The organism is Pseudomonas sp. LS1212, assembly GCF_024741815.1.
GTDB lineage: Bacteria > Pseudomonadota > Gammaproteobacteria > Pseudomonadales > Pseudomonadaceae > Aquipseudomonas.
Window position 1 is genome coordinate 3816794 of record NZ_CP102951.1, and the last position, 56805, is coordinate 3873598.

Sequence of the window (56805 nt, forward strand, 5' to 3'; positions counted from 1 at the left end):
AGGTACGCCATCTGGTATTGAAACGCATCCCATATCCGGCCACGCTCTTCAGGGTTGAGCGTGGCCAGGCGCAAAGTCTGGCAAGAGGTCTGCATGGACTTGGCCATGCACCGGCAGTCGTGCTGGAACTGCTCCAGCGCCTGCTGGCCGCCATATTGCCGCACCAGCGAATCGAGCCGGGAATCGGCGGTATCCTGCAACACTTCAAGCTCGTCATAACTCAAGCCATGGCAGAGGTTGACCTCGTTGAGCAATTGCCACAAATCCTCCGAACACGCCAACGCCGCTTTACTGTCGCTCATGAGTGTCGATCTCCCAGATCAGGCCCTTCGCTGCCTTGCAGCCTGCACGCTAGCAAGGCAACAAAACCGCCACAACTGTCAGAAATAACAGGTAGGGCGTGTTTGCCGATCAACGGTCGATCAAGCTATCAACGTGAAGGCGGCGTCTGGCCCAGCGGCACCACGGCCATGGTCAGGCGAGAAATGCAGCTGGCCTTGCCTTCATCGCTGCTCAAGCGAATGTCCCAGACGTGGGTGGTGCGGCCGATATGCACCGCCCGCGCCACGGCCGTGACCCGACCGCTGCGCAGCCCGCGCAAATGGTTGGCGTTGATCTCCAGGCCCACGCAGTAAAACTGGGTAGGGTCGATGCACAGGTAACTGGCCATCGAACCGACCGTTTCGGCCAACACCACCGAGGCACCGCCATGCAGCAGGCCATAAGGTTGATGGGTGCGATGGTCGACGACCATGCTGGCCGTCAGCGACTGCTCGTCTGCGGCTTCGAAACGGATGTCCAGCACCTCGCCAATGGTGTTTTTCTGCAAGCTGTTGATCTGGTCGATGTTGGGGGTGGTGCGCCAAAGACTCATGCTTCGTTCCTTGTTTTTTTTGAGGGCGATTGCCTTTGCGGGGGCTCACTATCTTTCAACGAGCCCTGCAGATACAACCTTTCTGGCGTTTTTCTTTGCTGGATTTGCACTCAACAATACGGACATGACCGTTCGTCCGGAAGCGCTTTTCAGCCCCTTCGAACTAGTATTTCTGACAGGTTCCAGACGATTCAAAGAACGTTATAAATCTCCACGTATCTCCCGAATCGGATCGCACAAACGGATCGGATCCGCACTCAGCCACGTGGAGTTTCATCATGCTGAATCGTCCCTACTCGAGCACTTCCAGTACCCGGCCAATTCATAGTCATGCCCCCATGGACGGCGTCTTGCCGCAAACCAGCGCACAAATCAAATTGACCGCAAAGGAAAAACAGACCCTGCTGTGGGTCAATAGGGGCAAGTCATCCTGGGAGATCGCTAAGATCATGTTCTGCAGCGAATCGGCGATCAATTTTCACCTCGCCAATATCCGTCGCAAGTTCGGCGTGAGCTCCCGCCATCTTGCGGTGCGGTTGGCACAGGATCAGGGGTTGCTGTAACTCGATCGAGTGGGCACGAGCAACCCTTGGTTGGAGCACCCCGGATCAGGCGTGGCTGATACCGCACAGGCGCATGCCCCCGGCCATCACCCAGTCACCTTCGAGCTCGGCCAGGCTGGCGGTGTGCATGCTTTGGAGCTCGCGGGACTGCCCGTCTTCGAGCAGCCCGATCAGCAGACTTACCAAGGGTTGGTGGCTGACCAGCAACAGATGCTCCAGGCCACGTTTCTCCAGGGCGTCCAGCTCGGCAACGACCACCTTGGGATCGGTATCGCCCCGCAGCCAGGGCACCGTCGTGATCGGCTTGGCGAAGCCCAGGGCTTCGTGCACCAGTTCAGCCGTCTGCCGGGTCCGCACAAAGGGGCTGGCAAAGATGGCCAGCAGCGGTTGGCCCAGCAGATGGCCAGCACTGCGCAGCACTTCTTCACGGCCGTGGGCGGTCAGCTCGCGCTCGGCATCGGTACGCGTCTGCGGTTCAGCCTGGCCGTGACGCAGCACCCAGAGCTTCATAGCTTGGGTTCCTCGTCCCGCACCGGATGGGCTGCCGGTGGTACCTGGTGCGCGGCCTCGCCTTCCGGTGCACGCGGGGTTGGCCAGTCGGCGAACGGCCAGGGCTTCTGGTCGCTGTGAAAGCTGCCGAAGCGGCCGATCTGGGCCAGGAACTGGCTGAGGCTGTCGCCGAAGTTCATCAGGCTGGCGTTCGGTGCGCCGTAGAACAGGCGGTAGATCAGCTGCACCAGTACCACACCACCCAACAGGGTTTGCGCGACTTGCCAGATCAGCAGGAATACCAGCATCCAGAGGATGCGCAGCACAATGGATTCACGTTCTGCCTGTTTCGGGGATTCGTTCATGTCCTGCTCCTTGAGACTTAGTTGAAACCACTGGTGGAGATAAAGTCGATGTCGGTTTTCGGTTCGCCGCGCATGAGCAGCTCGATCACCTGGTTCAGGGTGCGCCCTTCGAACAGGATGGCATGCAAGCCCGCGACCAGCGGCATGTACACCTGCAACTCCTGGGCCCTGGCCTTGAGCACCTTGAGGGTGTTGACACCTTCGGCGACTTCACCGAGGCGGGTCACGGCCTCTTCCAGGCTCAAGCCCTGGCCCAGGGCAAAGCCTACCTGGTAATTGCGACTCTTGGGCGAAGAGCAGGTCACGATCAGGTCGCCGACCCCGGCCAGCCCCAGGAAGGTCATCGGGTTGGCGCCCAGGCTCACGGCAAAGCGGGTCATTTCCGCCAGCGCCCGGGTAATCAGCATGCTCTTGGTGTTCTCGCCCATTCCCAGGGCAACGGCCATGCCGGCGATGATGGCATAGACGTTTTTCAAGGCGCCGCCCAGTTCGACGCCGAAGCGGTCGTTACTGGCATAGACGCGGAAAGTGCGCCCGTGCAGGGCCTCCTGGACGCGCTGGCAGAGTTCGTCGTCTTCACTGGCGACCACTGTTGCGGTCAACGCGTGCTCGGCCACTTCGCGGGCAAGGTTAGGGCCCGAAAGCACGCCGACACGGGCTTGCGGGGCGATTTCCTCGAGGATCTCGCTCATCAGCTTGAAGCTGTGGGCCTCGATGCCCTTGGTCAGGCTGACCAGCAACTTGCCACTCAGGCACTGGGCATGCGGCGCCAGTACCGAACGCAGCGCGCTCGACGGCAGGGCGACGAAGATCAGGTCGCAGGCCTGCAAGGTCGCCAGCAGGTCGGTTACCGGTTCTACCAGGGCATGCACCTTCACGCCCTTGAGGTAGCGCGGGTTCTCCCGATGAGTGCGCATAGCCTCGGCCTGTTCGGGGTCACGCATCCACTGCCGCACGCCCAGGCCGTTCTCTGCCAACAGATTCGCCACGGCGGTACCGAAACTACCCCCTCCAAGAACTGCAACAGGCTGCTGTTCAGTCATATTCAATCCATTAAAACCAAAAAAGTGGCGATACGTCGCATTATACGGAGCGCTACCGCGTCGACCAGCCCGAATGACCGATTCAGCGCAGTCATTGCACTGTGGGTAGCTGGAAAGTTTTGGTTACTCAGTTACCATGCGCGGCTGATACTCGTTAACAAGGCAGCGCCATGTTCGAAGATACCCGCCTGACCGGCAGCTCACTGACGCCACGCGCCGAGCTGGTCTAGTATGGCCCTTTGCCGATGGCTGTTGCGACTGTGCTGCCTGTGCCTGGCGAGCTTGCCGCTGGCTCCCTCCGGACAGGCTGCCGAAGTGCTGCTGACCGCCCTGGAAGACAGCCAGGGCATACGCGCCTTCACCGCAGAACTGGCCAGGCAGCGCCCCCAGGATCGGGTCCGCTTCAGACTGCTCGCAGAGCTGCCGGCACCTGGCCGACTGCCCGACGCCACACGGCTGATCCTGCTCGACTCGGCCAGTTTCGGTTGGCGCCTGCAGGAATCCCGGGGGCCAGCGACCCTGGTGTTGCTCATCAGTCGGGTACAGGCCAGGCAACGTCTGGGCAGCTACCGCCCGCCCCGCTTGACCCTGCTCTGGAGCGACCCACCGCCGGACCGTCAGTTGAAACTGATCCGACAGATTCTGCCCGAGGCCAGGCGCATCGGCGTGCTGTATGGCCGCAACAGTGCGTTTCTGCTGGAGGAGTTGCGCAAGGCCGCGCAGCCCCTGGCGCTGGAAATCATCGGCCAGTCCTGGGCCGATACCACCGACAATCGCTCCGTGCAAGCGCTGCTCAAACAGAGCGACGTGATCCTGGGCCTGGATGACGCCGACCTGTACAACTCCAAGACCGCCAAGAACCTGTTGCTCACCAGCTACGCCGGGCAACGGGCACTGATCGGCCCCAGTTTGGCATTCGTCAAGGCCGGCAGCCTGGCCAGCACTTACAGCGACCCGGCCGACTGGCTGGCGATCGTCACCGATTTGCTTGACCAGCCCGCTTCGAACTGGCCGCGCGCGCTGTACCCTGACCACTTCAAAGTGGCGAGTAACCGACAAGTCGCCCGCTCGCTCGGCATCGAACCGATCGACGAGCGTGCCGTCGCCGCGGCCCTGGCTGAAGGAGAAACCACTCCATGACCTTGCGCCCCAGCTGGGACATCCAGACCCGCACCCAGATCATCTGCCTGGGCCCTGCCCTGTTGCTGACCGTGCTGCTGATCAGTTTCTTTACCTTCGTGCGCATCCAGGATTTGCGCCAGGAAATGAACCACACCGGGCAACTGATCGCCAACCAGCTGGCGCCAGCCTCCGAGTACGGTGTGATTTCCGGCAACAACGACGTGCTGGAAAGCCTCATGCGCGCGACCATGGCCATTCCCCATGTGCGCTTTCTCGAGGTGCAGGACAACGCCAACCATATCCTGGTGTACGTCGAGCAACCCGGCGAAGCCGAGAAACGCTCCCAACTGGTCGAAGTATTCCAGGCGCCGATTCGCCTGCAACGTATTTCCTTGCAGAACGACTTCCTGCAGAGCGACGGCCAGCCGACGCAGAATACCGCCGAGGACTATCTGGGGCGGGTGATCGTCGGCATGTCCAATGACGCCTTCAACCAGCGTCAACGGGAAATCCTGTTAAAGGCAGCGATTCTCGCGTTGTTCGCGCTGCTGTTCACCTACTGGCTGGCGCGTCGCCTGGCCCTGAGCCTGTCCCAGCCGATCAGCGACATGGGCCACGCGGTCAAGGCCATCCAGCAAGGCGATTTCAAGTCCCCGCTGCCGATTGTCAACGATGCTGAACTCGGCGCCCTGGCGCAGCACATCAACAACCTGGCCAGCGGCCTGGAAGTGGCCAGCCGCGAGCAGCAGCAAGCCATGGCGCAATTGATCCAGACCCGCGAGGAGGCCGAGCGCGCCAACAGCGCCAAAACGGATTTCCTGGCCATGATGAGCCATGAACTGCGTACGCCGATGAACGGCGTCCTGGGCATGTTGCAGTTGCTCGAAACCACGCCCATGAGCGATGAGCAGACCGAGTACGCGGCCCTGGCCACCGAATCGACCGAACACCTGCTCAAAGTGATCAATGACATTCTCGATTTCTCGCGCATCGAACGCGCCTCGCTTGAGCTTGAGCACATCCCGTTCAACCTGGCCGAGCTGATCGACTGTTGCGCCCTGGCCTTCCAGCACAGCGCCCAACAACGCGGCCTGAGCCTTGACCTGCAGATGCCGGCGGGGTTCGAACAACTGCACGTTGCCGGCGATCCGACGCGCATCCGGCAAATTCTGGTCAACCTGATCGGCAATGCGCTGAAATTCACCGAAGTGGGCAGCGTTCGCATCGAACCGCACTGGCAGGTATTGGATCACCAATTGATCTGGTTCACCTGCACGGTTCGCGACACCGGCATCGGCATCAGCCCCGAGCGCCTGGAGATGATGTTCGTCGCCTTCCAGCAGGCCGACAGCTCGATTTCCCGGCGTTACGGCGGCACGGGCCTGGGCCTGTCGATTGCGCGCACCCTGGCCGAGCGCATGGGCGGCACGCTGCGCGCGCAAAGTGAAGAAGGCCGGGGCTCGCTGTTCACGCTGGAAATCCCGCTGGCGCTGAGCGAGCAACCGGTATTGCCGAGTGTCGCCCGCACCACATGGAATGAAAACGGCCAGGGCCGGCGCATCCTGCTGGTGGAGGACAACCCGGTGAACCAGGCAGTGATCGAGGCCATGCTGCGCAGCCTGGGTTTTGACGTGTGCGTGGTGGGCGACGGCGGGCAGGCCATCGATCAGGTCCAGCAACAGCGGTTCGCCGCCATCCTGATGGACTGTCGGCTGCCGGTGATTGATGGCTACCAGGCCACCGAGCGAATTCGCCAGCTGCCGGGAACCAGCGACCTGCCGATCATTGCCCTGACCGCCAATGCCTTGCAAGGCGACCGCGAGCGCTGCCTGAAGGCGGGCATGAACGATTATCTGGCCAAACCATTCAAGCGGATCGACTTGCAGCAAATACTTCAGCGTTGGCTGCCGGGCGACTTGGCTGGCGATAAATGCTAAAGTGCGGCAGTCTTAGAGGCCGGATCGGGTTACCGAAGCCGCCCGAATAATAATTTCAGTGCACAAGTGTACATCTTCGTCCTCTGTGCTGTGACTTTCACTACAACGCAATAGTCTATGTGTAGGCTGCCGCCCCAAGCCTGTGGCTTTTGGGTCGGTCGGGAAGATTGACCCCCTGCCGCACAGGGACTATTGAGGAGCTCGCATGACCAAACAAAACGCCTTTACCCGGGAAGACCTGTTGCGCTGCAGTCGCGGTGAGCTGTTCGGCCCAGGTAACGCGCAACTGCCTGCGCCGAACATGCTGATGGTCGATCGCATCACCCACATCAGTCCTGAGGGTGGCAAGTACGGCAAAGGTGAATTGGTCGCCGAGCTGGATATCACCCCGGACCTGTGGTTCTTCGCCTGCCACTTCGAAGGTGATCCGGTGATGCCGGGCTGCCTGGGCCTCGACGCCATGTGGCAACTGGTCGGTTTCTTCCTCGGCTGGCAAGGCCTGCCGGGCCGTGGCCGCGCCCTGGGTTCGGGCGAAGTGAAGTTCTTCGGCCAGGTTCTGCCGAGCGCCAAGAAAGTCACCTACAACATTCATATCAAGCGCGTTCTGCGCGGCAAGCTGAACATGGCCATCGCCGATGGCTCGGTCAGCGTCGACGGCCGCGAGATCTACACCGCCGAAGGCCTTCGGGTCGGCGTATTCACTTCCACTGACAACTTCTAAGGGTTATTCGCATGCGCCGCGTCGTTATCACTGGTCTGGGCATCGTGTCGTGCCTGGGCAATGACAAAGAGACCGTCTCCGCAAACCTGCGTGCAAGCCGCCCTGGCATCCGCTTCAACCCGGAATATGCCGAAATGGGTCTGCGCAGCCAGGTTTCCGGCTCCATTGACCTCAACCTCGAAGAGCTGATCGACCGCAAGGTTTTCCGTTTCGTCGGCCACGCCGCTGCCTACGCCTACCTGGCAATGCAGGATGCGATCAAGGATTCGGGCCTGACCGAAGATCAGGTGTCCAACCCGCGCACCGGCCTGATCGCCGGCTCCGGCGGTGCATCGACCCTGAACCAGATGGAAGCGCTGGACATCCTGCGCGAAAAAGGCGTCAAGCGCGTCGGCCCATACCGCGTCACGCGGACCATGAGCAGCACCGTTTCGGCCTGCCTGGCCACGCCGTTCAAGATCAAGGGCCTGAACTACTCCATCGCTTCTGCCTGCGCCACCAGTGCTCACTGCATCGGTACCGCCATGGAACAGATCCAGATGGGCAAGCAGGACATCGTCTTCGCCGGCGGCGGCGAAGAAGAACACTGGAGCCAATCGTTCCTGTTCGACGCCATGGGCGCACTGTCGAGCCAGTACAACGACACTCCGGAAAAAGCTTCCCGTGCCTACGACGCCAAGCGTGACGGTTTCGTCATCGCCGGTGGTGGCGGCATGGTCGTGGTCGAAGAGCTGGAACACGCTCTGGCCCGCGGCGCGAAGATCTACGCCGAAATCGTTGGCTACGGCGCAACGTCCGACGGCTACGACATGGTCGCCCCGAGCGGCGAAGGCGCGATCCGCTGCATGCAGATGGCGATGTCCACCGTCGACACTCCGATCGACTACCTGAACACCCACGGTACCTCGACGCCGGTTGGCGACGTGGCCGAGATCAAGGGCGTGCGTGAAGTCTTCGGCGACAAGGCTCCGGCGATCAGCTCCACCAAGAGCCTGTCGGGCCACTCCCTGGGCGCCGCCGGCGTTCACGAAGCGATCTACTGCATGCTGATGATGGAAGGCAATTTCATCGCAGGTTCCGCCAACATCGACGAACTGGACCCGGCCGTTGCCGACATGCCGATCCAGAGCAAGACCATCGAAAATGCCAAGATCGACACCGTGATGAGCAACAGCTTCGGTTTCGGCGGCACCAACGCCACTCTGGTGCTCAAGCGCTGGCAAGGTAAATAAGGGTCGTTGATCCTTATGTGAAAACGCCCCGACTGGTTCGGGGCGTTTTTGTTTGTGCAATGATCCGGAAATTGCTGCGGCCGCAAAGCGGTCACAGGATTTTGGATCCTTAGCGCACGGTAAACCGCTTCTGCGCCAACAACCGATCCCCCTGAAACACCATGAACTGCCAATCCCCCGGCACCACCTCATGGGCCTCGGTGAACTCGTAGGCCATCACATCCTGCGGCGCTCCGGGCACCAGCTTTTGCTCCACGACGAACTTGTCATGGCGCTTTCCATCGGGCGTCGTTACTCCAGGCGTCAGGTACAGCAGCGTCAATGGCGTGTCGTCTGCGACCTTGCTCAGCAGCTTATAGCGCATGCCAAATTTGGTCCCCCAGCCTGGCCGGCACCGTATCGGTCTGCTCGATGGTTTGGTTGCTTTGCGTGAGCACGCGCTCACCGGGCTGGAAGTCTTTGTACTGGGTGGCGAATACGCCGTATTCGATGGGGCCTTCAACACGAACTTCGGCACTGGCCAGGCCACTGACCAGCATCAATGCTGCCAGGGTGCTAAAACGGGGTAGGTGCATAGTGCGCTCCTGAAAATGGATGGCGCGAGGCTATGACACTGGGATGACACAGTGATGACAATTAGATCGCTATCGCGGGCAAGCCCGCTCCCACAGGTCCGGAGCACACTTCGCCCCCCCCCTGTGGGAGCGGGCTTGCCCGCGATGAGGCCCTTAAGCCTTAAACACTTCTTCCAACAAATCATGCATCGCCTGAAACGCCCGCCCCGCCGTCCTGGCGTCATACATCATCATGCCCGGCACGTTCGCCGCCGGATCAGTAAACGAATGCACCGCACCACCATAACTGGTCAGCTGCCAATCGACACCTGCCGCATTCATCTCATCCTCGAAGGCCGGCAATTGCTCCTTGGGTACCAGCGGATCGCTGGCGCCATGCAGTACCAAGACGGAGCCCTTGATGCTCTTGGCGTCGGCCGGGTTCGGTGTATCCAGCGTACCGTGGAATGACACCGTTGCCTTGAGCGGCGCACCGGTACGCGCCAGCTCCAGGGCACAACAGCCGCCGAAGCAGAAACCGAAGGTGGCCAGTTGCGCCTTGTCGACCGAAGCCGTGCCCTGCTCCTGCAATTGCACCAGGGCCGCTTGCATGCGCTTGCGCAACTCGGCGCGATCGTTTTTCAGCGGCATCATGGCTGCGCCCGCCTGATCGGCATCCTGCGGTCGCACCGCCTGCCCGTACAGGTCGGCAATCAACACCACGTACCCTTTCGCCGCCACCGCCTGGGCAATGCGCTCGGCACCTTCACCCACCCCCATCCAGTTCGGTGCCATCAGCAGGCCCGGACGTGGTGACTTGATGTCGGCGTCGAACACCAGACGGCTTTCATAGGGCTTGCCGTCGATCTGGTAGACCAGTGACTCGATAGTAACCGTGCTCATGGCGCTCTCCCGTCATTCCATGAATCAGCTATGAAAAAGCCCGCCGAAGCGGGCTTTTCCAGGACTGTTTACACCGACAACTCGACCAGCAGCTTGTTCAGCCGACGCACATAGGCCGCCGGGTCCTTCAGGCTATCGCCCGCCGCCAATGCCGCCTGGTCGAAGAGGATGTGCGAGAAGTCGGCGAAACGATCTTCGCTCTGCTCGTTGTCCAGCTTCTCGATCAGCGGGTGGGCCGGGTTGAATTCGAAGATCGGCTTGGAGTCCGGAACCTTCTGGCCACTGGCCTCGAGGATCTGACGCATCTGCAGGCCCAGGTCCTGCTCACCGATGGCCAGGATCGCCGGGGAATCGGTCAGGCGGTGGGATACCCGCACTTCGCTGACGGACTCACCCAGGGCCGACTTGAGACGCTCGACCAGGCCTTCCTTGCTCTTGGCCACTTCTTCCTGGGCCTGCTTGTCCTCTTCGGAGTCGAGCTTGCCCAGGTCCAGGTCGCCACGCGCCACGTCGACAAAGCCCTTGCCGTCGAAATCGCTGAGGTAGCTCATCAGCCACTCGTCGATACGGTCGGTCAGCAGCAGCACTTCGATGCCTTTCTTGCGGAAGACTTCCAGGTGCGGGCTGTTCTTGACCTGCGCGTAGGATTCACCGGTGAGGAAGTAGATCTTGTCCTGACCTTCCTTGGCCCGCGCCAGGTAGTCGGCCAGGGCAACGCTCTGCTCGCCGCTGTCGTCGCTGGTGGAAGCGAAGCGCAGCAGGCCGGCAATCTTCTCCTTGTTGGCGAAGTCTTCGGCAGGGCCTTCTTTCATGACCTGGCCAAAGTTTTTCCAGAAGCCCTTGTATTGCTCCGGCTCGTTCCTGGCCAGCTTCTCGAGCATGTCCAGGACACGCTTGGTCAGCGCGGACTTCATCGAATCGATGATCGGATCTTTTTGCAGGATTTCCCGCGATACGTTCAGCGACAGGTCATTGGAGTCGACCACGCCCTTGATGAAGCGCAGGTACAGCGGCAGGAACGACTCGGCCTGATCCATGACGAATACGCGCTGAACATACAGTTTCAGGCCGCGCGGCGCTTCACGCTGGTAGAGGTCGAACGGTGCACGGGCCGGCACGTAGAGCAGCGAGTTGTACTCCAGCTTGCCTTCGACCTTGTTGTGGCTCCAGCTCAGCGGGTTCTCGAAGTCGTGGGCGACGTGCTTGTAGAACTCCTGGTATTCCTCGTCCTTGACCTCGGTGCGTGGACGGGTCCACAGGGCACTGGCGCGGTTGACGGTTTCCCATTCCGGCGCGGGCTGCTCTTGACCTTCGGCAGCGGCCTGTTCTTTAGGCAGCTCGATCGGCAGCGCGATATGGTCGGAGTATTTCTTGATGATATTGCGCAGGCGCCAGCCATCGGCGAATTCTTCTTCACCCTTCTTCAGGTGCAGGACGATGCGGGTACCGCGCTCGGCCTTGTCAATGGTTGCGACGTCGAACTCGCCCTGGCCCCTGGAGGACCAGTGCACGCCGTCTGTAGCCGAAAGACAGGCACGACGGCTGAACACATCGACCTTGTCGGCCACGATAAAGGCCGAATAGAAGCCCACGCCGAACTGGCCGATCAGATGCGAGTCTTTCTTCTGGTCGCCGCTGAGGTGCTTCATGAAGTCGGCGGTGCCAGACTTGGCGATGGTGCCCAGGTGAGTGATCACATCCTCGCGGCTCATGCCGATGCCGTTGTCTTCGAGGGTGATGGTGTTGGCTGCTTTATCGAAGCTCACACGGATTTTCAGCTCGGCGCCACCTTCGAGCAGCTCAGGCTTGGCCAAGGCTTCGAAGCGGAGCTTGTCAACGGCGTCGGAGGCGTTGGAGATCAATTCGCGAAGGAAGATTTCCTTGTTGGAATACAGCGAATGGATCATGAGGTGCAGCAGTTGCTTCACCTCGGTCTGGAAGCCCAGGGTTTCTTTTTGAGTTTCCACACTCATGGTCATCAAACTCCAATCAGATGGCATAAGCCGCTTGGCAGGGGGGCCCGAAGGTCCCTCCCCTGCCAGTTTGCGGCGGGATGACATCGAAATGGGGGCTTGCGCCACGATTTCAAGTGCTGACTGGCTCCTCGATCTTGAAATGTGCACGTGCCGTTGCAATCGGCTCGGTTTCTACACCTTGCCAGGCAGTGATCGCCACGTTGGTCACGCGTCGGCCCTGGCGCCACAACTGGCAGCGCGCATAGGTGTCGCGCGCATGCCCGGCACGCAGGTAGTCGATGGAGAAATCGATGATTTTCGGAACCGAGCCGCTGCCAGTAAAAATCAGCACATGCAGCGCCGCAGCCAACTCCATGAACCCGGCAATCACCCCACCATGGATCGCCGGCAGTATCGGGTTGCCGATGTTGTCCGCATTGGCCGGCAGGCGAAACAGCAGCTCATCGCCCTGGCGCGTGCACTCGATGCCGATCAACCCGGCGTACGGGATCAATGCCAGCAACGGCGCATAATCGCCCTTGGCATGGGCCTGGTTCAGTTGCTCGCGCAAGTTGCCGGCGTTCATACCTGCCCCCCAAGTGCCGCCATCGGGGCGCCGTGACCTATCTTGATACTCTTGCCCAGGCGCATGAAGGTACCGACCACCTGGGCGATCGGCTGCGCCGGGTCATCCTGGTAGGCGAAGCCACGGGTGAAGATCACATCCCGGGTGACCCGGTAGCATTGAGCAAAGCCGTAGACGTCCTTGCCCGCCTCGCCCGGGTGCATGTAGTCGATGCGCAGGTCCAGGGTCGGGCACACCTCGAACTCCGGCAACACGCAGAGCGTGGCCATGCCGCAGGTGGTGTCCATCAGCGTGGTCACCGCGCCGCCGTGCAACGTCCCGGTTTGCGGGTTGCCGACAATCTGGGGCGAATACGGCAGCACCAGTGTCATGCCGTCGGCATTGGCACTGTGCACATGCATCCCCAGTTTCTGACAATGACGCAATACCGAGAGGAAACGTTCGGCACGCGCCAGCAGCGCTAAATCATTCATTCAAGAGACTCTTGTCTTAGTTTCTTCGAAAAGCAGATTTCGATAGAAAAGTCGATATGGATCCACTACTTATATATATTGAGCGAGCAAGGAACTTATTTCGAACTGCAACGCTCGAAAGGCACGTAGATACCTTTAAACACGGAGAGACACCCCATGCGTAAGACTTTAGCTTATACCTTGATGCTGGCCGCCACCCTGGGTCTTGCTGCTTGCGATAAAGCCAGCGAGAACAAGGCTCCGGATGTCCAGAAACAAGCCGAGCAGGCTCAGGATAAGATGAACGAGGCTGCCAAAGAAAACGTCGAAGCCGCCAAATCTGCGGCTGAAGAGGCAGCCACCCCTGCCCCTGCACCGGAAGCGGCGCCAAAACCTGCCCAATAAGTCGCAGGCTGAGGCATCACGCAAAATAAAGCCCGATCATGTCGGGCTTTATTTTGCTCGGCGTAAACTTTCCAAAGGTCGAACTCGGAACTAATAACGCAACGCACGGATAAACACACTCACCCGGCTATCTCCCGGCTCGCCTCAGGCAATGGCGCTTCCGTCGGTGTATAGACCATCACATCCAGTACGTCGGAATGAAATTCGCGGCGGTACAGCACCAGCACCACCCCGGCGCTCATCAGCATGAACAACCAGGGGCTGACGAACCAGGCCAGCATGGTCATGCCGAAATAATAGGAACGCAGACCAAAGTTGAACTGGTTGGCCGCCATCGAAATAACCCGCGCCGCACGCGAAGCAAAGGCCTTGCGCTCCATCTCGCTGACATGCCGCTCGCCGACCATGGGCGCCGACCCCACCAGCACTGCCGCGAAGTTGTACTGGCGCATGCACCAGCTAAAGGTGAAGAACGCGTAGACGAAGACCATTGCCAGGCACAGCAACTTTACCTCCGACATCCCCTGGGAAGCCTGCTGCACCAACGGCAGGTCGGCCAGCAGCGACAGGGCACGGTCCGAAGCACCCAGCACCGCGAGAATACCCGCCAGGATGATCAGGGTGCTGGAGGCGAAAAACGAGGCATTGCGCTCAAGGTTGCCGATCACGCTGGCATCGGCGATGCGGTTGTCGCGCAACAGCATGCGGCGCATCCAGTCTTCGCGGTACAGGTGCAGCACGCTGGCCAGGCAGGCGGTGTCGCGGCCCTTCCAGGTTGCATAGCGGGTATATCCCCCCCAACACACGATGAACCACAGCGCCGCGGCAAGATGGACCAGATTGTTCTCTACAAACGACATGCAAATTCCTGGAAAAAGTACTGACGAAAGAGGCGAAAGCGCACTGCTTCGACGTTAGCACAGGGAAAAAGACACGATCATCGGGCATAAAAAAATGCCCCGCATCGATTGATACGGGGCATTTCAGTTTCTCGCTACCTGCTTGTGGCAGGTGCCAGAGGTATCAGGCCAGCGCTTCGCTGCGCTTGCCCAGCAGGCGGTCGACCACTACCGCAGCAAACAGCGTCATCACCGAAGGCACCAGCCAGGCCAGGCCTTGCTCGCTCAACGGCAGGTGCGCCATCTGGGTCGGCATCCACTCGGCCAGGCCCGCGCCCTTGAGGGCGTCGATCAGGCCGAACAGGAACGATACGAGCATGACCGGGCCGACAATGCGCCCCTGCTCTTGCCAGAAGTCCTTGCAGAAGCTCAGGGCTACCAGGGCGATGCACGGCGGGTAGATCGCCGTCAGTACCGGGATCGAGAACGCAATCAGCTTGGTCAGGCCCAGGTTGGACACCAGCAACGAGAACGCTGCCAGGATGATCACCAGGGTCTTGTAGGACAGCGGCAGCACGCGACTGAAATACTCGGCGCAGGCGCAGGTCAGGCCAACCGCCGTCACCAGGCACGCCAGGGAAATCAACACGGCCAGGAAACCGCTGCCCAGGGAGCCGAAGGTGTGCTGCACATACGCGTGCAACACCGCCGCGCCATTGGTAGCGCCGGCGGCGACTTCATGGCTGCCCGAGCCGAGACGGAACAGGCTGACGTACACCAGTGCCAGACCGACGCCGGCAATCAGGCCGGCGATGATCGCATAACGGGTAATCAAGCGCGGTGAGTCGACGCCTCGCGAGCGAATCGCGTTGACGATGACGATGCCGAACACCAGCGCCCCGAGGGTATCCATGGTCAGGTAACCATTGATGAAGCCCTGGGAGAACGGTGCAGCAACGTACTCGGGGGTGGCCGTGCCGATATCGCCGGCCGGCAAGGCGAAGGCGGCGATGCCCAGCACCGCCAGCGCAATGATCTTCAACGGCGCCAGGAAACGCCCGACGGTATCGAGCAGGCGGCCCGGATAGAGCGAGATGAAGAATACGACCAGGAAATACACCGCGCTGTAGAGAAACAGCGCCAGCGGGCTCTCACCGGTCAGCGGCGCCAGGCCCACTTCGAACGACACGGTCGCGGTACGCGGCGTCGCGAACAACGGACCGACCGCCAGGTAGCACGCAGCCGCCAACAGACCGCCGGCGACTTTGCCGATCGGGCTGCTCAGGGCATCCATCGCGCCACCGACCTTGGCCAGGGCGACAACGGTGATGACCGGCAGGCCCACCGCGGTGATCAGAAAGCCCAGCGCCGCCATCCAGACATGAGGACCGGACTGCAAACCGACGATGGGAGGGAAGATGATGTTGCCAGCCCCGACGAACAGGGCAAACGTCATAAAGCCAAGCGCCAGGATGTCCTGGCCTTTCAACACTTTCATTAAGGAAATACCACACTACTGAATCGGAATTTAGAGGGGGACTTCCCTATGGGTGAGGGAAATGCTGCCTATCCGGATGGGACAGGCCCGTTTTGCGTGCTGCTCCCTTTTGGGGCGCGAGACACAGAAGTTAGCGCGCTAGGGTACCGAATTTGGGCCTTGAACGCACTGTTGCGGGGCGAAGTATCCGATGCGCGACATTTTTGTGTCGCATTTATGCATTTTGTGTTGTTTGTACCGGCCTCATCGCTGGCAAGCCAGCTCCCACAGGAGACCGCGGTGTACGCATTTCCTCTGTGGGAGCGGGCCGGGCGGCGTTCCGCTTGCCCGCGATGGGGCCGGTACTGACACCCCAAAAGCACAAAGGCCACCCGAAGGTGGCCTTTGCAGCTGGAGCTGAACGTCAGCCGAAGCTTACTTCTTCACTTCCCAGCCAGTCAGCTCGGCCAGGGCCTTGCCGATGTCTGCCAGCGAACGCACGGTTTTCACGCCTGCGTCTTGCAGTGCAGCGAATTTCTCGTCTGCAGTGCCTTTGCCGCCGGAGATGATTGCGCCAGCATGGCCCATGCGCTTGCCCGGAGGAGCAGTCACACCAGCGATGTAGGAAACAACCGGCTTGGTCACGTTAGCCTTGATGTAGGCAGCCGCTTCTTCTTCAGCCGAACCGCCGATCTCACCGATCATGACGATCGCTTCGGTCTTCGGGTCTTCCTGGAACAGCTTCAGGATGTCGATGAAGTTGGAGCCCGGAATCGGGTCACCACCGATGCCGACGCAGGTGGACTGACCGAAACCGGCGTCAGTGGTCTGCTTCACGGCTTCGTAAGTCAGGGTGCCGGAACGCGAAACGATACCGACCTTGCCTGGCAAGTGGATGTGACCTGGCATGATGCCGATCTTGCACTCGCCCGGAGTGATGACGCCTGGGCAGTTAGGGCCGATCAGGGTCACGCCCAGCTCGTCGCACTTGACCTTGGCATCGAGCATGTCCAGGGTAGGAATGCCTTCGGTGATGCAGACGATCAGCTTGATGCCGCCGAACGCTGCTTCAAGGATGGAGTCCTTGCAGAAAGGAGCCGGTACGTAGATAACGCTGGCGGTGGCGCCAGTGGCTTCTACTGCTTCTTTCACAGTGTTGAACACTGGCAGGTTCAGGTGGGTGGTACCGCCCTTGCCTGGAGTCACGCCGCCAACCATCTTGGTGCCGTAGGCAATGGCTTGTTCGGAGTGGAAAGTACCCTGCGAGCCGGTGAAGCCCTGGCAGATGACTTTGGTGTCTTTATTGATCAGGACGCTCATTACTTGCCCTCCGCAGCTTTAACGACTTGTTGAGCAGCGTCGGTCAGGCTGGTAGCAGCGATGATGTTCAAACCGCTTTCTGCCAGTACTTTAGCGCCCAGCTCAGCGTTGTTGCCTTCAAGGCGAACAACAACCGGGATTTTCACGCCGACTTCTTTCACGGCGCCGATGATGCCTTCGGCAATCATGTCGCAGCGAACGATGCCGCCGAAGATGTTGACCAGTACTGCAGCGACGTTGGAGTCGGACAGGATGATCTTGAACGCTTCGGTAACGCGTTCCTTGGTAGCGCCGCCGCCAACGTCGAGGAAGTTGGCGGGTTTGCCGCCATGCAGGTTGACGATGTCCATGGTACCCATGGCCAGGCCGGCACCGTTGACCATGCAACCGATGTTGCCTTCCAGGGCTACGTAGTTCAGTTCGAACTTGGCAGCGTGCGCTTCGCGCGGATCGTCCTGCGACGGATCGTGGAAGGTTTTCAGCTTGGGCTGACGGTACATGGCGTTGGCGTCGATGTTGATCTTGGCATCGAGGCAGTGCAGATCGCCGTCGGCCTTGATCACCAGCGGGTTCACTTCCAGCAGGGCCAGGTCGTGGTCCTGGAACAGCTTGGCCAGGCCAACGAAGATCTTGGCGAACTGAGCAACCTGCTTGCCTTCCAGACCCAGCTGGAATGCCAGCTCGCGACCCTGGAACGGCTGAGCGCCAACCAGTGGGTCGATAGTGGCCTTGAGGATTTTCTCAGGGGTGTCGTGAGCGATTTTCTCGATGTCCACGCCACCTTCGGTGGAAGCCATGAACACGATGCGACGGCTCGAACGGTCAACGACAGCGCCCAGGTACAGCTCTTTAGCGATATCAGTGCACGATTCAACCAGGATCTTGGTGACTGGCTGGCCATTGGCATCAGTCTGGTAAGTCACCAGACGCTTGCCCAACCACTGTTGAGCGAAGGCTTTGGCGTCTTCTTTGTTGCGAACCAGCTTTACGCCGCCCGCTTTACCGCGACCACCCGCGTGAACCTGGGCCTTGACGACCCATTCGGTCCCGCCGATCTTCTCGCACGCCGCAGCGGCTTCTTCCGGGGTGTCTACCGCGTAACCCTTGGATACTGGCAGGCCGTATTCAGCGAACAGCTGCTTACCCTGATACTCGTGAAGATTCATGCTTATTACCGTCTTCGTTAGGTACTGCGCTTCGGTGCTGCACTTTGACAAGTGCCGCACCACCTGTGACCGCTACTCCCGAGACAGGGCCCCGGGAGGTCGAGTCCAGCGGATATTCCGCGGTGAGTCGTGCAGGCAAGACTCACGACGGGCCATCCGCCGTGGTTTCTTATTGTTTAACGCTTCTTACGGTTGGCAATGTGAATGGCGCCGCCATTCACTGCCAGCGCTGCTTCATGCAACGCTTCGGACAAGGTCGGGTGGGAGAAAACCATCATTCCCAGGTCTTCGGCGCTGGTGCCGAATTCCATGCCGATCGCACCCTGCTGAACCAGTTCTGCGGCGCTTGGGCCAATCACGTGGACGCCCAGTACGCGGTCGGTCTTGGCATCAGCGATGACTTTTACAAAACCGCCGGTATCGTTGGCAGCCATGGCACGGCCACTGGCAGCGAACGGGAAGGTGCCGACGTTAACTTCTACGCCTTCAGCTTTCAAGGCCTGTTCGGTTTTGCCGACCCACGCGATTTCCGGGTGAGTATAGATAACCGAAGGAATCAGGTCATAGTTCATCTGGGTCTTGTGACCCTTGATGCGCTCGACAACCATGATGCCCTCTTCCGAGGCCTTGTGCGCCAGCATCATGCCGCGTACCACGTCGCCAATGGCGTAAACGCCCGGCACGCTGGTAGCGCAGTAGTCGTCGACGAACACGAAACCACGCTCGTCGATGGTCACGCCGCTGTCGGCTGCCAGCAGATCGGTGGTCACTGGACGGCGACCGACAGCAACGATCAGCTTGTCGAAGGTGATGGTCTGTTCGCCGTTGGCGTCGGTGTAGGTCACCACGACTTCTTCGCCATTGACTTTGGAACCGGTCACGCGAGCGCCCAGCTTGATGTCCAGGCCTTGCTTGGTCAGGGTTTTCAGCGCTTCCTTGGAGACCGCTATGTCGGCGGCCATCAGGAAGGTGTCCAGAGCTTCCAGGACGGTCACTTCAGCGCCCAGGCGAGACCATACCGAACCCAGTTCCAGACCGATCACGCCAGCACCGATCACGCCCAGGCGCTTAGGCACGGCCTGGAATTCCAGGGCGCCGGTGGAGTCGACGATGACTTTCTGGTCGACCGGAGCCGGCGGGATGTCGATCGGGCGCGAACCGGATGCCAGGATCACGTTGTCAGCTTCGATCACTTCGACAGTGCCGTCAGGCTTGGTGACTTCGACCTTCTTGCCGGCCAGCAGCTTGCCGTGGCCCTGGATGGAAGTCACGCCGTTGGCCTTGAACAGGGTGGCAACACCGCTGGTCAGGTTTTTGACGATGTTGGCCTTGCGACCGACCATGGCCGGTACGTCCATGGTCACGCCAGCGTGGTTGATACCATGGATTTTGAAGCCGTCTTCGGCTTCATGGAATTTCCAGGAGCTGTCCAGCAGCGCCTTGGAGGGAATGCAACCGACGTTCAGGCAGGTACCGCCCAGGGCCAGTTTACCCTCGCCGTCGGTGTACTTCTCGATGCAAGCCGTCGACAGACCGAGTTGTGCAGCCTTGATAGCCGCTACGTAGCCGCCAGGGCCAGCACCAATCACTACAACGTCAAATTTTTGCGACATTCAAAAGATCCTCTTCTATAGCGGCAAGCGTCAAGCCGCAAGCCACAAGCCGAAGCGCAACTCACTTGCAGCTTTCAGCTTGCAGCTCACAACTGCTTCTTTAGATATCCAGCAGCAGACGAGCCGGGTCTTCCAGCAGGTTTTTGATGGTAACGAGGAAAGTCACGGCTTCTTTACCATCGATCAAACGGTGATCGTAGGACAGCGCCAGGTACATCATCGGGCGGATGACTACCTGACCGTTGATCGCCATCGGGCGCTGCAGAATGTTGTGCATGCCCAGGATGGCCGCTTGCGGCGGGTTGACGATCGGAGTCGACAGCATGGAACCGAACGTACCACCGTTGGTGATAGTGAAGGTACCGCCAGTCATTTCTTCCATGGACAGCTTGCCGTCGCGAGCCTTCTTGCCGAAGGTGGCGATGCCGCCTTCGATTTCAGCCAGGCTCATCAGTTCGGCGTTACGCAGAACCGGCACTACCAGGCCACGGTCGCTGGATACGGCAACACCGACGTCGGCGTAGCCGTGGTAAACGATGTCCGAGCCGTCGATCGAGGCGTTGACTGCCGGGAAGCGTTTCAGCGCTTCGGTGGCTGCTTTCACGAAGAACGACATGAAGCCCAGGCGCACGCCGTTGTGCGACTTCTCGAACAGGTCCTTGTACTTCGAACGCAGCGCCATGACTTCGGTCATGTCGACTTCGTTGAAGGTGGTCAGCATCGCCATGTTCGACTGTGCTTCGACCAGACGCTCGGCGACCTTGGCACGCAGGCGGGTCATCGGTACGCGCTTCTCGACGCGATCGCCGGCAGCCATGATCGGCGCGGCAGCGCCTGGCGCAGCGGCCGGCTTGGCAGCAGGCGCAGCAGCTGGAGCGGCTTTCTTGGCTTCAACGGCGGCAACCACGTCTTCCTTGGTCACGCGGCCGTCTTTGCCGGTGCCCTTGACGCTGGCCAGGTTGATACCGTTTTCTTCGGCCAGCTTGCGTGCGGCAGGTGCAGCGATGGCATCTTCATCGCCAGCAGCAGGCGCAGCGGCTTGAGCAGCAGCGGCAGGTGCGGCAGCAGGAGCAGCGGCGGCAGAGCCTTCTTCGATAGCGCCCAGAACTTCGTCGGACAGAACTGTGTCGCCCTCGTTCTTGACGATCGCGCCCAGTACACCATCAGCGGTAGCCAGAACTTCCAGCACGACCTTGTCGGTTTCGATGTCGACGATCAGGTCGTCACGCTTGACGGACTCGCCCGGTTTTTTGTGCCAGGTGGCAACGGTGCCATCGGCAACCGATTCCGGGAAAGTAGGGGCTTTGATCTGAATAGCCATTATCAGTGGTTCCTTAAATTCGGTTTCTAGTGCGCGACGGCATTAAACAGTGAAGGCATCTTGCAGCAGTTGTTCCTGCTGCTCGGCGTGCATCGAAGCGTAACCACAAGCAGGTGCGGCGGACGCCTCACGACCAGCGTATTCCAGGAACAGGCCCTTCTTGTGGTTGCTGAGGCTGCGACGCATGTGATGCTGGCTGCTGTACCAGGCGCCCTGGTTCATCGGCTCTTCCTGGCACCAGACCACGTGTTCGAGGTTGGTGTAAGGGGCGAGCGTCTCCATCAGGTCGTCCTCGGGGAACGGATACAGCTGCTCGATACGCACGACGACGATGTCTTCACGACCTTCGGCACGGCGTTTTTCCAGCAGGTCGTAGTAGACCTTGCCGCTGCACAGAACCAGGCGGGTGACCTTTTTCGGGTCATGCGCATCGATCTCTGGAATGACGGTCTGGAACGAACCTTCAGCCAGGTCTTCGAGGGTCGAGATGGCCAGCTTGTGGCGCAACAGCGACTTGGGCGTCAACACGACCAGAGGCTTGCGCAGCGGACGGATCACCTGACGACGCAGCAGATGGTAGATCTGTGCCGGGGTGGTCGGTACGCACACCTGAATGTTGTGCTCGGCGCACAGTTGCAGGTAACGCTCAAGACGTGCCGAGGAGTGCTCAGGCCCCTGCCCTTCATAACCGTGCGGCAGCAGCATGGTCAGACCGCACAGACGGCCCCACTTGTGCTCGCCACTGGTGATGAACTGGTCGATAACCACCTGGGCGCCGTTGGCGAAGTCGCCGAACTGGGCTTCCCAGATCACCAGCGCGTTAGGCTGGGTGGTCGAGTAACCGTACTCGAATGCCAGCACCGCTTCTTCGGACAGGAACGAATCGTACAGGTCGAAACGTGGCTGGCCTTCGTAGAGGTGCTGCAAAGGCACGTAGGTGCTGGCGTCTTTCTGGTTATGCAGCACTGCGTGGCGGTGCGAGAACGTACCGCGACCGATGTCCTGGCCGGTCATGCGAATCGGGTGACCTTCGAACGCCAGGGTCGCGTACGCCATGGTTTCAGCGTAACCCCAGTTGATCGGCAGGCCGCCGGCTTGCATCTTCTGACGGTCTTCGTAGATCTTCGAGACCTGACGCTGAACCACGAAGCCTTCCGGCAGCTCCAGCAGCTTGGCGGACAGCTCTTGCAGGGTCTTGAGGCCAAAACGCGTGTCGTGACGCGCGGTCCAGGCGTGACCCAGGTACGGACGCCAGTCTACGAACAACTCTTTGTTCGGCTCCTTGACCAGGCTTTTTACCACGTGCAGGCCGTTGTCCAGCGCATTGCGGTAGTCGTCGATCTTGCCCTGTACGCGCACGAGATCGAGGCGGCCGGCCTGGATCAGGCGGTCGGCGTACAGCTCGCGGGTGGTGCGCTGCTTGGCGATCTTCTGGTACATCAGCGGCTGGGTGCCGCTCGGCTCGTCGGCCTCGTTGTGGCCGCGACGACGGTAGCAGACCAGGTCGATGACCACATCGCGCTTGAACTGCATCCGGTAGTCGATGGCGAGCTGGGTCACGAACAGTACCGCTTCCGGATCATCGCCGTTCACGTGCAGGATTGGCGCCTGGATCATCTTGGCAACGTCGGTCGCGTACTCGGTCGAACGCGAGTCCAGCGGGTTGCTGATGGTGAAGCCAACCTGGTTGTTGATGACGATGTGCACCGTACCGCCGGTCTTGAAACCGCGGGTCTGGGACATCTGGAAGGTTTCCATGACCACGCCTTGACCGGCGAATGCCGCGTCACCGTGGATGGAAATCGGCAGCACCTTGTCACCTTCCGGATCGTTGCGGCGATCCTGACGGGCGCGGACCGAACCTTCGACAACCGGCGAGACGATTTCCAGGTGCGAAGGGTTGAACGCCATGGCCAGGTGCACTTCGCCACCTGCGGTCATGACGTTGGAGGAGAAGCCCTGGTGGTACTTCACGTCACCGGAACCCAGCTCGACCTGCTTCTTGCCTTCGAACTCGTCGAACAGATCACGCGGGTTCTTGCCGAACGTGTTGACCAGCACGTTCAAGCGACCACGGTGAGCCATGCCGATCACGACTTCCTTGGTGCCGTAGGAACCGGAGCGCTGGATCAGCTCGTCGAGCAGCGGGATGAGGCTCTCGCCGCCTTCCAGGCCGAAACGCTTGGTGCCCGGGTACTTGGTGCCCAGGTATTTCTCCAGGCCTTCGGCAGCGGTGACGCGCTCGAGCAGGTGGCTCTGGATGTCGGCAGAGTAGGCAGGACGGCCACGCACGCTCTCCAGACGCTGCTGGAACCAGCTGCGCTGCTCGGAGTCGGTGATGTGGGTGTATTCGGCGCCAATGGTGCGGCAATATGTCTGCTGCAAGGCGTCGAAGATTTCGCGTAGGCTCGCTTCCTCTTTGCCGATGAACAGGTCGCCGGTACGGAAGGTCGTATCAAGATCGGCATTGGTCAAGCCGTAATGATTGATCGACAGGTCTACGGGCGCAGGACGTTGCCACAGCCCCAGCGGGTCGAGCTGGGCTGCCTGGTGGCCGCGCATGCGGTAGGCCTGGATCAAACGAAGCACTTCAACCTGCTTCTTCTCGTGCTCTGAGCTCACGCTGCCGGCGGATACCGGTTGAGCGCGGCGCTGGTTCTTTGCCAGCAACACGAAATGATCGCGGATCGTGGAGTGCGATACATCGGTAGCAGTGCTGCCTTCAGCGGGCAACTTCTGGAAGTAGGTGCGCCATTCTTCTGGCACAGCGTTAGGGTCGTGCAGGTAGAGCTCGTAGAGCTCTTCCATATAGGCAGCGTTACCACCGGATAGGTGGGCACTGTTCCACATGCGCTGCATCACGCTTTCTTGCATGCTTGGTCACCCTCGGTAAGGGGACTCCACCGGCGGATATCCACAGTGAGCCTGGGCAAGTCGAAATGCAGCGACCAAGCCAAGCCACCGAGGGTCCCGCAGATAGTCCGGGTACCAGCCCGGATGCCCCTGCTGGTCTCATTTCTTCAAAAGTAAAAGCACGAGCTTTGTGGGCTGGCGCTTGGTTATCACTACGGCACAGGCTTCAACACCTGCGCCGCAGTGCATTACGGGTACAACAACAGCTAAATCAAATGCCGCTTTGCAGCAGCATGTTGCGTACGTGACCGATGGCTTTAGTCGGATTCAAGCCTTTCGGGCAAACGCTTACGCAGTTCATGATCCCGCGGCAGCGGAATACGCTGAACGGGTCATCCAGCGCAGCCAGACGCTCCTCGGTCTTGGTGTCACGGCTGTCTGCCAGGAAGCGATAAGCTTGCAGCAGAGCAGCTGGACCCAGGAACTTGTCCGGGTTCCACCAGAAGGACGGGCAGGAAGTCGAGCAGCAGGCGCACAGGATGCACTCGTACAGACCGTCCAGCTTTTCACGCTCTTCGGGCGACTGCAGACGTTCGATGGCCGGAGCCGGCGTGTCGTTCTGCAGGAATGGCTTCACCTTCTCGTACTGTTTGTAGAAGATGCTCATATCGACGACCAGGTCACGGATAACCGGCAAACCAGGCAGCGGACGCACGATCAACTTGTTACCTTTTACGACAGCAGACAGCGGCGTGACACACGCCAGGGCGTTCTTGCCGTTGATGTTCATGCCGTCGGAACCGCAAACGCCTTCACGGCAGGAACGACGATAGGAGAAACCTTCGTCCTGTTCCTTGATCAGGGCCAGCACGTCCAGCACCATCAGGTCTTTACCATCGGTGTCGACCTGGAATTCCTGCATGAACGGCGCGGCGTCCTGGTCCGGGTTGTAACGATAAACACTGACTTGCAACATATCGGTCACCCTTAATAAGTCCGGACTTTAGGCTCGAAAGTCGGAACAGTTTTTGGCGAGAAGTTCACGGCACGCTTGGCTACGCGCTTTTCACCCGGGAAGTACAGGGTGTGGCACAGCCAGTTTTCGTCATCGCGATCTTCAAAGTCTTCACGGGCGTGAGCACCGCGAGATTCTTTACGATGTTCTGCGGCAATCGCCGTGGCTTCGGCAACTTCCAGCAGGTTTTGCAATTCAAGCGCTTCGATACGGGCGGTGTTGAACGCCTGGCTCTTGTCGTTGATCTTGACCTTGGCGATACGCTCGCGCAGGGTTGCCAGCTGAGCGATACCCTTCTGCATGTATTCACCGGTACGGAATACACCGAAGTAGTTCTGCATGCAGCTTTGCAGTTCCTTGCGCAGCGAGGCCACGTCTTCGCCCGAGGTACGCTCGTTCAGGCCGTTGAGGCGGGCCAGAGCGACATCCAGGTCGGTTTCGCTGGCGCGACGGTAGTCGACGCCTTCGCTGAGCGCTTGTTCCAGGTGCAGGCCAGCCGCACGACCGAATACCACCAGGTCGAGCAACGAGTTGCCGCCCAGACGGTTGGCACCGTGAACCGATACGCAAGCCACTTCACCCACGGCGAACAGACCCGGGATGATCGTGTCGTTGCCGTTGGCATCCTGGGTGATCGCCTGGCCATGAATGTTGGTGGCGACGCCACCCATCATATAGTGGCAGGTTGGAACAACCGGAACCGGCGCTACAACCGGGTCGACGTGTGCGAACGTCTTGGACAGCTCGCAAATACCTGGCAGGCGGCTGTGCAGCACTTCCTCGCCCAGGTGGTCGAGCTTGAGCATCACGTGGTCGCCATCGGGGCCACAGCCGTTGCCGGCGATGATTTCCTTGACCATGGAACGGGCCACAACGTCACGACCGGCAAGGTCCTTGGCGTTAGGCGCATAACGCTCCATGAAACGCTCGCCGTGCTTGTTGATCAGGTAACCGCCTTCACCGCGGCAACCTTCGGTGACCAGTACACCTGCGCCGGCGATGCCGGTTGGGTGGAACTGCCACATTTCGATGTCCTGCACCGGCACACCGGCACGCAGGGCCATGCCCACGCCGTCGCCGGTGTTGATCAGGGCATTGGTGGTGGACGAGTAGATACGGCCGGCACCGCCGGTCGCCAGTACAGTTGCGTTGGCGCGAATGTACGAGGTTTCACCGGTTTCGATGCAGATGGCGATCACACCGACGATGGCGCCGTCCTGGTTCTTCACCAGGTCTACTGCATAGTATTCGTTGAGGAATACAGTGCCGGCCTTCAGGTTGGCCTGATACAAAGTGTGCAGCAGTGCGTGACCGGTACGGTCGGCAGCAGCGCAAGTACGCGCAGCCTGGCCGCCCTTGCCGAAATCCTTGGACTGGCCACCGAACGGACGCTGGTAGATGCGACCCTGCTCGGTACGGGAGAACGGCAGGCCCATGTGCTCGAGCTCGAAGACCGCTTCCGGACCTACGGAACACATGTACTCGATAGCGTCCTGGTCGCCGATGTAGTCGGAACCCTTGACGGTATCGTACATGTGCCAGCGCCAGTCATCGTTCGGGTCGGCCGAAGCGATGGCGCAGGTGATGCCACCCTGGGCCGATACAGTGTGCGAACGCGTCGGGAATACCTTGGTGACCACTGCAGTCTTGTGACCGCCCTGAGCCAGCTGCAGTGCAGCGCGCATGCCGGCGCCGCCGCCACCAATGATGATGGCGTCGAAAGACATCGTATTAACGTTAGACATGAATCAGATACCCCAAAGAATCTGCACACCCCAGACGAAGAACGCGAACATCGCGACGCCGCATACTGCCTGGAACAGGAAACGTACTGTTGTCGCGGACTTGCCGAATGCCATGGGCGTCAGGTAGTCGGTCGCGATGGTCCACATGCCGACCCAGGCGTGAGCGCCCAGGGCAACCAGGGACAACAGGCTGAAAATACGCATCCAGTTGTTTGCGAACAGTGCGTGCCATTGGTCGTAGCCAATGCCAGGGTTCGCGATGAGGTATCCGATCAGGAAGATGAAATAAGCCGCGAGAACGACCGCAGACACACGCTGTGCCATCCAGTCATAGAGGCCCGAACGCGACAGGTTCGTGACGTTAGTTACCATATCCAAACTCCTGCCAGAATGATTACCACCACGGACACGGCGATAACGATTTTCGAGCCCAGCTTGCCGCCTTCCAGCGTCTCACCGATGCCCATATCCATAATCAAGTGGCGCACACCGGCAACCAGGTGATACAGCAAGGCGGACAGGATTCCCCAAATCACTAGCTTGGCTAGCGGACTGGTCAGACACGCCTTCACTTCACCGAAGCCTTCTTCCGAACTCAGCGACTTGTCCAATGCAAAAAGCATGATGGCCAGGCTGAGAAAGAGGATGACACCGGAGATACGGTGAAGGATGGACGTGTAAGCAGTGACTGGGAGTTTGATGGTCCTTAGGTCTAGGTTTACAGGTCGTTGGCTATTCACGGCTTTTTTTCACACTGAAGAGCCCCTAGCAAGCAGGGCAAAGTTGTCGGGAAGTGCACTGGTCAGGTACCCACCACCCAGGGAGTGACGACACCCAGCAAAACGGGCTTTAAAGCCCCTGGCGGTCGGGTGCCGAGTATAGACAGTTAGGGCACTAATGACAACGTAAAGGCCTACCCCTAATAGCTGATTGCTTTAGCCGGATAAAAGGCGTAAATGGCGGGGATTTTCGCGGAAAAATAGCGCCCAAAGCCCAGTCCAGCCTGACTTTAAGCAAATTGACTTTCGAATTTATCTCACTATAGTGGTGCGGGCCCTGCGTGGGGGGTCTGTCTGATGATTTCAAGCATTAATAGGAGGCCACATGGCTGACAAAAAAGCGCAGTTGATCATCGAGGGCGCAGCCCCCGTCGAGCTGCCCATTTTAACCGGCACCGTTGGTCCCGATGTTATCGATGTAAGGGGTCTGACGGCCACGGGCCGCTTCACTTTCGACCCCGGCTTCATGGCGACCGCCTCGTGCGAGTCGAAGATCACCTATATCGACGGCGATAAAGGCATCCTGCTGCATCGCGGCTACCCGATCGAGCAACTGGCAGAGAAATCCGACTACCTGGAAACCTGCTACCTGCTGCTCAATGGCGAACTGCCTACCGCCGAACAGAAAGCCCAGTTCGTCGGCACCGTGAAAAACCACACCATGGTCCACGAGCAGTTGAAGACATTCTTCAACGGCTTCCGTCGCGACGCCCACCCAATGGCCGTCATGTGCGGCGTAGTCGGCGCCCTTTCGGCCTTCTACCACGACTCCCTGGACATCAATAACCCGCAGCATCGCGAAATTTCCGCGATCCGCCTGGTTGCCAAGATGCCAACCCTGGCAGCGATGGTTTACAAGTACTCCATGGGCCAACCCATGATGTACCCGCGCAACGACCTGTCGTATGCGGAAAACTTCCTGCACATGATGTTCAACACCCCGTGCGAGATCAAACCGATCAGCCCGGTACTGGCCAAGGCCATGGATCGGATCTTCATCCTCCATGCCGACCACGAACAGAACGCTTCGACCTCCACCGTACGCCTTGCGGGCTCTTCGGGTGCCAACCCGTTCGCCTGTATCGCCGCCGGTATCGCCGCACTGTGGGGCCCTGCCCACGGCGGTGCGAACGAAGCCGTGCTGAGCATGCTCGATGAAATCGGCGATGTCTCGAACATCGACAAGTTCATCGCCAAGGCCAAGGACAAGAACGATCCGTTCAAACTCATGGGCTTCGGTCATCGGGTCTACAAGAACCGCGATCCACGCGCCACCGTGATGAAGCAGACCTGCGACGAAGTGCTCAAAGAGCTGGGCATCCAGCACGATCCGCAACTCGAACTGGCCATGCGCCTGGAAGAGATCGCCCTGACCGATCCTTACTTCATCGAGCGCTCGCTGTACCCGAACGTCGACTTCTACTCGGGGATCATCCTCAAGGCCATCGGCATTCCAACCAGCATGTTCACCGTGATCTTCGCCCTGGCGCGGACCGTCGGCTGGATCTCGCACTGGAAAGAAATGCTCTCCAGCCCGTACAAGATCGGCCGCCCTCGCCAGCTGTACACCGGCTACGAGTCGCGCGACATCACCAAGCTGGAAGACCGCGAGTAAGCACTGCCCTGCAGCGCTGAAAACGAAAAAAGGCTGCCATTTGGCAGCCTTTTTTGTTGGTCATTCGCAATTTGTTGGCTGATCGCAAATCTTTTTGGCTGATCGCAAAACCTGTAGCCGCTGCCGCAGGCTGCGCTCGACCGCGCAGCGGGCGCAAGATCTCGAGATCGCCGGGGCCTTACGGCCCAGCGCAGCCTACGGCAGCGGCTACATCGACTGCATTCACAACCAGCACAATTTAGAGGCAGACAGACCACATCTTTATCTGTACTGCCAAATTTTACTTCTCCGCCCTCTCCCGCAACGCCTTCAATGTATTGAAAGGCGCATCCACGACAAAACTGTTGGCCAGCCACGAAGGCACGCTACCACCCGGTTCGGTATGCACCTGGTACGTCACTTCAGTGCTATCGCCCTTGGGCACGAATTTCCAGAACCCTTCGACCTGCGCCACCCGGACAAAACCTTTTTCTTCAGGGATATACCTGGGCACACCTTCCAGCTTGCGGGTCAGGCTGCCGTCGGCGCCCTCGATCGTGGTCACATGCAGCACCGAGTCGCGCGGCGTCACCGGCCATGGGGTGTTGTACCGGGTGTAGGTCCAGCTCTGGTTACCCTCATGCTTGAGCAACTTCTGGACCTTGCATTCATGAACCCAGGAACAGGCGCCCGGCACATCTTCCTGCAAGGCACGCAGCTTGGCGACGCTGGCCTTGACCAGGGTGACGCCGCGATAAGCCTTGTACTTGGAACCCGGGACTTCGTTCAGGGAAATCTTGATCCCGGCTTCATTCTTGGCCACCTGCCAGTCTTCGGCATGCGCCGCCGTTGCCAGCAACGTGGTCAGCCCACACACAACAGCCATTCGATGCAGCGATCTCATTCTTTTATTCCTTGTTGTCCAAGATCATTCAGGCTACAGCCGTCATTTGCTCCCACCACCCGAGGATTCTGATCGCCTCTTCCCGACTCTCGCCACAGACCTCGATATCCGCCCCAAAGGCGCCGCAGACCGCCGGCCTTTCCGGGCGACCGAACAGAGCACAGAGGTTTTCCACGGACAGATGCAGGCAGCGCTCCCCGGCCGGCTTGCCATTGGGCATGCCTGGAATGGGCGAGCTGATCGATGGCGCCATGCAACAGGCGCCACAGCCTTCACGGCATTTCATGACGACAAAATCCTCGGGAGAGCAAAGTGATGGAAGAATCAGGATAGTACCCGCTAAAACAACCGTTTGAAATTACTGCCTGCGGGATTTTTCGAGCGCCCTACGACCGTTAGATCAGGGCTCAGTGCCTGTACTCGAATTCAATGGCCGCCCCTTCAACGTCCCGGCGGTCGCGCAACTGCAGGTCCAGCTCATTGTTGAGCAGTCGGCCATTGAGCTGGTATGGACTCTCTGCCGGCTTGTCACCGAACAGGACCGGCGGCGTTTCCTGGCGCTGCCGACCGATAACCTGCGAAGGCGGCTCCAGCTCTTCGACCATTTCCGGAGGAAGGCTCAGGTCCAGGTGCGCCTTTGGCAAGCGAGTGGCAATGACCTCGGCCGATTGGCGAGCCGTTGACTTGCTCGCGACCGCTTTGCCCGATGTTTTTGCAGAGGGCTTGACGGAAGACTCCGCCTGGGTTTTCGAATCTGCCAATAGCAGGCGCGAAGACACTCCGGCCTCGACGGCTGCGTGCGCAGAGGTCAAAACCAGAGGGTTGAACAAACACAGAAACAGAAGCCCGGCAGGGTAGAAAAACTTCATGGGTCGCGACACATTGACAGTACACACTTCTATGCTCCTCGCTAGTAGAAGCGCTGACAAGAGTGCGACCCCGCATTTACCAAGCGCTTACTGAAACCCACCCTGGGCAGCTTCCTGGCAGAGCTGGCTTGCCAGCATGCCAAGGGTCATCAATGCCCTTTCCGCCTCGCGATTCCAGGGTATCCCGCAATTGAGGCGGATGCAGTGATTGAACTGCTCGGTGTTACTGAAAATCAGCCCGGGGGCGATGCTGATACCTTGCTGCAACGCCCGGACATGCAACTCCTGGGTGTTGACCCGGCCCGGCAAACTGACCCAGAGAATGAAACCGCCCGTCGGCCGGGTCATCTGCGTGCCCTCGGGAAAGTACTGCTGAACAGCCAATTGATAGGCACTCAGGTTTTTCCGGTACTCCTGCCGGATGAAGCGCAAATGGCGGTCGTAACCCCCGTTCTCCAGATAGGCGGCCACGCCCATTTGCGTCACGCTGCAGGCAGAATGGGTACTGAATGTCTGCAGGCGCTGGATCTCCTGCTGGTATTTGCCGGCAATCATCCAGCCTATGCGCACACCTGGCGACAGGGTCTTGGAAAAACTCGAGCAGTAAATCACCCGGTCGAGCCGGTCGTACGCCTTCAGCGCCTTGGTGCGCCCCTGCTCGAACATCAGTTCGCCGTAGATATCATCTTCGACGATCTGAATATCGAAATCCGAGGCCAGGCGCAGCAGTTGCTTCTGGCGCTCTTCAGGCATGGTCCCGCCGAGCGGATTGCTCAGACGAGTGGTCAACACCAGGGCCTTGATCGACCATTGGCTGGCCGCCAACTGCAGCGCTTCGAGACTCATGCCCGAGGATGGATCACTGGGAATCTCGATGACCTTCAGGCCCAGCAGGTCAGCGAGTTGCAACAGCCCATAATAGGTCGGCGACTCTGCCGCTATCAGATCGCCGGGACGGGTCAGCACTCGCAAGGACATCTGCAGTGCATCGACACAGCCATGGGTGATCACCAACTCCGACGGGTCGACCACCACACCGGCATCGCGCATGCGAATCGCCACCTGCCGGCGCAATGGTTCGAAGCCGGGGCTGAACATATAGCTGAAGGCCCGCGGGCTGTGAAAACGCGTCACTTTTGCCAGCTGCTGATGAAGCGCACGTACCGGAAGGTAATCCACATGCGGCACTGCAGCGCCCAGGGGGAACACCCCTTCGCGGCGCGATTCGACCAGGACCTGCTGGATGATGCTGCTGCGGGTGACCAGCCCGGGGCGCTCGACGCGGGCGATGTCCGGTGTCGGGGCCGTCAAGGCCGGGGTCTGGTGAACGTAATAGCCAGACTGCGGCCGGGCACGAATCAGCCCCTGGTCTTCGAGATTGGCATAAGCCTGCAAAACCGTGGCATGGCTGACGTTGAGCTGCGAACTCATCTTGCGCACCGACGGCACGCGCTCTCCCGGCTGATAAACGCCTCGGCGAATGTCCTCGGCCAACTGCTGGGCGATACGTTGATAAAGCAGGAGGTTGGTCATGGCACGATCTCGACTTGCAGGCTGCTTATTTATTCTTGCGTGACAGATTACCGGAACAGTTACAAAGTGTACTGGCACAGTTGCCAGAATAGTCGACAATACAGTCTCGTGATAGTCAAAACTGTGCTTGTGCTGGCATAGCCCGACAGTCGCGTAGGCCTCATCGCTGGCAAGCCAGCTCCCACAATGGGTAGTGAGGAGTGCTTTTGTGGGAGCTGGCTTGCCAGCGATAGGCCCCGCCTGACACCCCGCAATAAAAAAAGCCCGGCGTCACAACAACGCCGGGCTTTCGATCTTCAAACGCTTCAGCGAGCTGCGCCGAGCCGCCCCTTCTCATCGGAAAAAACAATCTCCACCCGGCGATTCTTCGCCCGGCCACGCTCCGAAGCGTTGGCTTCTACCGGATACTCGTCGCCATAACCCTCGACCTGAATCCGCTTCTCCTCCACACCCAGATCGACCAACATATCGGCCACCGATTGCGCACGTGCGCGAGATAGCTGCAAGTTGTCCTGTCGGCTCCCCGTACTGTCGGTGTAACCCTCGATCCGCACTATGCGCTTGGGATTGAGCTGGAGAAACTGCACCAGCTTGAGCACCGTCCGGTTGGCCGAGTTCTTCAGGTCAGCCTTGCCGGTATCGAACAAAACATCGCCCAGGGTCATGACCAGCCCCCGATCGGTTTCCGTGGTCGCCAGGCTGACGATCTGCTCTTCCAGCCATTTACCCTGCTGCTGCACGCTGAGCAGCTTGGCCTCACGCAAGGCCAACTGCAAACGCTGGCGCTCCAGCTCCAGCTTGGTCAGGCGCTCCTGATTAAGAGTCTGCTCACTGTGCTCGCGAGCGATTTCGCTGTAGCGCTGGCTCAGATAAGCGTAATGCCGGACATCGGCGCTGCTGCCCCAGTAGCTCGACAACCGCTCGGCCCGGGCCAGGGACTCCCCGGCGCGAATCACGTCCTTGGGTGCACTGCGCAACACATGGGAATCCTCCTTGACCGACTGAAAGCTCGAATTGGCTTGCTGCAATGCAGCCTCGCTGCTCTGTTGGCTGGCGCAGCCGAACAACCCCGCGAAACCGAGCACCAGCACCCCATTCGCTACCTGCTTGAACACGCTCACTGCACTTCCCCCAACTGCTTGCGCAGACGATTGACCCGGGCATCAAGCGCGCTCAATTGCTCCTCGCTTTTCTGGGTCAGGACCCGCGCCTCGGCCAGGCGCGCATCCAGTTCGGCCTGCTCGGCGCGCATGCGGGCATGCTTGAAGGACTGGCTGGCCATGTCGGAGCGTGCGCGCGCAAACTTTTCTTCGGCCAGTTTCAGCTCAGGTACTGCATCGGTCGCACCGACGGCCTTGGCCTGCTCGAGCGCCTGCTCGGTCAGGCGAAACTGCTCGGTCGGCGCCGGATCGGCAGCACAACCGGCCAGGGCCAGAATCGCCAAGACAGCGAATAGCGGTTGAATTCTCACAAGGTATTCCTACTGTTTAGGGGCGCCGAGCGGTTGCTGCAATTGCGCCTTCCAGCGTTCGACATTGCGTTGCAATACGGCCTCGGTCAGCCCGGACGCGGGCAATTCTGTCATTTTTTTCGCCAGCTGTCCGCGCAACCATGGGTCATTGCAGGCTGAATTATGCGACAGCGCCAGGTACAGACCCGGCCGATCCAGCGGCAGACCGTGTGCCACCAGATCATTGCTCATGCCCAGTGTCTGAGCCATGGCCGCGCCAGTGTAGCGCCCGGCCAGCACATACTCGACCTGGCCGAGCAAGAGTTTCTGGAAGGCCTGGGTCAGGTTCTCGACCGGTGCCAGGTTCAAATGCTCCTTGGCCAACGCTTCGAAAGACGGGGTCAACCGCGCCTTCTGCGATACGGCACCAGGGTGCCCGCCCAAGTCGGCCAGGCTGTCGTAGACCAGCGTCGAGCCATGTCGGGTCCAGACCAGATAATCGTTGTGGGTCAGCGCCGGGTGAATGAAGTCCAGCGCATCCAGCTCGCCCACTGACAGGGGCATGCCCGCCACCAGATCGACACGACCGCTGCGCACTTCGTCCAGCGCCTGCCCGGACGTTCCCGCGTAAAGCACCTCGACCTTCAGGCCCAGCTCGCTTGCTGCCTGCACCAACAGATCGGCACTGGCACCGATCAAGTGCCTGGGATCCTGCGGGTCGCGCCATAGATACGGGGGTGCATCCGGGCTGCCGGTGGCGACCAGGCGCTCGCACTTGCCTGCCGCCAGCGCGAGCGATGGCAGCAAGACAACGCCGAGCAACAGTACAGCCTTCATCCGGCCAAGCCGCCCCATGCAAAACTCCCTTTCAGCCACGCCAGAACAAATGTCCGCCCTACCCGGCCAATACCGGCAGCGCCAACGTATTTACCAGAATAAAAAAACCCGATCACCCTGGGCTGTTGAAAATGCGGCAGTTCACTGCCGCGCTTTCACAGCCCGAAATGATCGGGCTCTTTATAAGTGAAGACGCTGGATTAAACCAGCTTCTCAAACTCAGGGATGGCTTCGAACAGATCAGCCACCAGGCCGTAATCGGCCACCTGGAAGATCGGCGCTTCTTCATCCTTGTTGATCGCAACGATCACCTTGGAGTCTTTCATGCCGGCCAGGTGCTGGATCGCGCCGGAGATACCGACGGCGATGTACAGCTGTGGCGCAACGATCTTGCCGGTCTGGCCGACCTGCATGTCGTTGGGCACGAAGCCTGCGTCGACCGCAGCGCGCGAAGCGCCGACGGCCGCGCCCAGCTTGTCGGCCAGGGCGTACAGGTGCTTGAAGTTGTCGCCATTCTGCATGCCACGACCGCCAGAGATGACGATCTTGGCCGCGGTCAGCTCAGGACGGTCGGACTTGGCCAGCTCTTCGCCGACGAAGGACGATTTGCCTGCGTCGTGCGCAGCAGCGACGGCTTCAACCGCAGCCGAACCCCCTTCTGCGGCAACGGCGTCGAAGCCGGTGGCACGCACGGTGATCACTTTCACGGCTGCCGAAGACTGCACGGTCGCGATGGCATTACCAGCGTAGATCGGACGCTTGAAGGTGTCGGCCGATTCAACGGCGATGATCTCGGAGATCTGGTCGACGTCCAGTTGCGCGGCAACGCGCGGCAGGATGTTTTTGCCGTTGGAGGTAGCCGGAGCCAGGATGTGGCTGTAGCCAGCGCCCAACTCTGCAACCAGAGGAGCAACGTTTTCCGGCAGCTGGTGGGCATAGGCTGCGTTATCGGCAACCAGTACCTTGGCAACACCAGCGATTTTTGCAGCGGCTTCAGCCACGGCACCAACGCCTTGACCTGCTACCAGCACGTGAATGTCGCCACCGATTTTCGCGGCTGCAGCAACGGTGTTCAGGGTTGCCGGGGCAACTGCACCATTTTCGTGTTCAGCGATAACCAGGATAGTCATTTAGATTACCTTCGCTTCGTTTTTCAGTTTCTCGACCAGTTCAGCAACCGACTTGACCTTGATACCGGCGCTGCGAGCAGCCGGCGCTTCGACTTTCAGGGTCTTGTTGGTGGAGGCGGTGGAAACGCCCAGCGCGTCTGGAGTGACGGTTTCCAGCGGCTTCTTCTTGGCCTTCATGATGTTGGGCAAGGAAGCGTAGCGTGGCTCGTTCAGACGCAGGTCGGTGGTGACGATGGCTGGCAGGCTCAGGGAAACAGTCTGCAGACCGCCGTCGACTTCGCGGGTCACGTTGGCCTTGTCGCCGGCGATTTCCACTTTCGAGGCAAAGGTGCCCTGGGCGAAACCGGTCAGCGCGGCCAGCATCTGGCCGGTCTGGTTGTTGTCGCTGTCGATGGCTTGTTTGCCCAGGATCACCAGCTGAGGCTGCTCCTTGTCGACAACGGCCTTGAGCAGCTTGGCCACGGCCAGGGAATTAAGCTCGTCAGCGGACTCGACGAGGATGGCGCGATCGGCACCCAGTGCCAACGCGGTACGCAACTGCTCCTGGGCAGTGCTCGGGCCGACGCTGACGACGACGATCTCGCTTGCAACGCCTTTCTCTTTCAGACGCACGGCCTCTTCTACAGCGATCTCGCAGAAGGGGTTCATGGACATTTTGACGTTGGCAAGGTCGACGCCGGAGTTGTCCGCCTTGACGCGAACCTTGACGTTATAGTCGACCACTCGTTTGACAGCTACAAGAACCTTCATGGATTCCTCGTTACTCTCCGGTGAAAAGAATGTCGCCTGGGCGGACCCGGCGATTACGCGTGGGCACAAGGGCACCTCTAAAAACGATTGCAAGGGCGCATCTTTACCCTGACTCATCGGTCTTTGCCCGACTATTCCGGTCAAAACCGGCGAGTCAATCGTTGTCGTGACGTGTAAACTCCACTACAAGACGGGTATGGGCCTTACAGCCCTGCTTTTTCGCCTGTTTTTAGAGGTGCACCTGAATCCGACGGCCAGCCTACGGCGAGCGCAAAACCGACCGTATCTTGACCGCAACGCCCAATCCGGTCAATACGGCAAAACTGCCAGCCATCAGCCGCGCTTCTTTGATTTTACTGGCCTGCGGCAAATTCAAACAAACGTTTGTATTGGACCCGGCGAGTGGTGTAGATATAATGCCCGGCCAAAGACAAAGCTGTGTAGTCCGTTTGTGCAGGCGCTACAGCGCCAACGTGGACGACAACGGCAAACCAGCCAATTAGAAAAACCGATGAGCCTTGAGTAGGAGAGAACCTGTGGAACGCGAATACATGGAATTCGACGTGGTCATCGTCGGCGCAGGCCCCGCTGGCTTGTCCGCCGCCTGCCGACTGAAGCAGAAGGCCGCCGAAGCCGGTAAAGAAATCAGCGTCTGCGTGGTCGAGAAAGGCTCCGAGGTCGGCGCCCACATCCTCTCCGGTGCGGTTTTCGAACCGCGCGCCTTGAACGAACTGTTCCCGGACTGGAAAGAACGCAGTGCGCCGCTGAACACCGAGGTCAAGCGCGACGACATCTACGTGCTCAAGAATGCCGAGAGCGCCACCAAGGTGCCTGACCTGTTCGTGCCCAAGACCATGCACAACGAAGGCAATTACATCATCTCCCTGGGTAACCTGTGCCGCTGGCTGGCCCAGCAGGCCGAGAACCTGGGCGTGGAAATCTACCCCGGCTTCGCTGCCCAGGGAGCCCTGTTCGACGAGAACGGCGTGGTACGCGGGATCATCACCGGTGACCTGGGCGTGGACCGCGAAGGCCATCCAAAAGAAGGCCTCTACACCCCCGGCATGGAACTGCGTGGCAAGTACACCCTGTTCGCCGAAGGCTGCCGTGGCCATATCGGCAAGCAACTGATCAAGCGTTTCAACCTGGACAGCGACGCCGATGCCCAGCACTACGGCATCGGTCTGAAAGAAATCTGGGAAGTCGACCCGGCCAAGCACCAGCAAGGCCTGGTGGTCCACACCGCCGGCTGGCCGCTGGACATCGTCGGCACCGAAAACACCGGTGGCTCCTTCCTCTACCACCTGGAAAACAACCAGGTCGTGGTCGGTCTGATCGTCGATCTTTCCTACAGCAACGCCTACCTGTCGCCGTTCGACGAGTTCCAGCGCCTCAAGCACCACCCGGTATTCAAGCAGTACCTCGAAGGCGGCAAGCGCATCAGCTACGGTGCCCGCGCCATTTCCAAGGGCGGCCTGAACTCGCTGCCGAAAATGGTGTTCAAGGGCGGCGCGCTGATCGGCTGCGACCTCGGCACCCTCAACTTCGCCAAGATCAAGGGCAGCCACACGGCCATGAAGTCGGGCATGCTCGCCGCCGATGCGGTGGCCGATGCCCTGTTCGCCGGCTCCGAAGGTGCCGATGAGCTGACCAGCTACGTCGATGCGTTCAAGGCCAGCTGGCTCTACGAAGAGCTGTTCGCCAGCCGTAACTTCGGCCCGGCGATCCACAAGTTCGGCGCCATTATCGGCGGTGGCTTCAACTGGCTGGACCAGAACCTCTTCGGCGGCAAACTGCCGTTCACCCTGCACGACACCAAGCCGGACTATGCCTGCATGAAGTTGGCAGCCGACTCGAAAAAGATCGACTACCCGAAACCCGATGGCAAGCTCAGCTTCGACAAGCTCAGCTCGGTCTTCCTCTCCAGCACCAACCATGAAGAGGAACAACCGTGCCACCTGAAGCTGGCCGACGCGACCATCCCGATCGCCAAGAACCTGCCGCTGTACGACGAGCCCGCCCAGCGCTACTGCCCGGCAGGCGTCTACGAGGTCGTTACCCAGGAAGACGGCAACAAGCGCTTCCAGATCAACGCCCAGAACTGCGTGCACTGCAAGACCTGTGACATCAAGGACCCTTCGCAGAACATTACCTGGGTGGCGCCGGAAGGTGCCGGTGGTCCGACTTACCCGAACATGTAAGCCGAACCCGGGGCATGCCGTCGATGGCATGCCCTGGCCCGGATGCGACCGGTGGATGGCGCATCCAGGCACGATGATCAGCTCAAGGCATGCACCGCATCGCCCGACGCTGGTGCCTTCAGTCCATAGCCTATGGCAGTGACCAGCCCTACCCCGCCCATGATCACGCAGTAACCGACACAGACCCACGGGCTCCACGGCGTCAGTGCGATCAGCAACAAGGGGGTGATACTTGCCCACAGGGCGTAGGCAATGTTGTAAGTAAAGGAAATGCCCGAGACGCGGACCGCGGCCGGAAACAGGCCGACCATCACCGAAGGCACCACCCCGACCACACCGCAGGCCAGGCCTGCCAGCGCATAGGCCGCCCCCGGCCAGGCCCAGCCACCGATCAGGCTGCAATACAGCAAGCCAATACCCAATGGCAGCAACAGGCTGTAGAGCATCAGCGTGCGCCAGGCGCCGACACGGTCAACCAACAGGCCGGCCAGCACGCAACCGATATTCAGAAAGACAATCCCCACACTGCTCAAGGCAAAGCTCTGGCTGGCCGTCATGCCGAAGCGCTGCTGCATCAACGTCGGCGTGATCACCACCAGCACCACCACGGCCGACGTCAGCACGCAGGTCAGGATAACCGCCGGCAACAACGACGCGCGATGTTCGCGCAGTACCGTGCGCAGCGGGAACTCGACCATTTGATCACGCCGCTCGCGCAGTGCCAGGAACACCGGTGTCTCGCTCAGCCAGCGCCGCAACCAGACGCCGAGCACGCCGAACACACCGCCCAGCAGGAAGGGAAAGCGCCAGGCATAGTCGAGTATTTCCTGGGCGGTAAACAGCTGCGCCAGGGCAGTGGCCATCAGCGCCCCGAGCAGATAACCGAAGGTAAGTCCGGCCTGCAGAAAGCCCAAGGCATAGCCACGCCGCCCCGGTGGCGCATGCTCGGCCACGAACACCCACGCGCTGGGTACTTCGCCGCCCACTGCGGCACCTTGCAAGATGCGCAGCACCAGCAGAATCAGCGGGGCGAAATAGCCGATCTGGGCATAGGTCGGCATGACCCCGATCAACAGACAGGGCAAGGCCATCATCAGGATACTCAGGCTGAACACCTTTTTACGCCCAAGGTGATCGGCAAAATGCGCCATCAGAATCCCGCCCAAGGGGCGCGCCAGATAGCCGGTGACGAAAATCCCGAAGCTTTGCAGCAGACGCAACCATTCCGGCATCTGTGGCGGGAAGAACAATTGGCTGAGGGTCAGCGCGAAGAAGACAAAGATGATGAAATCATAGATCTCCAACGCTCCGCCAAGGGCCGCCAGGCCCAGCGTCTTGTGGTCGCCGCGAGACAATGGAACCGGGCGAGCAGGCACAGTGGCAATCATGGAAGCATCCGCAAGGTAGGCTGCGGCGTGCCTGGGCTCGCCGGTCGAAACGCAAGAGGATAGCAAAAACCGCTCTGTCAGTTCAGGCGCTCGTCAGTGGCGCGAGAAGACCGTCTCAATACGGTTTATCCGCCTTTTGGCGTGAGCGCGGGTGCTGCTGGCAGGAGACTCCAACTGGCCGATGACCACTGGCGAATCGATGATTTGCATGAAGGTCTGCAAGGCGTCGGCGTCCGGCAGGCGCGGCAGGCATACGCTGACCGACTTGCGCTGATTGGCCGGGACCGCAGGAACCATGACGTATTGGGTTTCGTAAAGCAGTGCGTGCTGTATCTGCGGGCTTTCTCCGCAAAACCTGGTCAGGTCTACACCGGCATGGGTTGCCAGGTCGGTGTTGGCGATCAACAAATGAAAGGGCTCCAGGGCGCTCTGGACGATGGACAACAGCTCTACGAAGGACTGCACCGGTGCAATGCGGTAGTAGCCCATTTGATTGAGCATCTTTTCAATCTGCATCAATTGAACATGGTGCTCGTCGGCTATGAGGATACGCATCTTTTTATTGGGCATCATCAATGACCAAGGCAGTAAACGTGGAAGGCATTCCTTGACCATTACAGAGCCATTTTTATTACTGCAGGGCTTTTCGGCGGCACCTCGCCCAGAAAGGGTCTGTATTAATACTTGATGGTAATTACGAATAAATCAAGTCAAGGGGTCCGGCCCCCGTCACAAGCCGATGACCGGGCTCGCGGACATAGAGCGCAGCCTTCAAGTTCAACCCCTAATGCCTTCCGGACAAGGGCCCGGCAACAGCACTAGACGCAATGTTAGTCGACGCCGAACAACTTGGTTAGTTGTTAAATTTGTTGACACGGCAGCATACCCATAGACCGTCAACACTGCTCCCACTCACGCATACGCAGGCGACAGTGTTTCATTGCGTTGACGATGTGTTTCTCCACCAGGCTGCGCGAAATATCCAGCCGCTCGGCAATCTCCTGATGCGACAACCCATCGAGCTTGCGCATCAGGAAGCAGTCCCGACAGGACAAGGGGCTTGCACATGGGGGTCAGCGTCAGCCCGGAAAAATGGACCCCATGGCCGCTGCGGCGGTAACCCAGGCGATCATAGAAACTCAACGCCGTCAGGGTGCTGTAGAGCATGGCACTGATGCAGCCCTGGCGAGCCAGGCTCGCCTCCAGATCAGCCATCAGCGCCCGCCCGACACCGCGTCGCAGGTATTGCGGCAGCACATGACACAGGCAGATTTCCCCGCTGAGCAGGGCCATGCCAACGGCGACCGGCTTGTCTTGCAACAGCCCCAGGCGCACATACAGGGCCTCGTCGGCGATCCATTCAAGGATCTCTTCAATGGATTTGTTGCGGGTCCAGGCCTCGACGACCACCGGGTTATTGCGATGATCGAGCGCACAACCGAACTTGATCGAGTGCTGCAGGATGCGGCTTGCAAGCCCCGCATCGGCGGGGCTGGCGTTACAGATCCGTATCGGGATATCCATATCTGATGACTCCAATCCTTGGGTTCGAGGGCTCTGCCGGCAGTCGAACCTTACGCCCCGACTTCCCCCGAAGGCGACCGAATTGACGTTACATTTCTTGTTCGGCGGTGGCACGCAACGGCATCTGCAGTCGTACCCGCAGGCCATCGGGTCGGCTGTCGAACTGCAGCGAACAGCCACAACGCTGGACGATGGCCTGCACGATTGCCAGGCCCAGGCCACAGCCGGCACTCTGGCCGTTACGCCAGAAACGCTGGGTCAGATGTTGCAAGTCTTGCTCGGCAATACCCGGCCCATGGTCACGCACTTCGAAGCAGACCCGATCATCGAATACCTGCAGCTCAAGCTCGACCCGCGCATCGCTTGCAGTGTGGCGCAGGGCATTGTCCAGCAGGTTGCGCACGGCCGCCACCGCCAGCGCCGCCGGCATGTCCAGGCGGGCGTCGGACAGTCCTGCGGGCAAGCGCAGTTCGATACGCCCGCTATCGCCGTGACTGGCATCCTGAACAGCCAGCCGCGCTACCTGTTCGGCACTGCACAGCACGCCGTCATCGAACGACAGGCTGCCCTCCACCCGTGCCAGCAACAGCAATTGCTCGAGCGTGCGGTGCAGGCGGTCGGCGCCCTCCTCGGCATGGGCCAGCGCCTGCTCGCGGGCCTCGCCCTCGGTCATGCGGGCCACTTGCAGGTGGGTCTTGATCGCGGTGAGCGGGCTGCGCAGTTCGTGTGCCGCGTCACCGGTGAGGCGACGCTCACGCTCGATGGTCCTGCCGATGCGCAGGAACAGTTGGTTCTGGGTTTCCAGCAAGGGTTGCAACTCGCTGGGCAACGCCCTGACCTGCAAGGGCTCCAGCGAATCGGGACTGCGCCGTTTCAAGGCATCGCGCATCCGGTTGAGCGGCGCCAGGCCCTTGCCGACGCCCAGCCAGAGCAACCCGAGACTGCCCAGCAGGGCCACCAGCACCGGCGCTGAGGCGGCCAGCAGGATTGAACGATTGAGCGCTTCACGTTCGCGCACGCGATCGGCGGTAGTAATGCGCACTTCGCCCCGGGCCAGGGTGAAACTGCGCCAGTGGTCACCGTCGATCACCTGATCGTGAAAACCGCTGCGCTGGTCATCCAGGGCCTGCTCGCCGGTGTGCTGACTGCGCGCCAGGACTTCGCCGCGCAACGAGCTGACCTGGCAGGCCATGCCATCGGGAATGCTCAGTTGGTCGGCACTCAGGTGCGTGCCCTCGCCCTTGCTCGCCAACGGCTGCGGCATTTGATCGATCAAGCCGGCGACCATGCGTGCCGACGCTACCAGGCGCTGGTCCAGGGAGAACATCATCTGGTTGCGCAAGTCGCGCAGCATCCACGCCGCCGCCAGCGCCCAGATCACCACGAAGGCCGTGCCCAGGATCAGACTCAGGCGCAGACGCAGGCTCATCGACGCGCCCCCTCTGGCGGCTCGGCAGCGCCCAGGCGGTAGCCCAGCCCGCGTACGGTTTCGACGATGCCGTTGCCCAGCTTGCGCCGCAGGTGATGGATATGCACGTTCAAGGCATTGCTTTCGACTTCGTCGCCAAAGCCGTAGACGCTGTCTTTCAACTGTTCGCTGGAAAGCACGCGCCCACGGTTATGCAAGAGCGCTTGCAGCAGCGCCTGTTCACGGCGCGACAGATCCACCGGCTGACCGCCGAGCAGGGTTTCGCGGCTGCTCGGGTCGTAGCTCAAGGGACCATGCTCGATGACATTCACCGCGCGTCCGGCCACTCGCCGCAACAGGCTGTGCAGCCGTGCACTGAGCTCGCGCAGATCGAAAGGCTTGAGCAAATAGTCGTCGGCCCCGGCCTGCAGGCCATCGACCCGGTCGGTGACGGTGTCGCGCGCGGTCAGGACCAGCACGGGCATGGCCTCGCCCTGCTGGCGCAGGCGCTGCAGGAACTTGAGGCCGTCTTCGTCGGGCAGGCCGAGGTCGAGCACCATGACGTCGAACTGCGCCGCCCGCAACATCGCCTGGGCAGCACTGGCGGTGGCGACCCGGTCGACGGTCAGGCCCTGGGCGGCGAGGCCGGCGACGATACCGCTGGCAATCAGGTCGTCATCCTCGCAGAGCAATACATGCATGGTCGGGTTCCATGATAAAAGGCCATCAGGCCATGAATGGATTAATTCAGCATTATCGCGCGATACGGCATGCGCTCCGTTGCCGGGAGCGCTAGCGTGTATGCAGCCAACTACTGGTATTGCGAATATCAAACAACTCGGCCAATGTCCCGTAATCTTTTTCGGCGTTCAGCAATGCTCGGGTGATGTCCCTTGACTCCCGCTCGGCCAGGTAAATCTCGCCTGCCGCCAACCGGTGCAAGAGGCGGAACTGTCGAACATTCGGCAGTTCCTGATCAATGACGGCGTTGAACACGCCCGGCCCGGTCGTGTAATTGATTCGCCGGGCATACGCGTTCATTTCTTCCCGACTGGCAAGCTTCGCATAGGGCCGGGTGCGGTAGAGATCCCGATCCGCCTGAAAGCGAATGAAGCTCTCTTCGGACACTGCATTCAACACCGGGTTGTTGGCCAGCGTGCCGAAATGGCTGGTGTTGAATTCGCAAATCATGCCCAACCGTTCATGGGAAACCGGCGTGTTGAGCAAGAACTGGTTTTTGCCCACGGTGAAGGGGTGGTTCCCGAACAGCATGCCGGTTTTTTCAAAGGAAATGATCCGGTCGTCTACATCCAGGTAGATCCCTCCCTCGCGGTAAACAAGTCGATAGCGCAACACGTCCACGGCACTGGCGTAATTGACTGCCCCCCCAGTGCTGGCGGCCAGGTACTGCTCATAATACTTGCTGTTGCGAAATTCTCGAAAAAACGGCGTGCCCTCCAGGATTTCAGTCTTCAACCTGGGTGCGAAACGGCGTGCATCTTCCAGTGTTTCGGCAAGCTCGGCCGGGTCGGCTATCGATAGATACAAATGCGTATCGAACGGGGCCAGGCCCTTGGCCGCCTCAACGGCATTGCGCTGCATGTTGTTCAGAAGCGTGTGCGGCATCTTTTTGCCAATCCATATACTGTGGATCTTGCGGGGAACAGGCTGCAGGCCCGTCGTTGGCATCGGTTCGACGCGATAAGGAACGTTAACCCTGAACCCCAGCGCACGCAGGTTCTCCTGTTGGCGGGCCGCGTCGAGCCAGGGAATGGCGTCGGGATTTTTAACTTGCACCATTCGATCCCGTGCGGAGTCAAACCGCCAGGCGCGCCCGGAAGGTTTTCGCCAGGCATCGATACGTGGATCGTATTTGACGATCTGCAGTTCACCCTCTGCCTCGATGCCATAACTGTTGACGACTTGACCGAATGCGGGAGGAAAAACACTCACGCGATGAAGCACTGTGCTTTCGACTACCCGTACTGCCCGAGGCGTGGCCGCGTGCACGAGTTCGATGGCTTGCTGTTCTTCCCATTCTTCGACGGGGCGCAGTTTTATCCTTGAACTGTCGATCAGCGCGTTATCGACATGCACCACATCATGCAGGTAGGCATCCTGCACGGCATCGCCCAGCCTTCCCGCATCACTCCCGGGGGCCAACTGCGATATGGTAAACCGTTCGTTGGCACCCAGGTTCTCCCGGGCTGAAACCGACCTCACATCCAAGGCGTCGATTTCGTACACGGCGTAAGCCCCCTCGTACTCGGCCTGAGCGTGGAGACAGGCGCCCTGTACCGAACCAAAGGTGCGTAATGCCCGGCCGTCGAGCAGGTCGCCCGCACCCCGGGACGCTTGCGGATCGGCAAACCCTTCCATCGGCACTTGAGTCGGGTCTTCCCTTCCCGATAACTCACGTGTGTAGTAAAGCGGTGTTCGATCGCTCCTTTCGATAAACCCAAGGCGGTTCCAGTAACCGCGAGGGCTCAATTCGATACCTTGCATGTCAGGGTTTGCCACCTGCAGCTCGCGAGCCGGCGAGCTGATCGACGTTTGGGGCCGCAGCCGCAGGCGCAAGCCGCCGGAGATTTCACCATTGAATGTTACGGGGGCGTTGAGCGCCGGGCGGGTCGATATCAGCGCAATGACATCGAGCAGCAGACCTATGGCGCTGGCAATCGCACCGAGAATGCCGGACTTGCGCTCGGCGGCACTGCGCGCATTGACGGCCTGGTCAATTCGCAGCCCTACACTGGCGACACCTGCTCCGACAAGCACCAGGGCGACGGGCCAGCCCAGGGGGGCAAAAGGGGTAAATACTTGCGCGAATGCGCCCAGATAGCCGATCCATATCTGTTTTCTCAGTTGTGCATTGGAGGTCAACAACTGATGGGCCTGTACCTCCATCTCGTGACGGGCCGTGTCTCGCAGGTAAACGAACGCATCACCTTCAATGACCTGTTCGCGCTGATTGAGCAACGGCTTGCTGGCACTTTGCACGGTGTTCGGCAGCTTTGCGAGCAGTAGCGCCAATGGCCCGATATCGACCCCCGATATCGAAAAGTGCGCCAGGAGCTCTTCCCGCGAGTCAGGCTTGGCCGCTCGTTCCCGGACCCATTGGTAGACGGCAGCCTCGCTATCGAACACCAGCAAACCTGGCGCTTGCGCCGGCATGTAAAGCAGCTGCCGCCCTTGGGCGTCGACAATGCGCAGTATGTCGCGAGCCTTGTACCCGGCGATATCGAAGGTACGCACGCTCAGCCCCTGATGCCCCATGGCCGTGCCTTGCCGATCCTTTAAAACAGCAGGGGCTGTCAACGACGCGGCAGCCCCTCGCTGCAGCGCCCGCAGATCCTGCTCGGTCAATGTTCCCTGGTTGCGCGCGTTGATCAGGGTGGCCTGAAAGTTGATTCTGCTCAGTTCCAGGAAGTCGTCGGCATGGGTTTGCCAAAATGCCCGCATTTTGGTTCTGTACGCCTGCGCAAAATCAATCGCCCATAATTCACGCAGAACGTCTTTGGGCAAGAGCCTGACTTCATTGGTCTGGTTGTAGACACCCTGTTTCGAGTCGGCCGTATAGAACCCGCCCTCCCACTGCAAATCATCGACGTTGTCCTGATCGCCCGCGCGGAAGCGGCGCACGACCAATTCGATCAATGTCATGGACTCGATCGGTGAACCATAATGCTCCCAACCGTTGAAGGTGAGAGAGGAACTTGCAGCACCGCTGAAACGGTGCCAGTAGATCGTGTCCGGCTCCAGTTCCTGGCCTAGCAGTTTCTTCAGGATTTTCAGGGCCGCGCCCCGGGCCATGAGATACAAGTCCGGATAGGCCTCCAGCCATTGTTGCGCCGTGCTCGCAAGCGCGGCCTGGGTGCCGGGGTGCACTGTTGAAGACAGATTGTCGGAACGCATGAGTCAATCTCGGTAACTAAACCGTCAGCCTTGCAGACCCTCGGCAGGGCGAAGCCATCAATAATTATTTTTTCTGGTTCGAATGCGTACTTGCCCGCCCATTTAATACCGTATTAATCCACTGCTCCCATGCTCGCTTCGTCTCTACTCAAGGAACTGGGCGCTTGTGATGCGTAACCTGGTAATTTCCCTGCTCTTGCTGATGTCCAGCCTGGCCCAGGCTTTCGAGGACCCGTTTGCCCGGCCGGACTTTCTTCCCGTCGACAAAGCCTTCCAATTCACCTCGCAACAGCTGGATTCGGGCCAGACGCGGCTGCATTGGCGCATTGCCGATGGCTACTACCTGTATCAGCAGCGCTTGAAATTCGACGGCCTGCCCGCCGAGCTACACCCCCCGCTGCCTGCCGGCGAGCCTCATAGCGATGAGTTCTTTGGCCAGGGCGAAGTCTATCGGGGCCAACTCGAGCTGCTGATCCCGGCAGGCGCCAGCGGCTCGGTCAGGGTCGGCTGGCAAGGCTGTGCGGACGCGGGCCTGTGCTATCCGCCGCAAAACGCCGACCTCAAGCTCGGCACCTCCGGCGCTGCCAGTGCAGAGGCAGCCGACCTGTCATTGGCCACTACCCTGCAACAGACCTCGCTGGGCTGGGGCTTGCTGGTGTTCTTCGGTCTGGGCCTGTTGCTGGCCTTCACGCCCTGCTCGCTGCCGATGCTGCCGATCCTTGCCGGCATGGTCCTCGGTAGTGGCGCCAGCACACGCCGCGGCTGGGCCCTGGCCGGCTGCTATGTATTGAGCATGGCGCTGGTGTATGCCGGCCTCGGCGTACTGGCGGCCCTGCTGGGCGGCAACCTGCAGGCGCTGTTGCAGCAACCCTGGTTGCTGGGCAGTTTTGCCGCGCTGTTCGTGCTGCTGGCCTTGCCGATGTTCGGCGTGTTCGAGTTGCAGCTGCCGGCCTTCGTTCGTGATCGTCTCGAGCGGGCCGGGCGCCAACGCCGCGGTGGCAGCCTGTATGGCGCCGCGTTGCTGGGCGTGCTGTCGGGGCTGCTGGTCGGGCCCTGCATGACCGCCCCGTTGGCCGGGGCCCTGCTCTACATCGCGCAAACCGGCAATGCCGTCCACGGCGGCCTGATCCTGTTCGGCATGGGCCTGGGCATGGGCTTGCCGCTGTTGCTGCTGGTGACGCTGGGCAACCGCTACCTGCCACGGCCAGGCGCCTGGATGAACCTGGTCAAGGGCGTGTTCGGTTTCGTATTCCTCGGCATGGCGCTGTACATGCTGCGCACCGTCCTGGACGCGGCACTGTGGCTGGGCTTGTGCGGGGCGTTGCTGGTCAGCCTGGCCCATGCAGCCCGGGCACACCTGCTGCGCGCCCTGTGGCTGCAACCCCTGGCCGTCCTGTTCGGGCTCTGGGGCGTTCTGATGGTCATCGGTGCGGCCGGTGGCGCCAGCGATCCGATGCGGCCCCTCCAGGTATTTGGCGCGACCTCCAACGCCATTGCCGAACCGCACGACGCCTTCCTCACAATCGATCGCCCCGAGGCCTTGCAACGTGAGCTCGATGCCGCCAAGGCGCAGGGGCAATGGGTGTTTCTGGACTACTATGCCGATTGGTGCGTGTCCTGCAAGATCATGGAAAAACAGATCTTCACCAGGGCCGATGTGTTGACCGCGCTCGAAGGGGTTCGGCTATTGCGCCTGGATGTCACGGCGGATGCAGCCAGCAGCCGCCAGTTGTTGGAGCGCTACCAGGTACCCGGCCCGCCGAGCCTCTTATGGATCGGGCCCGACGGCGAGGAACGCCGCAACCGACGAATTACCGGCGAAATCGACGCCCAAACCTTTTTGCAACACTGGACTGCGACCAGGACCCAAGGCTGATGCTGACCGTAAATATAGGGCCCGTTGCCCTGGCCCTCGACCATGTTTTGCTGCTGAGCGCACTGGGCCTGGCCACGCTGGTGGGCTGGCGCGTTGCCAAACGCGGCGGCGACAACCCCGAATCGACGCTGTTCGTGCTGTTCATGCTCGGGCTGCTGGCCGCCCGGCTGGGCTTTGTGATCGCGTACTGGACGCAATACCGGGATGACCCATTGCAGATCGTCGATATCCGCGATGGCGGCTTTCTGGCCTGGGCAGGCGTGCTCGCGGTGCTGCTCGGCGCCCTCTGGCAGTATCGGCAGCGCCCCACCCTGCGCCGTCCGCTCGGCATTGGCCTGGCCTGCGGCCTGTTGTTCTGGTTGCTGGGCACCCTGGCCAGCCAGCTGTACGAGCGCGGCACGCGGCTGCCGGACATCACCCTGTACAACGCCACCGGGCAAGCGGTAAAGCTGGCCGACTATCAAGGGCGCCCGCTGGTGATCAACCTCTGGGCCACCTGGTGCCCGCCCTGCCGCCGGGAAATGCCGGTGCTGCAACAGGCCCAGAATGAGCGCGACGATGTGCTGTTCCTGTTCGTCAACCAGGGCGAATCCCCTGGCACCGTGACCACCTTTCTGGCCACCGCCGGCTTGAGCCTGTCCCATGTCCTGTTCGATGGCAGTGGCCGGCTGGCCCAACAGGTCGGCTCAATGGCCTTGCCGACCACGCTGTTCTACGACGCCGAAGGCCACCTGATTGGCAGCCACCTTGGCGAACTCTCGCGGGCAAGCCTTGCGCGCGCACTCGAATCCTTTGACCGGAATCCTCCGGCCACTTCACCTGTTTCCGCCAGGAGTCCGCAATGAAACCAATCTTCACCCTCGCGCTGGGCCTGGCCTTGCTGCAATCACCGTTGCTGCAGGCCGAAGAACTGCCTGAGGCGATAAAAATGATCGAGAAAAAGGGCGCTCGGATCATGGGCAGCTTCGACGCGCCGGACGGGCTGCGTGGCTACGCCGCCCAGTTCCAGAATCGCGGCCTGGCCCTGTACCTGACGCCCGACGGCAAGCATGTGTTGGTAGGCAGCCTGTTCGATGCACAAGGCAAGGACCTGAGCCAGGCCCAGCTGCAAAAACTGGTCTACGCCCCGATGGCCAAGCAGGTCTGGGCCAAGATGGAAAAGAGCAGCTGGATTGCCGACGGCAAGGCCAGCGCGCCGCGCATCGTCTACCTGTTCAGCGACCCCAACTGCCCGTATTGCAATAAGTTCTGGGAGCAGGCACGGCCCTGGGTCGACTCCGGCAAAGTGCAGTTGCGGCACATCATGGTCGGTATCATCCGTGAAGACAGCCCGGCCAAATCCGCTGCCCTGTTGGGTGCAAAAAACCCCGAGCAGGCCCTGTACAAACACGAAAAGGCCGGCAAGGCCAGCACCCTGAAACCACTGGACAAGATACCGGCCGAGGTTCAGGCCAAGCTCGATGGCAACCAGGCGTTGATGGAGGAACTGGGGTTGGCCGCGACCCCGGCGATCTTCTACCAGGACAAGGACGGCCAGTTGCAGCAGCAACAGGGGGCGCCGAGCCCGGAGATGCTGGGGGCGATTCTGGGGCCCAGGTAAGCGGGGTGGGTTGCCGGGCAGGGTCGTGCCGCCCCCCTCCAGGCTGATTCGATCCATGTAGATACCTATGCAGCGATGAGGCCCTACCGGGCTACCGAAATCCGATAAGGCTTGAAAATCCGCAACATCTCACCATTGCCCCTCAAACGCTGCAACAACGCGGTGAACTCCACGCCACTGATAGGCGCACTGGGCCGTAGCAAGGCGTAATGGTGATATACCTGATCGACGCGCTCGGACGCCAAGAACTGGCCCGCTACGTCCGGGTGGCGAGCCAGGTAATCGCTCAGGTAGGAACGGGTCACCAGAGCAATGTCGGCCCGGTCGCGCTGCACCATCAGCAGGTTGCTGTCATGGGAGTAGGTCAGCGTCGTTCGGTAGTTGTCCGCCAGCCAGGCCGGGTCGGCATTGAATCCGGCGAAGGCATAGTGGTACCCGCTGAACAACGCCAGGCGCTTGTCGTGCAGGGTGGCGAAATAGTCCTGCCGGCGACCCTCGACGCGGCGGGCGACGAAGATCTCGGCATCCTCCAGGCCCATGTCGACGGCGACGTGGTCGATGTCATTCCAGCCCCAATCGGGGTTCTCGAAGATGGCCATGTCGATGCGCCCCTGCTGGAAATCGCGAAAGCGCCGAGGGATCGAGGTGGGTACCAGGACAAACCGGTAGTTGCCCTGCGCCTGGTTCAGCGCCGCGACCAATTGCGGCAGCAGGCCGGTGTCGGCACCCTGCTCGGGCCGGACTGTATAGGGCGGAAAATGCGCGGCACCGATCCTGACCACTTCTTGAGCCGAGATCGACAACGAAAGAAGCGCCGCAAGCGCCCCTGTCAGAGTTCGCAAGGTCGCCGGCTTAGGCACAAGAATCAAGACCACACACTCCGTACGTCTATAGGGATCCAGCTAAGCCAGGTGTTTTCAAACCTTTGCACAACTGCGGCACAACCGCCGCTTCAGCCATCCTTGAGCAGTAACAGCAACGCTTGTTCGGCGACCTGGTCCAGGCTCAGGCTGCCCTGGGGGCGAAACCAGGTCGTGGTCCACGACAGGGCACCTGTCAGAAAGCGTCGGATGAGCGAAACATTGCCCCGGATGTAACCCGCAGCCTTGGCCTCCTCCAGCACATCGAGCCACAGCTGCTCATACAGGTCGCGCAAGGCCAGTACCTGCGCCTGGCCTTCTGGTGACAATGAGCGCCACTCGAACACCAGCACCGCCATGGCTTCGCCCGTACCGCCCATGATCGATTGCAGCTCGCAGCGAATCAGCGCCAGCAAGCGTTCGCGGACATCACCGGCGCCTGCCAGGGATGCACGCAGCAGCGCGGTGTTGTAGATCAGGGTCTGCTCCATTACCGAGCAGAGGATTTCGTCCTTGCTTTTGAAGTGGTGGAAAATACTGCCCGATTGAATACCTACGGCACTGGCCAGATCACGAACGGTGGTGCGCTCGAAGCCCTTGTTGCGAAACAGGTGTGCCGCCGTCTGCAGCAATTTGCCGCGCGCGCTCTCGGGGTCGATCAACTGTCCCTGATCGACCAGCTCACGCATCACCTGCAAGGCTTGTTGTTCGTCCACACCATTCTCCCTATGTGCAAAACCGTCGGCGCCTGTCCGTTTGTGAAGAATGGACGCTGGGCGGGCAATTTATGCCGTTGGGGCCCGCCAGACAAGCGTTTCACAGCGGCCCGGGCCAGATATCAAAGAACCCGGCGCCGGGGATACCGCAAAAGGTTCGATTTGGCTACGCTCTAGCCAAACGAGCGCTGTTATAGGAGCCTGTCATGGCGCATTGGCTGGTGATCGACCTGGAAGCCACTACCGATGAAGGTGGCTGGCCGGTCGCGGAAATGGAAATCATAGAAATCGGTGCCAGCCTGGTGAACCGTGCGGGCCGCGAGGTGGATCATTTCCAGCGTTTTGTGCGGCCCCAGCGGCGTCCGCAATTGACGCCCTTCTGTCGTGAACTGACGCATATCAGCCAGGCCAACGTCGATGCGGCAGCCCCGCTGACCGAAGTCTGGCCGCAATTCGAGCGCTGGTTGAGCCACCACCAGACGCACCTGCAGGCATGGGTCAGCTGGGGTGACTACGATCGCCAGCAATTTCTCCAGGAATGGCAGCAACACCAGATCAAGAGCCTGCTGGCCGATGTGCCCCATATCAACCTCAAGCAGCGCTTCGCCAAGGCGCGCAAGCTTCAGCGGCCGCTGGGCCTGAACGGTGCGTTGCAGCTGGCCGGCCTGCAGTTTACCGGGCAACAGCATCGGGCACTCGAAGATGCGCGCAATACCGCCCGGCTGCTACCGCTGACACTGCCGGTCTAGAGGTTCAAAAGCGGATGACGAGGGTGTGAGGCTTGGGCATACTGGCCAGCCCTTTTTTGCCCTTTTCGAGGAATCGCCCATGTTTAAAGTCAACGAGTACTTCGACGGCACCGTCAAGTCCATTGCCTTCGAAGCCACCGAAGGTCCGGCCACCATTGGCGTCATGGCCCCGGGCGAATACGAGTTCGGCACCGCCCAGCGTGAAATCATGCACGTGGTGTCCGGCGCCCTGACCGTGAAACTGCCGGACGGCAACGACTGGGAAACCTTCGAAGCCGGCAGCCGCTTCAATGTACCGGCCAACAGCAAGTTCCAGCTGAAGGTGGCGGTGGCGACGGCTTACCTGTGTGAATACCGTTAATCGGTAGCGAAATCGGCGACGCCCCTTCCCTGGGGCGCAGCTTCAGGCGGCATTGAACTGCAACGCCGCCAACCGCGCATACAACGCACTCTCGGCAATCAACTGCCGATGCGTCCCCACCGCAACCAGCTCCCCTTGATCGATCAGCGCAATCCGGTCCGCGTTCTGCACGGTCGCCAGTCGATGTGCGATCACCAGCGTCGTACGCCCCGCCATCAGGGTTGGCAATGCCTGCTGTATCAAATGTTCGCTCTGCGCATCCAGGGCGCTGGTCGCTTCGTCCAGCAACAGGATCGGCGCATCGACCAGCAGGGCTCGGGCGATGGCCAGGCGCTGTCGCTGGCCACCGGACAAGCCCAGCCCGGCGTCGCCCAAATGGGTCTGGTAGCCCTGGGGCAATTGCAGGATGAACTCGTGGGCATGGGCAATCCGCGCCGCCGCCTCGATCTGCGCGCTGCTGGCCTGGGACCGGCCATAACAGATGTTTTCCTCGACCGTGCCGAAAAACAGCGCGGGGTTCTGTGACACCAGTGCGAATTGGCGGCGCAAGTCCAGTGGATCGAGGTGCACGAGTACCTGCCCATCGATGAGGATCCGGCCCTGCTGCGGGTCGTAGAAGCGCAGCAACAGGTCGAACAGGGTCGACTTGCCCGCCCCCGATGGCCCGACCAGCGCCAGGGTTTCCCCGGGCTCGACCGTCAGGCTCAGGCCATTGATGGCTGCCGGGGTCGGGCGTGAGGGGTAGGCGAAAACCACGTCCTGCAATTGCAGCCGGCCAGCGACCCGTTCCGGCAACTGCACGCGCCCTTCTTTCGGCGCCACGATCTCATTCTTTGCCTGCAGCAGTTCGGCAATTCGCTCGGCAGCCCCTGCCGCGCGCTGCAACTCGCCAATCACTTCGCTCAAGGTGCCGAAGGCGCTGCCGACGATGAGGCTGTAGAACACGAAGGCCGCCAGTTCACCTTCTGTGATGCGCCCGGCAATCACGTCCATGCCACCGACCCAAAGCATGACCCCGACCGCACCGAGCACCAGCACGATCACCAGGGTTATCAGCCAGGCGCGCTGGACAATGCGTTTGCACGCAGTGAGAAAGGCTTGTTCCACGGTATGGCCGAAGCGCTGCTGATCGCGGGGCTGATGGTTGTAGGCCTGTACGGTCTTGATCTGCCCAAGGGCCTCGGCCACATAACTGCCGACATCGGCGATGCGGTCCTGGCTCTGGCGCGACAAGGCTCGTACCCGCCGGCCGAAGATCAGAATCGGCGCCAGTACCAGCGGTAAGGCCAGCACCACGATGCTGGTGAGTTTCGGGTTGGTGATGAACAACAGCACGATCCCGCCGATCACCATCAGGGCATTGCGCAGAAACAGCGACAGCGACGAACCGATGACCGATTGCAGCAGCGTGGTATCGGCCGTGAGCCGCGACTGAATTTCGGAGCTGCGGTTGTTCTCGTAGAAACCCGGGTGCAGGTAGATCAGATGGTCGAACACCCGCTTGCGGATGTCGGCGACACAGCGCTCGCCGATCCACGACACCAGATAGAAACGCGTGAAGGTACCGACCGCCAGTGCCAGTACCAACAGCAGGAACAAGCCGATCGACTGGTCGAGCAGTTGCGGTGACTGGGTCATGAAGCCCTGGTCGACCAACAGCCGGATGCCCTGCCCCATCGACAAGGTGACCGCTGCAGTGGCCACCAGCGCCAGCAAGGCGCCCGCTACCTGCAAGCGATAGGGCTTGAGAAAACTCAGGGTCAGATGGATGGCATGCCGTTGCCGGGCAGAAAGCATCGGGGTCATGAGGCCGCCAGCGTTGTCCAGGAACCCTCAGCCTACACCCGACGAGCGGTGCACGGCCAAACATCCGACCCTCTATGACCAGGATCAATAACCGTTAGACGGTTTCGATCTAAACTCGCGCTGGATGTTTGCAAACATTTCTGGTGGACTGAATGTGCCGCCATGCACTGAGGGACTTGTCACACAGTGGTCACCTGGCGGCATTAGTCTGAGCTTGAACCTGAAGAGGAGACAGGACATGGGCTTGCAGAACACTACCCCCCAGAAAAAAGAATCGCCACCGCAGAAACAGGCATGTGGTTCGATTATCGATGCCCAGGGCCGAGAGATCCCGATCACCCGTGACATGATCCAGGAAGCCTGCAAGGAACTGGAGAAAAACGTCGTCAAACCCGCCAAAAAAGACTGACGTTGCACAGAATTCCTTCAACCCGGCCTCAGAGCCGGGTTTTTATTGCCACGATATTCAGCGTTGAATAGCAGATCGCTGGGAGGTCCTGCGGACCTCGGCGCAGCCTGCGGCAGCGGCTACGCCAACCGCGTTATGCCGAACCATGTAGCCGCTGCCGAAGGCTGCGCTCGGGCGCAAAGCGGCCGCGGCGATCTCCAGCCCGGCAAGATCTCAAACCCGCACACAGCCCAACGCATCAACCAACTGCTCCAGCACCGGCGACTGCCCCTCGATCTGCACCCGCAACCCCTCGATCTCGCGGCGCGCCGGGTAATGCTTGCGCAAGGCATCGAAGCCCGCCCGCTGCTCGGCCGTCACGTCGCTCAGGCTGCGACGGAAATCGGCGTCGTCGCGGCGGGGGTCGTAGACACCCCGGCAGAGCATGGCCAGCGCCCAGGCCGGGTCGGTTTCAGCCTGCAGGTTGACCTGGGCAAGCCAGGGCCTGGGCAGCAGGTCTGCCAATTGCACCTGCTCGGGCACGCCACGCCAGGCGCAGAACGCCTGATAGATCTGCGCCGTGCCCCGTTGCTTGCCATCCAGGCTGTAGCCGGCGATGTGCGGCGTGGCCAATACACAGAGTTTGGCAAGGGCCAGATCGACCTGCGGTTCGCCCTCCCACACATCCAGTACCGCCTGCAGGTCGACCCGCTCCAGCAACAGCTCACGCAAGGCGGCGTTGTCCACCACCGGGCCGCGACTGGCGTTGATCAGCCAGCTGCCGGGCTTCAAGCGCGCCAGGCGCTCGGCGTCGAGCAAGTGCCAGGTCGCCAGCGGCCCTTCCTTGCTCAAGGGCGTGTGCAGGCTGATGACATCGCACGCTTGCACGATGCTCTCGAGGCTGACGTAATCGCCGCCCTCCTGCGCCTGCCGGGGCGGATCGCAGACCAGCACCTCCCAGCCCAGCCCACGCAACACCTTGACCAGACGCCCGCCCACCTCACCGGCACCAACCACGCCATAGGTCCGCCGAGCCAGGTCGACGCCCTCCAGCTCGGCCAGGGTCAGCAGGCTGCCCAACACGTAGTCGACCACGCCCCGGGCGTTGCAACCCGGCGCGCTGGACCAGTGAATGCCCGCCTCGGCAAAGTAGCCGAGGTCCAGATGGTCGGTACCAATGGTGCAGGTGCCGACAAAGCGCACACGACTGCCTTCGAGCAAGGCCCGGTCGACCCGGGTGACCGAACGCACCAGGAGCACGTCGGCATCCTGCACGGCAGCGCGGTCGATCGAACGGCCGGCGAGGCGGCGGATTTCACCGAAACCTTCGAAGAAGGCTTCGAGCAGGGGAATGTTTTCGTCGGCAACAATCAGCATGGCAGGCTCCTTTCGAGGCCCGCAGTGTAGGCGTTCCGGGCCTGCTTGATCCAGCGGCCTCGCAGGCTTTGGCAGCGCGTACTGACAGCAATGTTTCCTGACTCCTGCGTCAAGGCGTAGACTATGCGGTTTTCCGCGCCTGTTTTGTGGATGCCTCGTCTGTGAATTCCGTACCTGCCAACACCTCTTCCACCCCTCTCAGCCGCCGGGCGCGCGTGCGCACCGAACTGCGCAGCCTGC

At 60.6% G+C, this 56805-nt stretch carries 53 protein-coding genes and 3 pseudogenes (2 of these 56 only partly in view); 15 read left to right on the top strand and 41 right to left on the bottom strand.

Annotation, left to right across the window (positions count from 1 at the left end):
- Together NVV94_RS17690 and NVV94_RS17695 are read right to left on the bottom strand one after the other, a co-directional pair.
- Positions 1-302: the 5' portion of a hypothetical protein gene (locus NVV94_RS17690; RefSeq protein WP_258443688.1), read on the bottom strand. Its footprint begins 46 nt before the window's first position; only the first 302 of its 348 coding nucleotides appear in the window; the start codon lies at positions 300-302; the stop codon falls past the left edge of the window.
- Between the two features lie 128 nt (positions 303-430).
- Positions 431-874 (bottom strand): hotdog fold thioesterase, encoded by a 444-nt coding sequence (locus NVV94_RS17695; RefSeq protein WP_258443689.1) that lies wholly within the window; start codon positions 872-874, stop codon positions 431-433.
- Between the two features lie 278 nt (positions 875-1152).
- On the opposite strand from NVV94_RS17695, the gene NVV94_RS17700 reads away from it, so the two are divergent.
- Complete coding sequence (locus tag NVV94_RS17700; RefSeq protein ID WP_258443690.1) at positions 1153-1437, top strand: response regulator transcription factor; 285 nt, start codon at positions 1153-1155, stop codon at positions 1435-1437.
- A 45-nt stretch (positions 1438-1482) separates the two neighbouring features.
- Here the strand turns inward: NVV94_RS17700 and sixA are convergent, their stop codons facing one another.
- From sixA to NVV94_RS17715, 3 genes are read right to left on the bottom strand one after another with little or no spacing between them, the layout of a single operon-like run.
- Positions 1483-1947, bottom strand: a complete 465-nt coding sequence (gene sixA / locus NVV94_RS17705) for a phosphohistidine phosphatase SixA (protein WP_258443691.1) — start codon at positions 1945-1947, stop codon at positions 1483-1485.
- Complete coding sequence (locus NVV94_RS17710; RefSeq protein ID WP_258443693.1) at positions 1944-2291, bottom strand: DUF4389 domain-containing protein; 348 nt, start codon at positions 2289-2291, stop codon at positions 1944-1946. The genes sixA and NVV94_RS17710 overlap by 4 nt, the downstream gene beginning before the upstream one ends.
- Positions 2292-2308: 17 nt before the next feature.
- Positions 2309-3334 (bottom strand): NAD(P)H-dependent glycerol-3-phosphate dehydrogenase, encoded by a 1026-nt coding sequence (locus NVV94_RS17715; RefSeq protein ID WP_258443695.1) that lies wholly within the window; start codon positions 3332-3334, stop codon positions 2309-2311.
- Between the two features lie 231 nt (positions 3335-3565).
- On the opposite strand from NVV94_RS17715, the gene NVV94_RS17720 reads away from it, so the two are divergent.
- The 4 genes from NVV94_RS17720 (at position 3566) to fabB (ending at position 8346) form a co-directional block, all read left to right on the top strand.
- Positions 3566-4474, top strand: a complete 909-nt coding sequence (locus NVV94_RS17720; protein WP_258443696.1) for an ABC transporter substrate-binding protein — start codon at positions 3566-3568, stop codon at positions 4472-4474.
- On the top strand, positions 4471-6393 hold the full coding sequence (locus NVV94_RS17725) for an ATP-binding protein (RefSeq protein WP_258443697.1): 1923 nt from the start codon (positions 4471-4473) through the stop codon (positions 6391-6393). Before NVV94_RS17720 ends, NVV94_RS17725 begins: the two co-directional genes overlap by 4 nt.
- 205 nt (positions 6394-6598) lie before the next feature.
- Entirely contained in the window at positions 6599-7114 is a 516-nt protein-coding gene (gene fabA, locus NVV94_RS17730) for a 3-hydroxyacyl-[acyl-carrier-protein] dehydratase FabA (RefSeq protein WP_258443698.1), read from the top strand.
- Between the two features lie 11 nt (positions 7115-7125).
- A complete protein-coding gene (fabB, locus tag NVV94_RS17735; protein ID WP_258443699.1) occupies positions 7126-8346 on the top strand; it encodes a beta-ketoacyl-ACP synthase I in 1221 nt (406 codons plus the stop codon).
- A gap of 109 nt (positions 8347-8455) precedes the next feature.
- Here fabB and NVV94_RS17740 read toward each other — a convergent pair.
- The 5 genes and pseudogenes from NVV94_RS17740 to NVV94_RS17760 all read right to left on the bottom strand — a co-directional run bounded on the left by NVV94_RS17740 (position 8456) and on the right by NVV94_RS17760 (position 12817).
- Positions 8456-8921, bottom strand: a pseudogene (locus tag NVV94_RS17740) (DUF3859 domain-containing protein).
- 153 nt (positions 8922-9074) lie between these two features.
- Entirely contained in the window at positions 9075-9803 is a 729-nt protein-coding gene (locus NVV94_RS17745; RefSeq protein WP_258443701.1) for a dienelactone hydrolase family protein, read from the bottom strand.
- A gap of 68 nt (positions 9804-9871) precedes the next feature.
- A complete protein-coding gene (gene htpG / locus NVV94_RS17750) occupies positions 9872-11776 on the bottom strand; it encodes a molecular chaperone HtpG (protein WP_258443703.1) in 1905 nt (634 codons plus the stop codon).
- A gap of 112 nt (positions 11777-11888) precedes the next feature.
- Positions 11889-12344: a PaaI family thioesterase gene (locus NVV94_RS17755; protein WP_258443704.1), complete on the bottom strand. Its 456-nt coding sequence runs from the start codon at positions 12342-12344 to the stop codon at positions 11889-11891.
- The gene (locus NVV94_RS17760) at positions 12341-12817 is read right to left on the bottom strand and encodes a PaaI family thioesterase (protein WP_258443705.1); all 477 of its coding nucleotides are present in this window, start codon (positions 12815-12817) and stop codon (positions 12341-12343) included. The genes NVV94_RS17755 and NVV94_RS17760 overlap by 4 nt, the downstream gene beginning before the upstream one ends.
- Positions 12818-12973: 156 nt before the next feature.
- On the opposite strand from NVV94_RS17760, the gene NVV94_RS17765 reads away from it, so the two are divergent.
- A complete protein-coding gene (locus NVV94_RS17765) occupies positions 12974-13201 on the top strand; it encodes a hypothetical protein (protein ID WP_258443706.1) in 228 nt (75 codons plus the stop codon).
- Positions 13202-13320: 119 nt separating this feature from the next.
- Here the strand turns inward: NVV94_RS17765 and NVV94_RS17770 are convergent, their stop codons facing one another.
- From NVV94_RS17770 to sdhC, 11 genes are all read right to left on the bottom strand, one after another.
- Positions 13321-14061: a DUF599 domain-containing protein gene (locus tag NVV94_RS17770; protein ID WP_258443707.1), complete on the bottom strand. Its 741-nt coding sequence runs from the start codon at positions 14059-14061 to the stop codon at positions 13321-13323.
- 163 nt (positions 14062-14224) lie between these two features.
- Positions 14225-15538 carry a branched-chain amino acid transport system II carrier protein gene (brnQ, locus tag NVV94_RS17775; RefSeq protein WP_258443708.1) on the bottom strand — a complete coding sequence of 438 codons (1314 nt, stop codon included), beginning with the start codon at positions 15536-15538 and terminating at the stop codon, positions 14225-14227.
- A gap of 414 nt (positions 15539-15952) precedes the next feature.
- The gene (gene sucD, locus NVV94_RS17780; protein WP_258443709.1) at positions 15953-16837 is read right to left on the bottom strand and encodes a succinate--CoA ligase subunit alpha; all 885 of its coding nucleotides are present in this window, start codon (positions 16835-16837) and stop codon (positions 15953-15955) included.
- Complete coding sequence (sucC, locus tag NVV94_RS17785) at positions 16837-18003, bottom strand: ADP-forming succinate--CoA ligase subunit beta (protein WP_258443710.1); 1167 nt, start codon at positions 18001-18003, stop codon at positions 16837-16839. Before sucC ends, sucD begins: the two co-directional genes overlap by 1 nt.
- 176 nt (positions 18004-18179) lie before the next feature.
- Entirely contained in the window at positions 18180-19616 is a 1437-nt protein-coding gene (lpdA, locus tag NVV94_RS17790) for a dihydrolipoyl dehydrogenase (RefSeq protein ID WP_258443711.1), read from the bottom strand.
- A 100-nt stretch (positions 19617-19716) separates the two neighbouring features.
- Positions 19717-20937: a 2-oxoglutarate dehydrogenase complex dihydrolipoyllysine-residue succinyltransferase gene (odhB, locus tag NVV94_RS17795; RefSeq protein WP_258443712.1), complete on the bottom strand. Its 1221-nt coding sequence runs from the start codon at positions 20935-20937 to the stop codon at positions 19717-19719.
- A gap of 42 nt (positions 20938-20979) precedes the next feature.
- Positions 20980-23811 carry a 2-oxoglutarate dehydrogenase E1 component gene (locus NVV94_RS17800; protein WP_258443713.1) on the bottom strand — a complete coding sequence of 944 codons (2832 nt, stop codon included), beginning with the start codon at positions 23809-23811 and terminating at the stop codon, positions 20980-20982.
- 250 nt (positions 23812-24061) lie between these two features.
- Complete coding sequence (locus NVV94_RS17805; RefSeq protein ID WP_258443715.1) at positions 24062-24766, bottom strand: succinate dehydrogenase iron-sulfur subunit; 705 nt, start codon at positions 24764-24766, stop codon at positions 24062-24064.
- A gap of 11 nt (positions 24767-24777) precedes the next feature.
- Entirely contained in the window at positions 24778-26550 is a 1773-nt protein-coding gene (gene sdhA / locus NVV94_RS17810) for a succinate dehydrogenase flavoprotein subunit (RefSeq protein WP_258443717.1), read from the bottom strand.
- A gap of 3 nt (positions 26551-26553) precedes the next feature.
- Entirely contained in the window at positions 26554-26922 is a 369-nt protein-coding gene (sdhD, locus tag NVV94_RS17815; RefSeq protein WP_258443718.1) for a succinate dehydrogenase, hydrophobic membrane anchor protein, read from the bottom strand.
- On the bottom strand, positions 26916-27290 hold the full coding sequence (sdhC, locus tag NVV94_RS17820) for a succinate dehydrogenase, cytochrome b556 subunit (protein ID WP_258443719.1): 375 nt from the start codon (positions 27288-27290) through the stop codon (positions 26916-26918). The genes sdhD and sdhC overlap by 7 nt, the downstream gene beginning before the upstream one ends.
- Positions 27291-27654: 364 nt before the next feature.
- On the opposite strand from sdhC, the gene gltA reads away from it, so the two are divergent.
- Positions 27655-28944 (top strand): citrate synthase, encoded by a 1290-nt coding sequence (gltA, locus tag NVV94_RS17825; protein WP_258443720.1) that lies wholly within the window; start codon positions 27655-27657, stop codon positions 28942-28944.
- 280 nt (positions 28945-29224) lie between these two features.
- Here gltA and NVV94_RS17830 read toward each other — a convergent pair whose 3' ends face one another.
- The 9 genes from NVV94_RS17830 to NVV94_RS17870 all read right to left on the bottom strand — a co-directional run bounded on the left by NVV94_RS17830 (position 29225) and on the right by NVV94_RS17870 (position 36396).
- Entirely contained in the window at positions 29225-29827 is a 603-nt protein-coding gene (locus tag NVV94_RS17830) for an START domain-containing protein (protein ID WP_258443721.1), read from the bottom strand.
- 28 nt (positions 29828-29855) lie between these two features.
- A complete protein-coding gene (locus NVV94_RS17835) occupies positions 29856-30113 on the bottom strand; it encodes a YkgJ family cysteine cluster protein (protein ID WP_258443722.1) in 258 nt (85 codons plus the stop codon).
- Positions 30114-30234: 121 nt separating this feature from the next.
- Positions 30235-30696, bottom strand: a complete 462-nt coding sequence (locus NVV94_RS17840; protein WP_258443723.1) for a translation initiation factor 2 — start codon at positions 30694-30696, stop codon at positions 30235-30237.
- Positions 30697-30783: 87 nt separating this feature from the next.
- A complete protein-coding gene (locus tag NVV94_RS17845; RefSeq protein ID WP_258443724.1) occupies positions 30784-32229 on the bottom strand; it encodes a PLP-dependent aminotransferase family protein in 1446 nt (481 codons plus the stop codon).
- A 305-nt stretch (positions 32230-32534) separates the two neighbouring features.
- Positions 32535-33350: an OmpA family protein gene (locus NVV94_RS17850; protein ID WP_258443725.1), complete on the bottom strand. Its 816-nt coding sequence runs from the start codon at positions 33348-33350 to the stop codon at positions 32535-32537.
- Positions 33347-33700: a DUF4398 domain-containing protein gene (locus NVV94_RS17855; RefSeq protein WP_258443726.1), complete on the bottom strand. Its 354-nt coding sequence runs from the start codon at positions 33698-33700 to the stop codon at positions 33347-33349. The genes NVV94_RS17850 and NVV94_RS17855 overlap by 4 nt, the downstream gene beginning before the upstream one ends.
- Positions 33701-33709: 9 nt before the next feature.
- Positions 33710-34534, bottom strand: a complete 825-nt coding sequence (locus NVV94_RS17860) for an ABC transporter substrate-binding protein (RefSeq protein ID WP_258443727.1) — start codon at positions 34532-34534, stop codon at positions 33710-33712.
- A gap of 182 nt (positions 34535-34716) precedes the next feature.
- On the bottom strand, positions 34717-35646 hold the full coding sequence (locus NVV94_RS17865; protein ID WP_258443728.1) for an electron transfer flavoprotein subunit alpha/FixB family protein: 930 nt from the start codon (positions 35644-35646) through the stop codon (positions 34717-34719).
- Positions 35647-36396, bottom strand: a complete 750-nt coding sequence (locus NVV94_RS17870) for an electron transfer flavoprotein subunit beta/FixA family protein (protein WP_258443729.1) — start codon at positions 36394-36396, stop codon at positions 35647-35649.
- Between the two features lie 536 nt (positions 36397-36932).
- Here NVV94_RS17870 and NVV94_RS17875 point away from each other — a divergent pair.
- The gene (locus tag NVV94_RS17875; RefSeq protein WP_258443730.1) at positions 36933-38597 is read left to right on the top strand and encodes an electron transfer flavoprotein-ubiquinone oxidoreductase; all 1665 of its coding nucleotides are present in this window, start codon (positions 36933-36935) and stop codon (positions 38595-38597) included.
- Positions 38598-38674: 77 nt separating this feature from the next.
- Here the strand turns inward: NVV94_RS17875 and NVV94_RS17880 are convergent, their stop codons facing one another.
- From NVV94_RS17880 to NVV94_RS17910, 7 genes and pseudogenes are all read right to left on the bottom strand, one after another.
- Positions 38675-39985, bottom strand: coding sequence for an MFS transporter (locus NVV94_RS17880; protein WP_258443731.1), 1311 nt, complete (start codon positions 39983-39985; stop codon positions 38675-38677).
- A gap of 93 nt (positions 39986-40078) precedes the next feature.
- Positions 40079-40555: a response regulator gene (locus NVV94_RS17885; protein ID WP_258447738.1), complete on the bottom strand. Its 477-nt coding sequence runs from the start codon at positions 40553-40555 to the stop codon at positions 40079-40081.
- Positions 40556-40881: 326 nt separating this feature from the next.
- Positions 40882-41043, bottom strand: a pseudogene (locus tag NVV94_RS17890) (sigma factor-like helix-turn-helix DNA-binding protein); the annotation flags it as partial.
- 61 nt (positions 41044-41104) lie between these two features.
- Positions 41105-41656 (bottom strand): annotated as a pseudogene (locus tag NVV94_RS17895) (GNAT family N-acetyltransferase); the annotation flags it as partial.
- A complete protein-coding gene (locus NVV94_RS17900; protein WP_258443732.1) occupies positions 41598-42938 on the bottom strand; it encodes an ATP-binding protein in 1341 nt (446 codons plus the stop codon). The gene NVV94_RS17900 and the pseudogene NVV94_RS17895, both read right to left, overlap by 59 nt.
- Complete coding sequence (locus NVV94_RS17905) at positions 42935-43618, bottom strand: response regulator (protein WP_258443733.1); 684 nt, start codon at positions 43616-43618, stop codon at positions 42935-42937. The genes NVV94_RS17900 and NVV94_RS17905 overlap by 4 nt, the downstream gene beginning before the upstream one ends.
- A 91-nt stretch (positions 43619-43709) precedes the next feature.
- Positions 43710-46805 (bottom strand): dermonecrotic toxin domain-containing protein, encoded by a 3096-nt coding sequence (locus NVV94_RS17910; protein WP_258443734.1) that lies wholly within the window; start codon positions 46803-46805, stop codon positions 43710-43712.
- 196 nt (positions 46806-47001) lie between these two features.
- Here NVV94_RS17910 and dsbD point away from each other — a divergent pair, with 196 nt between their 5' ends.
- From dsbD to dsbG, 3 genes are read left to right on the top strand one after another with little or no spacing between them, the layout of a single operon-like run.
- Entirely contained in the window at positions 47002-48708 is a 1707-nt protein-coding gene (gene dsbD / locus NVV94_RS17915) for a protein-disulfide reductase DsbD (protein ID WP_258443735.1), read from the top strand.
- Positions 48708-49553, top strand: a complete 846-nt coding sequence (locus NVV94_RS17920) for a TlpA disulfide reductase family protein (protein WP_258443736.1) — start codon at positions 48708-48710, stop codon at positions 49551-49553. Before dsbD ends, NVV94_RS17920 begins: the two co-directional genes overlap by 1 nt.
- Positions 49550-50308, top strand: coding sequence for a thiol:disulfide interchange protein DsbG (gene dsbG / locus NVV94_RS17925; RefSeq protein WP_258443737.1), 759 nt, complete (start codon positions 49550-49552; stop codon positions 50306-50308). Before NVV94_RS17920 ends, dsbG begins: the two co-directional genes overlap by 4 nt.
- A gap of 83 nt (positions 50309-50391) precedes the next feature.
- On the opposite strand, the gene NVV94_RS17930 is transcribed toward dsbG, so the two are convergent.
- Together NVV94_RS17930 and NVV94_RS17935 are read right to left on the bottom strand one after the other, a co-directional pair.
- Positions 50392-51177, bottom strand: coding sequence for a substrate-binding periplasmic protein (locus NVV94_RS17930; RefSeq protein WP_408733418.1), 786 nt, complete (start codon positions 51175-51177; stop codon positions 50392-50394).
- A gap of 83 nt (positions 51178-51260) precedes the next feature.
- The gene (locus tag NVV94_RS17935; protein WP_258443738.1) at positions 51261-51884 is read right to left on the bottom strand and encodes a TetR/AcrR family transcriptional regulator; all 624 of its coding nucleotides are present in this window, start codon (positions 51882-51884) and stop codon (positions 51261-51263) included.
- A gap of 206 nt (positions 51885-52090) precedes the next feature.
- On the opposite strand from NVV94_RS17935, the gene NVV94_RS17940 reads away from it, so the two are divergent.
- Both NVV94_RS17940 and NVV94_RS17945 read left to right on the top strand, forming a co-directional pair.
- Positions 52091-52633, top strand: coding sequence for an exonuclease domain-containing protein (locus NVV94_RS17940; protein WP_258443739.1), 543 nt, complete (start codon positions 52091-52093; stop codon positions 52631-52633).
- A 79-nt stretch (positions 52634-52712) separates the two neighbouring features.
- Complete coding sequence (locus tag NVV94_RS17945) at positions 52713-52994, top strand: pyrimidine/purine nucleoside phosphorylase (protein ID WP_258443740.1); 282 nt, start codon at positions 52713-52715, stop codon at positions 52992-52994.
- 42 nt (positions 52995-53036) lie between these two features.
- Here the strand turns inward: NVV94_RS17945 and NVV94_RS17950 are convergent, their stop codons facing one another.
- Positions 53037-54800 carry an ABC transporter transmembrane domain-containing protein gene (locus tag NVV94_RS17950; protein WP_258443741.1) on the bottom strand — a complete coding sequence of 588 codons (1764 nt, stop codon included), beginning with the start codon at positions 54798-54800 and terminating at the stop codon, positions 53037-53039.
- Positions 54801-55038: 238 nt separating this feature from the next.
- On the opposite strand from NVV94_RS17950, the gene NVV94_RS17955 reads away from it, so the two are divergent.
- Positions 55039-55209: a PA1571 family protein gene (locus tag NVV94_RS17955; protein WP_258443742.1), complete on the top strand. Its 171-nt coding sequence runs from the start codon at positions 55039-55041 to the stop codon at positions 55207-55209.
- 213 nt (positions 55210-55422) lie between these two features.
- On the opposite strand, the gene pdxB is transcribed toward NVV94_RS17955, so the two are convergent.
- The gene (gene pdxB, locus NVV94_RS17960; RefSeq protein ID WP_258443743.1) at positions 55423-56565 is read right to left on the bottom strand and encodes a 4-phosphoerythronate dehydrogenase PdxB; all 1143 of its coding nucleotides are present in this window, start codon (positions 56563-56565) and stop codon (positions 55423-55425) included.
- Between the two features lie 161 nt (positions 56566-56726).
- Between pdxB and NVV94_RS17965 the strand changes: the two genes are divergently transcribed.
- Positions 56727-56805, top strand: partial view of an MATE family efflux transporter gene (locus NVV94_RS17965; RefSeq protein WP_258443744.1) — the start only. Its footprint extends 1328 nt past the window's final position; the window shows 79 of its 1407 coding nt (coding positions 1-79); its start codon is at positions 56727-56729; its stop codon lies beyond the right edge, outside the window.

What these genes read in the sequence shown, in the direction of transcription:
- NVV94_RS17695 (WP_258443689.1), bottom strand. Translation starts at nt 874, where the DNA reads ATGAGTCTTTGGCGCACCACCCCCAACATCGACCAGATCAACAGCTTG.
- NVV94_RS17700 (WP_258443690.1), top strand. Translation starts at nt 1,153, where the DNA reads ATGCTGAATCGTCCCTACTCGAGCACTTCCAGTACCCGGCCAATTCAT.
- sixA (WP_258443691.1), bottom strand. Translation starts at nt 1,947, where the DNA reads ATGAAGCTCTGGGTGCTGCGTCACGGCCAGGCTGAACCGCAGACGCGT.
- NVV94_RS17710 (WP_258443693.1), bottom strand. Translation starts at nt 2,291, where the DNA reads ATGAACGAATCCCCGAAACAGGCAGAACGTGAATCCATTGTGCTGCGC.
- NVV94_RS17715 (WP_258443695.1), bottom strand. Translation starts at nt 3,334, where the DNA reads ATGACTGAACAGCAGCCTGTTGCAGTTCTTGGAGGGGGTAGTTTCGGT.
- NVV94_RS17720 (WP_258443696.1), top strand. Translation starts at nt 3,566, where the DNA reads ATGGCCCTTTGCCGATGGCTGTTGCGACTGTGCTGCCTGTGCCTGGCG.
- NVV94_RS17725 (WP_258443697.1), top strand. Translation starts at nt 4,471, where the DNA reads ATGACCTTGCGCCCCAGCTGGGACATCCAGACCCGCACCCAGATCATC.
- fabA (WP_258443698.1), top strand. Translation starts at nt 6,599, where the DNA reads ATGACCAAACAAAACGCCTTTACCCGGGAAGACCTGTTGCGCTGCAGT.
- fabB (WP_258443699.1), top strand. Translation starts at nt 7,126, where the DNA reads ATGCGCCGCGTCGTTATCACTGGTCTGGGCATCGTGTCGTGCCTGGGC.
- NVV94_RS17745 (WP_258443701.1), bottom strand. Translation starts at nt 9,803, where the DNA reads ATGAGCACGGTTACTATCGAGTCACTGGTCTACCAGATCGACGGCAAG.
- htpG (WP_258443703.1), bottom strand. Translation starts at nt 11,776, where the DNA reads ATGAGTGTGGAAACTCAAAAAGAAACCCTGGGCTTCCAGACCGAGGTG.
- NVV94_RS17755 (WP_258443704.1), bottom strand. Translation starts at nt 12,344, where the DNA reads ATGAACGCCGGCAACTTGCGCGAGCAACTGAACCAGGCCCATGCCAAG.
- NVV94_RS17760 (WP_258443705.1), bottom strand. Translation starts at nt 12,817, where the DNA reads ATGAATGATTTAGCGCTGCTGGCGCGTGCCGAACGTTTCCTCTCGGTA.
- NVV94_RS17765 (WP_258443706.1), top strand. Translation starts at nt 12,974, where the DNA reads ATGCGTAAGACTTTAGCTTATACCTTGATGCTGGCCGCCACCCTGGGT.
- NVV94_RS17770 (WP_258443707.1), bottom strand. Translation starts at nt 14,061, where the DNA reads ATGTCGTTTGTAGAGAACAATCTGGTCCATCTTGCCGCGGCGCTGTGG.
- brnQ (WP_258443708.1), bottom strand. Translation starts at nt 15,538, where the DNA reads ATGAAAGTGTTGAAAGGCCAGGACATCCTGGCGCTTGGCTTTATGACG.
- sucD (WP_258443709.1), bottom strand. Translation starts at nt 16,837, where the DNA reads ATGAGCGTCCTGATCAATAAAGACACCAAAGTCATCTGCCAGGGCTTC.
- sucC (WP_258443710.1), bottom strand. Translation starts at nt 18,003, where the DNA reads ATGAATCTTCACGAGTATCAGGGTAAGCAGCTGTTCGCTGAATACGGC.
- lpdA (WP_258443711.1), bottom strand. Translation starts at nt 19,616, where the DNA reads ATGTCGCAAAAATTTGACGTTGTAGTGATTGGTGCTGGCCCTGGCGGC.
- odhB (WP_258443712.1), bottom strand. Translation starts at nt 20,937, where the DNA reads ATGGCTATTCAGATCAAAGCCCCTACTTTCCCGGAATCGGTTGCCGAT.
- NVV94_RS17800 (WP_258443713.1), bottom strand. Translation starts at nt 23,811, where the DNA reads ATGCAAGAAAGCGTGATGCAGCGCATGTGGAACAGTGCCCACCTATCC.
- NVV94_RS17805 (WP_258443715.1), bottom strand. Translation starts at nt 24,766, where the DNA reads ATGTTGCAAGTCAGTGTTTATCGTTACAACCCGGACCAGGACGCCGCG.
- sdhA (WP_258443717.1), bottom strand. Translation starts at nt 26,550, where the DNA reads ATGTCTAACGTTAATACGATGTCTTTCGACGCCATCATCATTGGTGGC.
- sdhD (WP_258443718.1), bottom strand. Translation starts at nt 26,922, where the DNA reads ATGGTAACTAACGTCACGAACCTGTCGCGTTCGGGCCTCTATGACTGG.
- gltA (WP_258443720.1), top strand. Translation starts at nt 27,655, where the DNA reads ATGGCTGACAAAAAAGCGCAGTTGATCATCGAGGGCGCAGCCCCCGTC.
- NVV94_RS17830 (WP_258443721.1), bottom strand. Translation starts at nt 29,827, where the DNA reads ATGAGATCGCTGCATCGAATGGCTGTTGTGTGTGGGCTGACCACGTTG.
- NVV94_RS17835 (WP_258443722.1), bottom strand. Translation starts at nt 30,113, where the DNA reads ATGAAATGCCGTGAAGGCTGTGGCGCCTGTTGCATGGCGCCATCGATC.
- NVV94_RS17840 (WP_258443723.1), bottom strand. Translation starts at nt 30,696, where the DNA reads ATGAAGTTTTTCTACCCTGCCGGGCTTCTGTTTCTGTGTTTGTTCAAC.
- NVV94_RS17845 (WP_258443724.1), bottom strand. Translation starts at nt 32,229, where the DNA reads ATGACCAACCTCCTGCTTTATCAACGTATCGCCCAGCAGTTGGCCGAG.
- NVV94_RS17860 (WP_258443727.1), bottom strand. Translation starts at nt 34,534, where the DNA reads ATGGGGCGGCTTGGCCGGATGAAGGCTGTACTGTTGCTCGGCGTTGTC.
- NVV94_RS17865 (WP_258443728.1), bottom strand. Translation starts at nt 35,646, where the DNA reads ATGACTATCCTGGTTATCGCTGAACACGAAAATGGTGCAGTTGCCCCG.
- NVV94_RS17870 (WP_258443729.1), bottom strand. Translation starts at nt 36,396, where the DNA reads ATGAAGGTTCTTGTAGCTGTCAAACGAGTGGTCGACTATAACGTCAAG.
- NVV94_RS17880 (WP_258443731.1), bottom strand. Translation starts at nt 39,985, where the DNA reads ATGATTGCCACTGTGCCTGCTCGCCCGGTTCCATTGTCTCGCGGCGAC.
- NVV94_RS17885 (WP_258447738.1), bottom strand. Translation starts at nt 40,555, where the DNA reads ATGCCCAATAAAAAGATGCGTATCCTCATAGCCGACGAGCACCATGTT.
- NVV94_RS17900 (WP_258443732.1), bottom strand. Translation starts at nt 42,938, where the DNA reads ATGAGCCTGCGTCTGCGCCTGAGTCTGATCCTGGGCACGGCCTTCGTG.
- NVV94_RS17905 (WP_258443733.1), bottom strand. Translation starts at nt 43,618, where the DNA reads ATGCATGTATTGCTCTGCGAGGATGACGACCTGATTGCCAGCGGTATC.
- dsbD (WP_258443735.1), top strand. Translation starts at nt 47,002, where the DNA reads ATGCGTAACCTGGTAATTTCCCTGCTCTTGCTGATGTCCAGCCTGGCC.
- NVV94_RS17920 (WP_258443736.1), top strand. Translation starts at nt 48,708, where the DNA reads ATGCTGACCGTAAATATAGGGCCCGTTGCCCTGGCCCTCGACCATGTT.
- dsbG (WP_258443737.1), top strand. Translation starts at nt 49,550, where the DNA reads ATGAAACCAATCTTCACCCTCGCGCTGGGCCTGGCCTTGCTGCAATCA.
- NVV94_RS17940 (WP_258443739.1), top strand. Translation starts at nt 52,091, where the DNA reads ATGGCGCATTGGCTGGTGATCGACCTGGAAGCCACTACCGATGAAGGT.
- NVV94_RS17945 (WP_258443740.1), top strand. Translation starts at nt 52,713, where the DNA reads ATGTTTAAAGTCAACGAGTACTTCGACGGCACCGTCAAGTCCATTGCC.
- NVV94_RS17950 (WP_258443741.1), bottom strand. Translation starts at nt 54,800, where the DNA reads ATGACCCCGATGCTTTCTGCCCGGCAACGGCATGCCATCCATCTGACC.
- NVV94_RS17955 (WP_258443742.1), top strand. Translation starts at nt 55,039, where the DNA reads ATGGGCTTGCAGAACACTACCCCCCAGAAAAAAGAATCGCCACCGCAG.
- pdxB (WP_258443743.1), bottom strand. Translation starts at nt 56,565, where the DNA reads ATGCTGATTGTTGCCGACGAAAACATTCCCCTGCTCGAAGCCTTCTTC.